A 57671-nucleotide genomic window follows, 5' to 3' on the forward strand; every position below is an offset into this window, starting at 1 on the left:
GTCGACCTGGCGGACGACCAGCCAGCGGTTGGGGACGAGCGCGAACCCGGTGCCGTCCCGGCCGGCGCTTCCCTTGCGCAGCGCCTCCGGCAACTCCCAGCGCACGTACACCCCGTCGCGCTTGTCGGGCTCGGCGTTCCACGCGTCGTCGTTGGTGAACGGGTCCGGCTCGGGTGTGCGGTTGTGGCGCAGCAGGTTGAAGTCGGGCTGCCAGCGCCGGAAGCCCCGGCCGTCGAGCCCGCGGAGTTTCTCGTTGACCACCAGGGCGTCCACGTTCACCGGGACGATGAGGGTCTCGTCGCCGTCAGCCATGGGAGTGGTCTCCTGTCGTGGGGGTGGTGGTGAAGGTGCGGCGCTGGGCCGCGTTGATCATCTGGAGGGCGAACTGGCCGGGGGTCAGGGGCTGTTGCAGTTCGAGCGCGCCCTGGAGACCGTCCGCGAGCTTCGCGGTCCGCAGTACCCGGTCGGGGCCGCCGCCCGTTGCACGCAGATAGGGGCGCAGTCCCGATCTGGCGGGGAACTGCTTGTCCGGCAACTCCTCGCCGATCCGTCCGGTCAGGGACCGCAGGCGGATGATGCCGTGGTCGACGGGGTCGTCGCTCCCGCCGTCGTCCGGCTCGTCGATGCCGAAGTGGACGCCCTGCTGCGGTTCGCCGATCTCGACGCGGCCGGGGATGCCGTCGACGACGGCCAGCAGCACGTCCTCGGCGAGCGTGGCCCGACGGGCGACGGGGAGAGGGTTCTCGCCGTTGGTGGCGCGCGGGTTCGGGTACGGGCGGATCTCCAGCGCGGGCCAGCCGCTGACGAGTTGGGAGCGCAGCAGCAGTCCGGTGACGGGCCCCTGGGGCTCGGGCAGCGGGGCCTTGCCGTGCGGGCCGAACAGCAGGTCGTCGGCGGCGAGGTCGAAGGAGTGGGCGAGCCCGACGCTGAGCGCGCCCTCCACCAAGGTGGCCGTCCAGTTGCCGTCGACATGGAAGAAGCGCAGGCTCTCGGCCGGCAGCATGCGGGCGTCGGGGACGAGGTGGGCGAAGGGGACGCCTTCCAGGCTGCGCAGCCGGGTCAGCCAGGCGTGGACGGCGGTGAGGTCCTCGTCCGGCTGGTCCCCGGTTAGGGTGTCGAGGGCGGCGCTCAGCCGGTCACGGAGGCCGGTGTCGGCGCGCAGCCGCCGCACGGAGATGTCGGCGATCGCGGGCAGTTGGGTGGCGGCCGGTACGGGGGTGACGGTCGCGGCGACGGTACGAGGGGAGCTCTGATCTGCCCGGTGGATCTCGTGGAGGTGTTCGCCGAGGCCGTTGGTGACGAGGTGGGCGAGGCGCGCCCGGGCTCCGGCGGCCACCCCGGCGACGGGGTGCGCGGGCTCGCTCAGCGCCTCCTCGGCGAGCTTCCGTACCTTGCCGCGCAGCCGCAGCAGCGCGGCGGCGAACTGGTGGTCGGCGAAGGCGACGCCCCGCCCGGCGGTGAACGCGGTGGCGAGGCTGACGTCGAAGACGCCGTACTGCTCCAGGTGGATCAGGGCCTCGGCGGCGCAGCGGCGCCGCTCGCGGTCGGTCTGCCGGGGGACGGGTTCGGCGACGAGCGGTCCCCGGTACCAGCCGAAGGTGGCCCGGCCGGACTCGGTGCGGCAGGACAGCGGCAGGTAGCCGGCGCGGAGCCGGTCGGCGACCTCCTGCTGCTCGGGGCCGGACAGCGGGCGGTCCCCCACGGGGACGCGCAGGAGCAGCCCGGAGCCCTGGTCGCCCTCGGTATCGACGAAGTGCTCGGTGAGGGCGGCGAATCCGGGCGCGTGGTCGGCGAGCGACTCGAACGTCCACGACCACAGGGACACCAGCCGCAGCTTCTCCGCCGGCCCGGTGTACGCCTCCTTCTCCTCGCTCCCGTCGGGCAGCCGGGACTGCCAGCCCTCCAGGGACACCAGGTGGGCGGCGTACCGGCCGCCGACCGCGCTCGGCAGCCGGTTGGCGACGGCGACCGCGTAGTCGCCGGGCTCGATCCGGTCCTCGGTGAGCGTGACGCCCTGGTGCTGCCTGTCGACCCGGCGGACGTGGGTGAGCAGCGGCAGTTCGTCCTTGGCGGGTGCGACGGCGTGGAAGACGGCGGCGGGCACGAGGACGGTGCGGCACACCTGCTTCTCGTCGTCGCCCGTGATCGGGTCGGTGTGGACGTCGAGGGCGGGCAGGACGACGTCGGCCGGGTCGTCGGTGCTGCGGGCGGCCGGGTCGGAGAGCTGTGCGGCGGTGCGCTGTTCGGTGTGGCCGAGGCAGTGCGGGTCGCCGGGCAGTTCGTTTTCGCCGAAGACGAGGAGGGCCAGCCAGGGCAGGGGTGTTCCCTTGCTGTCCGTGCCTTCCTGGCGCTCCCAGGGCAGGGTGGGCCGTTCGAGGGTGAGGTGCGGCAGGACGTCGTCGTACGTGCCGGTGGCGCCGGGCGGCGGGTACGCGCCGTGGATCCACTCCGGTTGGACGGTGAAGCGCGGTGCGCGGACCTCGATGTGCTGGGTGACGGGTGCGTCGGGCGTCGGCAGGTACCCCTCGTCGACGTGGTCGTCGTGGTCGTCGCCCTTGGTGAGGGACTGGTGCGCGGTGAGGGTGTAGCGGCCGGCGGTGAGCTGCGGTACGAGCGCGTCAAGGAACTGTACGTTCAACGCCGGGTCCGGATCGGGGGTGTTCGCGGGTGCGTTCTCGGGCCGGTTCACGCCGCACCGCCTTCCTTGGTTCCTGTGGTGACGGGGGCCGGTGCGGTGACGGCGAGCGCCACCGGGTCGTCGGTGAGGGGGACGGTGCCGGGCAGCAGGACCGGTGGTGTCGCGGTGGTGTCCACGACGTGGACTACCCGCGTCCTCGACCGGACGGCGAACAGCCGGTCACCGGCGGCCGAGACGGCGAGCGCGATGACGTCCGGGCCGATCCACACGGGCTCGCCGGTCTCCTGGGGCACGGCACCGGAGGTGTCGAAGACGGAGACGGTGCCGGAGGTGGCGTTGGCGACGTAGAGGCGGGTGCCGTCCGGGGAGGCGACGAGGGCGCTGGGGTCGGTGCCGGTGCGCAGGGTCGCGACGATGCCCGTGGCGGGGTCGGTGCCGGTGACCGTCACGGTGGACCGCCCGGCGTTGAGCGCGTACACCCAGCGGCCCAGGGGGTCCACGGCCAGGCGGGTCGGGGAGGGTCCGGCGGGCAGGGCGGGGGTCAGTTCGGCGGGCCACTTGCCGGGGGTGACGTCCACCCGCGCGACGGTGTCCTGGTCGGTCCTGGCGAGGTAGACGAGCTGGGGGCCCGCGTCCCACTGCCGCTTGGCGGCAGGCACCGCCTCGCCGGAGGTCCCCTGCGCGGCGAAGTCCCGTTTGCCGGGCGGCGTGCTGGTCAGGTCGAGGATCAGCATCTGCCGGGACTGGGCGGCGGTGACGTACGCCCACTTGCTGTCGGGGGAGACCGACGCGCCGCGGGTCTTCTTGTAACCCCAGAGGGTGTCGGAGAACACCGTGGGCGCTTCGCCCGGCGGGTTCGCGGAGATGTCGCGCACATCGATGCCCTGGTCGTCGTTGACCACGCACAGGCGTGTGCCGTCGGGGCTCACGGCCAGCAGGGTGGGCGCGGCGAGGTCCAGGCCGACGGCCGGGTACGCGGTGAGGCTCTGCGCGTCGACGGGGGTGACGGTCCGCCCGGCGCCGAGCACGTACAGCCGCTCGCTGGCGGTCGGGGTGCCGGGCACCGGTTCGTCCGGCTTCGCGTCGATGTCGCCCGCGACCAGCGCGTCGTCGGCCTTCAGCGGTTCGTTGCTGCCGGGGCTCACGTCCAGGTACTCCATCGCCGCGAACAGCCGGTCGCGGGACTGGGCGACGGTCGTGCCGGTGGACGCGGAGGTGACGGCGGCCAGGGCGGGGGCGGTGTCCCGTACGGTTTCCACCACCAACTCCGGTACGTCCGCCGGGAGTTCCGGCGGCGCTTCCGCGCCGAGCTCCAGGGCGACCGGTACGGCCGTGGCGGGCTGCCGCAGCGGCAGGATGCCGTCCGGCTTCCTGTCGTCGTGCGCGATCACGCCGGCCCCGACCACCAGGCCGGCATCGCCCTTCTCGGCGGGTGCGGGCAGCCGCAGGTCGACGCCCATGAGCTGGTTGGTCACCTGCTGCGTGCTGTGGATGTCGAGTTTCCGGTCGTCGTACGCGCTCCACAGCGCGCCGGGCAGGCTCGCCCGGTTCTCGGCCGGTCGGCCGGCGTACCAGGCGCCGAGGTCCTGCGTGTCCGTGCCCTTGGTCAGCGTGACCGTGAGAACGGAGGCGAGGCCCGTGCCCTGGTCGTGGCGGGGGCGGATGTTGACCTTGTGGCCGGTGATCTCCCGCTGGGAGCCGTCGAGTCGCAGGGTGCTGACGGGCACGGCCGTGCGGACGGCGAAGGAGAACGCGCCGGGCGCGACGATCCACAGTCCGGGCTCGTCCTGGGAACGCACCGGCAGCAGCCCGTCCATGGGGGCGAGCCGGACGGCGTTCTCCCGGGCGGGGAGCTGCTTGACGACGTCCGCCCAGGGGGCCGGGTCGTCGGCGTGGGCTCCGCCCTCGCCGAAGGCGATGGAGAACGAGATGAACCAGAGGTGGATGGTGACCTCACCGGCCGTGGGCGGACCCCACAGCCGCAGCGACGCGCCGATCTCGACCCGGATCGTCTCGCGGACCAGCCACAGGTCGAGGACGAAGCTGACGCCGACGCTGACGTCGACGTCCGCCTCGAAGTGGAACGGCGCCCATTCGATCAGCATGTTCGCGTGCGCGGTCAGCCAGGCGTGCAGGTCGCCGGACCGGTAGTTCACGTCGAGCGCGCCGCCGGCCATGATCGCGCCGGGGGTGAGGGCGAAGTACGAGCCGCCGCTGATCGTCAGCTCGGAGGTGACCGGCCAGGAGAAGCCGAGCCGCGGCACCTTCGGGTAGTGGGCCGGTACGGGGTAGTGGGGGTGGTAACCGCCCAGCGTCAGCACGAAGTCACCGGCGTGGTCCTCGTCGAACCACGTGTACAGGGCGAAGCCGCCGGTCAGCACGCACGCCTCGTCGAGGAGATACGAGCCGGGCGCGAGCTGCGCGGTGACCTTCAGGATCTGCTCGCTGGCGCGGTACTTGGCCGACAGGCCCATCCGTACGCGGGCGTAGGTCTGCGGCCCGGTCTTGGGGAACCTCGCCTCCGCGGTGCCGAGCACGGCGACGGCGAAGTCCTCGCCGACCTCCAGGACGAGCAGAGCCTGACCGTCGAGGAACTCGAAGACCCGGAAGCCGAGTCCGGCGGCGAACCACAGCTGCCCGGCGGCCGGCCGCACCCACGCGTCCTTGCCGCCGCCCATCAGCTTCTGGAGCACGTCCAGTGGTTCGGTGTCGGTCATGTCCTGGAGGAACGGGAACTCCAGCACCTGGTCGCCCTCGGGCAGCCGCAGATCGGTGTTGAAGCCGAAGCCGGCCATGATCTCGGTGACTTCGACGGGCGGCGGCCCGCCGAACTGCCCGCTCGCCTTGCCGAACAGGAACATCGACGGCCCGCCGGAGCTCCCGTGCGGCCACGCGTACGCGCCGAGGGCCGTCAGCCCGAACTGCTCGGCGGACACCACGAGGGCGCCCTCGACGAGCGTGTCGTACGCGGGGTCGTCGGTCCGGCTGACCAGCGCGCCCTTGATGGCGAGCGGGGGCCGGGCGTAGCCGACGCTCATCCCGTCCAGCCGGAAGGACGGGTTGCCCGGGTCGTCCAACGGGATACCGAGGCCGAGTCCTTCGACGCCGATATCGAGCCCGGCCATGCCGAGGGAGGCGTCGAACAGCATCCATACGGTGCCGGCGGCGAAGCCGACGCCGACGCGGCGCAGGCGCAGCGGGCCGACGGCGCGCTGGACGCCGATCCAGGCGACCATGGGAGCACTGGGCGCGGGCGCGGCCGCCAACTGCTTCGCGGACTCAAGGTGCTTGCTGCGGCTTCCACCACCACCCCGGACAACGACCGACGTCGCCGTGGTCCGGCCGGGCAGTCGCAGATCGACGACGAAGGCGAGGCCCTTGGCCAGTCCGTCGCCGGGCAGCGCGGGCAGCGCGGCGTCGGCGGCGGCCACCGCGCGGTTGAGACCGGCCACCCGGGCGGCCGACAGGCCGTGGGAGGCGATCAGCACGCCGAGGCCGCGTACGCCCACGTCCTCGCCGTCGGGTATCTGGCCGTGCAGCAGCGGTATCTGCGACAGCCGGGCGTCCAGGCCCAGCCCGGCGCGGACGGCCCAGACGCGCTCGCCGGCCGCCGCCTGCTGGTCGGAGACGAACAGCAGCGAGCCGCCGTCCTTCTCCTTCACCGCGAAGACGACGGACTTGCGCGGGCCCGAGTACGCAATCGTCAGGGCGGTGACCGTGCCCAGCCTGCCCAGCAGCGCGGTGACGGACTCGTCGCCGCTCACCCCGAGCGCCCCGGCGACGTCGGCGAGCGAGACGCCCTGCGTGTCGGTGCAGGAGGCGGTGAACTCGGCGAGCTGCGCGTCCTTGACCGCGAACGTCAGGACGCGGGGGTCCCCGTGTTTCTGCGGGATCGCGATGGAGAGGGTGGCGGCGTACGTCTGGTCATAGCCGGTCGCCCCGTCGCGCTTGGTCAGGTCTACGCTCAGGTCGAGGTCCGCCTCGGCGGTGCCGAGCGGGAACCGGGCCTGCGCCTGGAGGCCGAAGTGCTTCGAGGCGCTGTCGTAGTCGACGGCGAGGTGCGCGATGTCGACGTCCTTGAGCACCGGGGGCGGCGCGATGCCGAACGCGGAGAAGACGTCGGCGGGTTGGAGGTGGGTGGCCTCGGCGGAGAACTTCCATCCGGCACCGGTGGCCCACGCGCCGTACACGTCCACGGTCGCGTCGCCCAGCTGCCAGCCGGCCGTCGCCTCGGCGGCCGTCGCGTTGTCCTGGTGCCTGAGGACCAATGTGACGTCGGAGAGGGCGAAGTCGTCGCCGGCCTTCCAGACGTCCTGGATCTCCAGCTCGACGCCGTAGCCCCAGGAGGCGTCCCGTTCGAGGTCGGCGCCCAGCTCCAGGCGGCTGACGGTCAGTTCGGCGGGCACGGGTACGCCGGGGAAGCGGTCGGTGAGCAGGTGGCCCAGCGGCAGCGGGGTGAGCAGGGTGCCGGTGAGGGAGCGGTCGGGGAAACTCACTCCGACACCCACCGTAACCTCGTCGGCGAGCGTGACGATGCCACTGAGCACCGCCGCCACTGCCGGACGAGCGGTGTGCGGGTTCACCACGGTGAAGTCGACGGCCAGCTTGTCCAGCTTGAGCAGGCCCGGGAGCGGTTCCCAGGAGGTGCCCAGCTCAAGCCCGATGCCGACGCCGAGCCATCGCGGACCCTGAGGGTCGAAGTTGACGGAGACGTCGGTCAGTCGGAGGGACGCGCCCTGGGCCACCTCGGCGGGCAGCAGGTCGAAACTTCCGGCGAGCAGCCCGGCCCAAGGCAGCAGCGAGTCCATGGCGGGCAGCGGGACACCGGAGAAGTCCCCTGCGAGCTGCCAGCTCTGGAACGTGTTCCGGGGCGGGTAACCCCAGACGTACGGCCGGGGGGACGCCTGTGCGTCGGGGAACAGCAACTCGACACCGCAGCCGGTCTCGGCCGTCGGGGCGTCGTCGCCGATGCCGGGTTCGACGCCGAAGACGAGGTGCACCGGGCCCAGTCCGATCCGCTCCAGTGCGGACGGAATCGCGCTCAGCTCCGCGGGAAGCCCCGGGCCGTCCGGCGTGAGCACGACGTCGACGCGGACACCGGCCACGGTCTCGTCGTTGTCATCGGCGAAGAACAGGACGTCCGCAGCGGACGCCGCCTGGTTCAGAAGCGTGACCTTGCCGCTGACGCGGAGGCCGTCGGTGTCGACGCTCGTCACGTCTCGGATGTCGAGGACGGCATCCGGCAGGAAGGTGGCGAACAGGTCGCCGGCCGGGGCGAGGTCGAGCAATTGCGCGTCGACGCGCAGGTGGGTGTCGCGACCGGCCTGTTCCAGGGCGGTACGCAGATCGGAGATGTTCCAGGGCATGGGAACTGGGCCTCTTCCTACTCGTACCAGATGTCGTAGGAGCCGGGTTTGGGGTCGTCCAACTTCAAATGCCAGTCGACGCCACGCCAGTTGGCCGCGTCTCCCTTGGCCGTCGAGCCCCCGCCCTTGGTCGTCCGTCCGCCCTTGACCGGCGGCATTGCCATGGTGCTGAACAGCCCCTCGGCCGTCGGCGTGTATATGAATTCGCCGTTCTTATTGGAGTCGTCGTGGACGACGTATCCCCACTGCTGCCCGGGTCTCACCTGGACGGGAGGTATGTTGTTGTTCTTCAGAACCTTCCTCCACGTCTTGAGCAGCCGGCCGTCGATATTGCTCTTCGTAAACGTCCCGGATCCCCCTGAGAACACCAGCACTCCCGTACTGACGAACAGCCCGTCGGGGGTGGTGTAGTTCAGCCAGTTGTCGGTGTTGGAGGTTTTGCTCCCGTGGTGGCCCAGTTTGAGCCACAATTTGGTCTGCCGCTCGAGCCGGCCTCCCGCGAAGCCCGTACTGAGGTATTCCTCGTTGAGCTCCACCGCATCGGCCATCAGCAGAACCCGCTGCCGGTTCCCGTTCGCATCGGGGTCCCCCTGGAGCAGGGTCACCAGGCTCGACTCGTTGGCGATGGCTTCCTTTGCGCCTTCCCGGCGCTTCGCCTCGTCCCTTTCCTCCGGAGTCGGCGACGACGTCGGCTTCTTCGGGTACTTCCTACTGATCGTCGGATTCACACCGACCGCGGCTCCGACCATGAGCAGTTCCGCGCCGTGTGTTCCCCGCACCAACGTCTCCGGATTCGCGGGCATGGTGACGAGGTCGGGCTCCGACAGCACACCTGGGCCCCCGTGCCGATCGCAGAACGTCCCCCAGGACTCGATCAGGTCCTGCACAAAGCTCTGGCTGCCCTCCTTGTAGTCACCGACGGTCAGCCCGTACTTGATATGGGCTATCTGGTACTTCAGGCGGTACGGCTGTGTGTCCTGCAGGACATGCGAAAGGAGGTTGAAGTGGTCCTTGTCGGGATGCGTGATGACCAGGCAGTCCAGCACATTCGGGGTCTTCAGGCGCGCCATGTAGTCGCCGATTTTGCTGTCGAGCCGCTTGACCATGTCGGTGTGCCCCTGAAAGGGGTTCAACGAGTCGACCTGCTGGCTCGAACCGCAGTCGATGAGCACCGCGTGCGTCCCGACTTTGTCGCCCGGCTTGTCGTAGAACCACAGTAACGTGCAATCGCCTTGACCGACGTTGAAGAAGACGACTTCGACCGGCATGGACAACCTCTCCGCGTTACGGGGAAATTCAGGACCTCCCGGCCTCTCCCCCACACCCCCGGAGCCAGGCCGACGCAGAATGATCACTCGGGCGGAGAGCCCGCACCGACGCACCCGCCAGTTTCCGGCCACCGCCTCGCACACCGCGATCACGTCACTGCAGCACGGCGCCGACCGGGCGGCGGGGCGCGGAGCCCTGACACCGCGTGGTCACGCCCACCCGCATAGCGGTTACTTATGGTTACTCCAGCACGCGCTGGAGCGTACACGGAGACGAGAGACCGGAAACCTGTCCGAAGATCGACGGAATAACAGGTCCCGCCGGGCCGCCCGGGGGACGGGGTCCGCGCGTTCCGTCGTGCCCTGCGGCTCCTCCGAGAGGCGCGCAGTGCCACGGTAGGAGGCTCCGCTCCCGGCGGAGGACGTTCGCGACGCTCGGCACGGCGACCGCATCCGCCCGGCGGAGCCCGGGCAGGACCGGGGACGCCCATGCCGTAGCGGATGTCGCTGCCTGCGGTGAGGTCGGCCAGGTGCTGGACGAGTCGGCAGATGAGCGCCCGGTCACCGTCCAGGCACTGGTTCCACCTGGTGAGATGCGCGGCTGCGCACGATTGCCGCTGTGGCATCGCTGTCGCCGCAGGGTTCACTTCCGATGGGCGCACGTCCGTCGCCCGGGCCGTTGAGGCAGCGGGTCATGGTCTCGCACGCGATGCCGTACGGGCGTCGGCGACGGCCACCAGCCAACGCACCGTCCCCGATGTGACCGAAAGTGCCGACCCGGGCGAGCGGCGCGGCTCCGGGAACGGAGGGGCGCAGCGCTCGTGCGGCGCGGCGGCGAACTCCGGACGTTGTCCGTCCACAACGGGCAACAAAAAGAAAGGGAAAGGAGGCCACCCACTCCTTTCCACTCTCAACGTATAGCGCACCGGGGGGCTTGCGGCAAGCCCCCCGTCATGCCGCAGAATCACCGGCCGAAGCCGGAATCCATGGGAACGGGTGTTGCGCAGTGCGGGTGTTGTTGTCGACGTACGGGTCGCGCGGGGATGTCGAACCGCTGGTGGGACTCGCGGAGCAGTTGCGGGCGCTCGGTGCGGAGGTGCGGGTGTGCGCGCCGCCGGACGAGGAGTTCGCGCAGCGGCTGGCCGGTGTCGGCGTGCCGTTGGTGCCGGTCGGCCCGTCGGCGCGCGAGTTGACGAAGTCGGCGCCGCCGCCTTCGTCCCTGCCGCAGCGGGCGGCCGAGTTGATCGCCGGTCAGTTCGAGACGGTGATCGCGGCGGCGGAGGACTGTGACGTGTTGGTGGCGACCGGCATGATGCCGGCCGCGGCCGGCGCGCTGTCGGTGGCCGAGAAGCTGGGCATCCGCTCCGTGTCCGTGACCTTCCAGCAGCTGACCCTCCCGTCGCCGCACCGCCGGCCGCTGGCGTATCCGGGCCGGCCGTTCCCGCCGGAGGTGACCGACAACCGGGTGCTGTGGGACCTGGACGCCCGGAGCGTCAACGTGCTGTTCGGTGAGGCGCTCAACACGAACCGGGCGTCGATCGGCCTGCCCCCGGTGGACGACGTCCGCGACTACGTCATCGGCGACCGGCCGTGGCTGGCGACGGACCCGGTCCTGGACCCGTGGCAGGAGACACCGGACTTCGACGTCGTGCAGACCGGCGCGTGGATCATGCCGGACGAACGCCCGCTCCCCGCCGAGTTGTTGGCGTTCCTGGACGCCGGCACGCCACCGGTGTACGTGGGCTTCGGCAGCATGCCCATGCACGCGGCGGCGGACGTCGCCCAGGTGGCCGTCGAGGCGGTCCGGGCGCAGGGCCATCGCGTACTCGTCAGGCGCGGCTGGGCCGACCTGGCCCCGGTCGACGACCGGGACGACTGCTTCACCGTCGGCGAGGTCAACCACCAGGCGCTGTTCGGCCGGGTGGCCGCCGTCGTGCACCACGGCGGCGCGGGCACCACGGCGACGGCCACCCGGGCCGGCGCGCCGCAGGTGGTGGTTCCCCAGGCGACGGACCAGCCGTACTGGGCGGGCCGGGTGGCCGAACTGGGCATCGGCGCGGCACACGACGGCCCGGCGCCGACCTTCGCGTCCCTGTCGGCCGCGCTCGGGAAGGCCCTCACCTTCGAGACCCGCACTCGGGCGGAGGCCGTGGCCGGCCTGATCCGCACCGACGGGACGGCGGTGGCCGCGAAGCTGCTGCTCGACGCGATCGGCTGAGCGAGACCGCCGGCGTCGGCGTGAACCACGCGGGACCATCGAGCCGCGGAAACCGCCGGGCGCCGGGCTGCACCGCCGGCTCGGCACCGGGCCTGGTGCCGCCCGGTCACCCGCTCGGTTGTCCGGGGCATGCGGGGCGAGCACCGCGGCTCGACAATGCTCCTGAATGCTCCTGGACGACCGTTCTTCCCGGACACAGGGAGTTCGCATGCGGCGAATACGGTGGGCAGCGCTGGGAATCGGCCTGCTGACAGGCACGTTGATCGCGGGTCGGCTGGCCTACGCGTCCGACACCGTCTCCTTCAACGTGCCGAGCGTGTCCGGCGAATGCCCCGTTTCGTGGACGAAGACGGGCGTCACCTTCCAGGCAACCGTGCCCGGAAGGACACCGTCGTCCTTCACTCTGGAAGGCGGCACAGGGACCGTCGATGTCGCGGGAGATCCGATTGCCCTGGCGCTGGACCCGGCGAAGTTGAGTGACGCGGTGGCCCTCACAGTGAACCTCACGAGCGGATTCACGCTCAGCGACGGCAAGGGGAACGTCGTCGAACTGTCCGGCGGCCAGGCCAAAGCCCCGACCGGCGGGCTCACCTATCTCGTCAGGCATCCGGCCGATCCGTCCGGCGTCAGGATGGCCGCCCTGGATTACCCGTTGCCGGCGAAACTCAACCCGATGCTGGTGTCCACTCTGCCGGTCGAACTCACCATGGACGCAACGACCGATCTCACCATCACGCCCGAATTCGCCAAGGTGCTGAACGATGCCTTCGGCACAGGATCGGCATCCGGTGGCCAGACCTTCGGCTCCTGCACGGGACACGCCGCCACGGCATAGCCCACAACAGCCTGCCAATGGGCACCGCGCTGTTGCACTCCTGGTCGAGTCGGCGCGCACCGATGCCGGAGCAGAAAGTGGCAGAAAGTGATCGAAGAACACCCGGGGCAACGGCTCCACCCCCGCGTCTTCCCGTCCGCCTTCTGTGTCCCGCAGATCCCGCAGCACGAAATGGAGGAGATCAGGCGCACGGGATGGGAGTACCTGCGCTGTGTCATCCCCGAGTTCCGCGACCCGGTTCCCTACGAGGCGCTGGGAACCCTGTCGGCGATCTCCGTACTGTCGGAGTACCGAGGCGACCTGCTCGACCTGACCACAGGGAAATGGCCGGGGTCGGATCTGTTCGGCGTGCGGGCCGACGCCCTGCTGGAGACCGCGAGCCGCGTACTGGACCCCCGTGCGGACCTCGCCCGCGAGTACACGGGGAGCCTGCTCTTCATCCTGGAGAAGTCCTCGCACCGCAACAGCGACCTGTTCGGATACTGGATCGAAGGCCTGGGGTCCAGCCCACAGAATTTCCTGCGAATGCGGGACACTGACGGTCAGGGACGGTTCTTCCTGGCCTACGCGCTGGCGTCCAACGGGATTTCCGAGTGGTTCCCGGAAGAAGAGGTCCGGGCGCTCATGGAGATGATGTTCGTCATGTACGACGGCCTGGCCTTCTTCAAACACCGGGCGGAGGCCGACCCCTGCAACCTCTTCGCCTACGCAGGCGGCGACCTGGCGTTCCGGCAGGAGATGTACACCGTCGCACGCAACGCCACTTGGGCGCTGGACGCCCACGCCTACCGCGACCGTCGCTACCGCGTCGCGGTCACGATGGCACGCCAGATGCCGGCGGTCCACCTGCTCATGCACCGGTACCGGTACGTGGAGGACGGCATGATGATCGGCAAGGAGGAGACCGGCAAAGTCGTCCGGAACGCCCGTGAGAACGTCAAGCTGTGGCATCGCCGGGAGGAGGCCGGGCCGGAAGCGACCCGCTCCCCGCTGGAGGAACTGCTGTCCCCCGTGCGGCACATGCTGCCCGACGCCGTCGTGGACTGCATGACCCGGGCCGCCGCCGACCGCTGCCCGGACTGCGACCGCAGTGCGGTGAGCGGGACACGGGAGGAGAAGGTGTTCGGCGGTGTCCGGCTGTGCGCCTCGTGCCGTCACGACTGGCGCCGCTACCTCAAGGGCTCGTGGAACCGCTGGTCCGAGGTACTTCCGCTGAAGGACATCTGATGCCCGGGCGCCGCTCGTACATCAAACCGCAGCACTCATCGGTCTCTCCCGCCTACGCCCCCGGCCACGCGCCTCTTCCCGCGCCCGACGGCTGGTACTGCCTCGGTCTGGCGCCGGAAGTACCGCCGGGCGGCGTCCTGACCCGGCGCCTGGCGGGCGAGGACGTCGTGCTGTGGCGCACGACGGACGGGGAATTGAACGCCACACGCCCGTACTGCCCGCACTTGGGCGCCCACTTGGGCCGGGGAGGCCGGGTGGAGGGCCGGTCCCTGGTGTGCCCGTTCCATGGATTCCGCTACGACGGTCGAGGGGCGTGCACGGGGATCGCCTACGGGACCGATCTCATCACGGCGAAACTGGACGTCCTCCCGGTCACGGAAGCGGGTGGACTGATCCTGGTGTGGCACCACCACGCCGGTCGTGGACCGAGTTGGTCCGTCCCCGCACCGGACACCGCCGGCTGGTCTCCCCCCGTCCAGTCCTGGACGGAATTCTGCGGCCACCCGCAGGAAATCCTGGAAAACATCGTCGACACAGGCCACTTCACCACTCTCCACCGGCGGATCGTGACGGGGGGCCACGTTTCCGGCGTGGGCAGCGACGGCGAGACCTGGCTGACCGACATCCACGTCTCGATCCGGCTGCCCGGTATCCGCTCCAGCAGCAACCAGGTGTACTCCATGAGCCTGCACGGCCTGGGGTATGCCCTGGGCCATATCGCCTTGCCGGGCGGCTTCACTCTGCGGGTGTGGGTGCTGGGCACCCCGGTGGACCCGTGGCGGGTACAACTGCGCCTGGTGTGCTCGGTCAAAGGGCGGCCGGGCAGGCCGCTGAGCCGGATGCAGGCCGCCCTCGTCTCACGGGTCGCCCTGTACTTGAACGCCAAGCGATTCGTTCTCCCCGAAGACGGCGGTGACGCCCCGGTCTGGAACACCAAGCGGTACATGAGCGTGCCCAGCCTGTCCGAGAGCGACGGGCCGGTGGTGCGTTACCGGGCCTGGTGCAGACAGTTCTACCCGGAGGGCACCGCGGTCTGAACACCTCGCCCCCGGACTCATCACCTGCGCCCCGCTGCCACGGCCACACCCCCGCAACCCGCCGGGTGCCGTGGCGGGTGCTACTTGAGGTGCCCTCCGGCCTTGGCCCGGTCGTGCGCCCAGCCGGCGAGGACGAGGCCGATGACGACGAGGGCGATGTGGCCGCAGAGGGCGGCCGGGAATCCGCCGGGAGCCGGCTGAGCAGACCGGCCTTGTCGTGGTCGACGAGCAGCCGGATCGCGCCCTGACCGCCGACAGCCAGCAGGACCATTCCGACGATCTGCAGAAGGATGAACTTCATCGCGCCCTCTTGGTCATTCAGCAATGCACTTGCATGGTATTAAGCTCCCGGCAGGGATGCAATGCGACCGCATTGCATGGAGGAGCAGCGCATGCCGAAGATCGTGGACCATGAGGAACGCCGGCACCGCCTGGCCGAAGCCGTCTGGACGCTGACGCTGCGCGACGGGCTGGAGAGCGTGACGCTGCGCAAGGTCGCGGCGCAGGCCGGGGTGTCCATGGGGCAGGTGCAGCACTACTACTCCACCCGGGAGGACATGGTCCGCGACGCGATCCACCGTGCCGTGCGGGCGCTCGACGCCCGGATCGAGGCGTCCGCCGAGGCGACGGGATCGACGAGCGCGGAGACGATACTGCGCGCGTGCCTGCGCGCGATGCTCGCCCGCGATCCGGAAAGCCTGCGGCTCCTGCGGCTGTCGGTCGCGGTGATCGGCAAGGCGATCTCGGACCCGGCCCTGGCCCATGTGCTGGGGCCGGGCGACGACGACCTCAAGGACTTCACCGCGGGACTCATCACCACCGCACGGCAGGAACGCGGCACGCCCCCACGCGGCGACGACCGCGTCGACGCCGACATCTGCTGGACCGTGGCCACGGGCCTGGGCGTCGACGTCGCCCTGGGGCAGCGTTCTCCCGACGAGGCCCTGAGCGTGCTCGACTACCACCTCGACAACCTCCTGGGCTGATGGTGTCCGCACAAGCCGGTCATCTCCCTTAATAGTCAAGGAAGTTTCGGGACGCGCGAGGCGCGAGTGGCGGAGAATCCCCACCATGGGGAGCACTCCGGAACGCGAGCGGACACCTGAACAAGGCCCGCGCTCGGTGTACAACGTCGTCCGCGACAGCACCGTCGAGTACCTGATCCAGGCCGGGTACGTCCACGGCGACATCACGGTCAACCTGCCGCCCCGGCCCGGCCGGCTGGACGAGGCGGCCGAGGCGCTGGCCCTCGCCGTGCGCGCCCAGTGGTCGGCGGAGGTGGGCGCCTGGCAGCTGGGCGAGGCGAGCGCCCCGCTCGCGGTGCGGTGGCGCGCCGAGTGGGGTGAGGGCGGCGACGCCGCCCCGCCGGTGGCCGGCAGCGACCGTGTCGCGGACGTCGTCGCCGCGCTGCTGTCCCGCAGGCACCGCCGCCTGGTGGTGCTCGGGGACCCGGGCTCCGGCAAGTCCACGTTCCTCGCGCTGCTCGTGCTGGCGCTCGCCGACGGCCACCTCGGCGACCTGACCCGGCACCGGGCCGGCGACCGGAACCTGCCGGTGCCCGTGTTCCTCACGCCGGAGTCGTGGCGGGCCGAGACCACGCCCTTCAAGGAGTGGCTGACCTCGCGGATCACCGAGGACCACCCGGGGCTGCCGCGTGTCGACGGCGCGCACCCCGCCGAGCGGCTCATCCGCGAGTACCGGGTGCTGCCCGTCCTCGACGGCCTCGACGAACTGCCCGAGCACCGCCGCGGCCACGTGATGGCGCAGCTGGAAACCGCGCTCGGCAGCCCGGGACTCGGCGTCGTCCTCGCCGCCCGCACCGGGGCGTACGCGCGCCTGGAGCGGCCCCTCCCGGCGGCGTCCACGCTCACCGCCCGGCCGGTCACCCCCGAGGACGCGGCCGCGCACCTCACCCGCACCGGGGGCGACCGGCGCTGGTACCCGGTCGAGCGGGAGATCAACGCCCATCCGGAAGGGCCCCTCGCGCAGGCGCTCTCCACGCCGCTGATGATCTGGCTGACCCGTCGCGTGTACGCGGCATCCGGACCGGACCCCGCCGAACTGACGGACCGCGCCCGCCTGCCCTCCCGTACCGCGATCGAGGCCCGGCTGCTGGACGGCGCCATACCCGCCGCCTTCCCGGAAACACCGCACGACCCGGACCGGTTGCACGCCCCGGGCCGGTGGAACCACGCGCGCGCCCGCACGTGGCTCGGGTATCTGGCCCGGCGGCTGTCCCGGCGCGGCATCACGGAGTTCGCCTGGTGGCACCTGCCGAAGCTGGCCTGGCTCCGGCCGCTCTCCGTGCTGACGCTCGCCGCCGTCGCGGCCCTGTGCGGGGAGGCGGTCCTGGCCGTCACGGACTGGGCCCGGGACGGCTTCGGCGGACGGCCGGTCCATTCCCCCCGGCAGCATCTGGCGGGCGGAGTCCTGTGGGGGTGGGGGCTGAGGACCGCCGCGATGACCTGGTACGGCGACCGGTTGTGGGAGCCGCGCCGCCGGGCCGATCCGCTGAAGGCGGGCGCCGCGCTGCGCTCCGCGTCCCGCGCGGCCTCCGCGCGGCGCGGTATGCGTGCCGCCGCCGTTCTCGTCGTCCCCGCGGTGCTGCTCGTGCTGGTGGTGCAAGGGACGCACGATCCCGCCGCGTTCACCTGGTGGGTGCTGATCGGCTTCGTGCTGCCCTGTTTCCTCATGACCGTGCTCGCGGCGCCCTCGGACACCATGGACGCGGCGACCCCGGACGCGCTGCTGGCGAGCGAACGGCGCACGGCCCTGCTGACCCTCGGCGTGCTCGCGCCCCTCGTCGGCCTCGGCGACCTGCTGTGGGTGCGGATCGCGCAGGGCGACGGGGTCAACAGCTGGATCGCGGGCGCCCAGGCGTTCACCGGTGCCGCCGCCGTGCTCGTCCTGCTCAGCCCCTGGGCGCTGTGGACCGTCGCGCGGGGCTGGCTGGCGCTGGCCGGGCGCGTGCCCTGGTGCCTGATGGAGTTCCTCCGCGACGGACACGCGGCCGGGCTGCTCCAACGCAACGGCGGCGTCTACCGGTTCCGCCACCTGCGGCTTCAGGAACACCTCGCGGGCACGACAGCGGGCACGACGCCGCCCGGGGCCGCGGCTCCCGTACCGGCCCCGCGCAACGTCCCCCTCCAGCCCGTCGACCGCGGCAGGACCGCGAGGCCCCGCACACCGGACCCCGCGACCGCGCCGCCGATGCACACCCTGCGCGGCTGGAAGGTGATCGACACCGACGAGCACTACATCGTGGACGGCCGGACACGCCGCTACCCGCTCGCGCACTGGAAGGTGGTGGGCGCGGCCGGTGCGCTGGTGGCGATCCGGACGGCCCTGCAGGGCCAGTTGTTCACCTGGGCGGGCCTCGGGATCCTGCTCGTGTGGCCCGCCCTCGGCCTGTTCCTCAACCTGGTCGCCCTGTGCCTGCCGCGTCAGCGCATGCTGCTGCGCATCGACCGGTACGGCATCCACAGCACGATCGGGCGCCACGGCGTCACGTACCGCTGGGACGAGGTCACCGACATCGCCGTCCGCCCCGTCCACGTACGCGGCAGGGACAGCAAGTACTACGGGCCGCACGTACGGTTGCGGCCCGATCCGCACCGCGCCGGGCCGCCCCGCGGCTTCCGCGGCAAGGAGGGCTGGTACCTGGTGATGCCGACCCACTACAAGCCGCTGGTACCGCCGGATATCGACGCAGCGCTGGAACGCTTCGGCGGCAGGGGATGCGATCACGATCCGCCGGGTGGAGCGTGGAATCAGGGGTGAGGACGGAGGTGGATTCCCATGACCACCATGACCCGGCATCGGCCCGCGGAGTCGCACAGTCACACCCACGGACCGGACTGCGGGCACGACGCGGTCCTGCACGAGGACCACGTCGACTACCTGCACGACGGTCACGTCCATCGCGAGCACCGGACGGACGAGGGCACGCACTACGACGAGTGCACCGTCTGCGAGTGCTCGGAGTGCAGTGACTCGTGCGCGACCTGTACCTGTGCCAACTGCGAATGCTCGACCTGCAATCACAGCAAGTGCGAGTGCCCGGCGTGCGGTGGGGACGCCTGCAGCCGGTGCACCTGCGAGAACTGCAGCTGCACCACCTGCCTGCATGCCGCGTGAACCGGCCCGTACCGGGGCAGGGCGACACCCGGTTCGCCCCTGCCCCCGAAGTCACCACAGTCACCGCAATCACCGCGTGAACCGGTGATCCTCCTCGATCACCGGCGCCGCCGGGCGCGGCGGTTGGGTGTGCCGGCGCTTGAACACGCTGACCCACGCCGTCATGCCGATGAAGCCGACCGCCATCAGGATCAGGCCGACGAGACGGACGTTCATGCCCTGGACCTGCCAGTCCACGGCGAAGGTGAGGATGGCGCCCACGGCGATCAGATCGATGCACCCTCCCATGCCCATGGCGGGTGCCTCCCTTCCGTGTCGTGACGGCGCGCCTACCCCGGACCCGGCGCGCGACACGCCTCCGGCGACGGTCACCGGCTGACGGCGTCCCGGCGGAGGACGTGCGCCGGGCGCTCCGTCCGGTGGCCGGGTGTCCGACGCGGCCGGCGGCTGACCCGATCGGCGGCGCCCGCCCTGCGACCGGCCTCCCCCGGTGTCACGGTGAGCGCAGTACCCGTACGGAGGAGAGAGAGCCATGCCCAGGGGATCGAGTCCCAAGCGCGAGCGGCAGTACGAGCACATCAAGGGGAGCGCGCTCGACCGCGGCGAGAGCACCGGACGCGCCGAGGAGATCGCGGCCCGTACCGTCAACAAGGAGCGGGCCCGCGCGGGCGAGTCGAAGACGGCCAGCCGGACGTCGACGCAGGACATGTCGTCCTCCCGGCGCGGCGGCAAGCGCTCGCACTCCGGCGCCCAGGGCCCGACCAGGGACCAGCTGTACAACGAGGCGCGGCAGAAGAACGTCGAGGGCCGCTCCCACATGAACAAGGACGAGCTGAAGCGGGCCCTGGGCCGCGACTGAGCCGGACGTCCCTGCGGCGCACCGGGTTTGCCCGGGCCCACGCGGGCCACCCGCAGCCGTACGACGGCGCGCACCGGATCCCCGTACCGCCCGATCACGCCGAGCCGGTCAACGCGAAGGGAGAACCATGTCCGCCAAGGTGTCCGGCCATCTCCTGCGGCGCCTGCGCGAATGGGGCGTCGAGCGGGTCTTCGCCTACCCGGGGGACGGCATCAACGGTCTGCTCGCCGCCTGGGGCAGGTCGGGCGACGACCCGCGCCCCGCCCGGCCGGCGACCGCGGCACTCGCCACGCCGACCGGGGCGGACCTGCTGCGGTTCCTGCGGGTGCGGATGCAGCGGCCGGTCGGCGAGTAGACGTCATGGCGAGGACCACGGCCGCGCACCGCCGCACAGCACAGGCCCTGCTGGAGGCCTGTGGACGGACGTACGCCGAGGAGGCGGGCATCCGGCTGCGCGACACCCCGCAGCCCCTGTACCGGCTGCTGGTCCTCGCCTGCCTGCTGAGCGCCCGCATCCGCGCCCCGGTCGCGGTCGCCACCGCCCGCAGCCTGGCGGACGCCGGGCTGAAGAGCCCGAAGGCGATGGCCGCGGCCACTTGGCAGCAGCGGGTGGACGCGCTCGGCGCGGGCGGCTACCGCCGCTACGACGAGCGCACCGCCACCCAGCTGGGGGACGGCGCCGAGCTGTTGCTCGGCCGCTACCGTGGCGACGTCCGGCGCATGTACGAGGCGGCGGGCGGCGACGACGCGGACAAGCTGCGCGAGGTGCTCCAGGAGATCCCCGGCCTGGGACCGGCCGGCGCCGGCATCTTCCTGCGCGAGGTACAGGCCGTCTGGCCCGGCATCCGCCCGTACATCGACGGCAAGGCACTGGAGGGCGCCGCCCAACTGGGCCTGCCGCAGCGGCCGGAGGACCTGGCGCGCCTGGTGGACGGCGACCGCACGGCGGCCCTCGCGGCGGCGTTGACACGGGTGGCGCTGGACGCGGAGGCCGCCGGACAGGTACGGGCGCGGGCGGCGGACCGCTGACGGCGGCTCACAATTCCCGCAGCGCGGGCAGCAGTTCGTTCCTCGCCCAGTTCAGGAAGGGCTCCTGGCGGCCGCCGCCGATCTGGACGAGGGCGATCTCGTCGAACCCGGCCTCGGCGTACGGACGGACGGCCGCGACGAAGTCCTCGACCCGGTCGCCGCACGGAATGCCGCCCGCGACCTCGTCCTTGGAGACGGACCTGCTCGCCGCCGCGAACGAACCGTCGTGCGGCAGCTCGGCGTTGACCTGCCACCCCAGGCCGAACCAGCGGAACCGGACCACGGGCGAGGGCCAGCCACCGCCCACCACGTGCTCGTTGAGGTTCTCCCCCGAACCGAGCCCGAGGCGGAACCGGCCCTGCGACAACAGCTGGACGGTGGCCGCCTGCTGGGCGACGACGACCGGGTGGTAGCGCGTCGTCGGGCAGGTCACGTACGTCATCAGCGGGATGCGCGAGGTGGCCTGCGCGGCCGCGCCCAGGACCGCCCACGCGTGGGGCGCGTGCCCCTGGGAGGCGAGCCACGGGAAGTAGTGGTCGGGGATCACGGAGAAGCCGAAGCCGGCCTCCTCGGCGCCCACGACGTGTTCCACGAGCTCACGGGGCCCGGCCTGCTCGGTCATCATGGTGTATCCGATGCGTGCCACGGCTCCCGGGTGCCCGCCGCGCCCGACGGGAAACGGCTCGGGCCCGTTCGGCGGTACGAGGGAGCGGTACGAAGCGGCGGCGGACCGCCGGGCCGGGCCGCCCGGGAAGGACCACGGCAGGTTTGTGCCGGAAGGAACGCGGCTACACAGGGAACGCCGCGATCGGACGGCTCCCCCTCCCCCGGTGGACCACAGCGTCGGAGAAGCGATGCCGCAGATGCCGCAGCTGGACGAACGTCGATACCGAGCGCCGCTCGACGACCCCTCCCGCAATCCGCGCGTGCGGGCGGGCCGGCGCCTCCTCGACTACGTGACCACCACGGACCACAAGACGATCGGCAACATGTACCTGGCCACGTCCTTCGGGTTCTTCCTGCTCGGCGGCGTGCTCGCGCTGCTGATGCGGGCGGAACTCGCCCGGCCCGGACTGCAGATCGTCAGCACCGCCCAGTACAACCAGCTCTTCACCCTGCACGGCACCGTCATGATGCTGCTGTTCGCGACACCGACCTTCACCGGCTTCGCCAACGCCATCATGCCGCTGCAGATCGGCGCCCCCGACGTCGCCTTCCCCCGGCTGAACGCGCTGACGTACTGGCTCTTCCTCCTCGGCAGCCTGACGGTGGTCTCCGGGCTGGTCGTCCCCGGCGGCGCGGCCTCCTTCGGCTGGTTCGCCTACACGCCGCTGAGCAGGGCGGAGTACTCCCCCGGCGCGGGCGGGGACCTGTGGACCATGGGCCTGGTGCTCACGGGCATCAGCACCACCCTGGGTTCCGTCAACTTCATGGCCACCATCATGTGCCTGCGTGCCCCGGGCATGACGATGTTCCGCATGCCCATCTTCACCTGGAACGTCCTCTTCACCTCGGTCCTGGTGCTCCTGGCGTTCCCCGTCCTGACCGCGGCCCTGCTCGCCCTGGAGGCGGACCGCAAGTACGGGGCGCACATCTACGACCCGGCCACCGGAGGGGCGCTGCTGTGGCAGCACCTGTTCTGGTTCTTCGGCCACCCGGAGGTCTACATCGTCGCGCTGCCGTTCTTCGGCGTGGTCACCGAGATCATCCCGGTGTTCAGCCGCAAACCCGTCTTCGGATACGCGGGCATGGTCGGCGCCACGATCGCCATCACGATGCTCTCCGCGTCCGTATGGGCCCACCACATGTTCGCGACGGGGGCGGTGCTGCTCCCGTTCTTCTCGCTCATGTCGTTCCTGATCGCCGTGCCGACCGGCGTCAAGTTCTTCAACTGGATCGGCACCATGTGGCGGGGCCACCTGTCGTTCGAGACCCCGATGGTCTGGGCGATCGGATTCCTCGTCACGTTCCTGCTCGGCGGCCTCAGCGGCGTCCTCATCGCCTCGCCCCCGCTCGACTTCCACCTCACCGATTCCTACTTCATCGTCGCGCACCTGCATTACGTGCTGTTCGGCACGATCGTCTTCTCCATGTTCGGCGGCTTCTACTTCTGGTGGCCCAAGCTGACCGGCAGGATGCTGGACGAGCGCCTGGGGCGGGTCCACTTCTGGACGCTGTTCGTCGGCTTCCAGGCGACGTTCCTCGTCCAGCACTGGCTCGGCGAGATGGGCATGCCGCGGCGCTACGCCGACTACCTGGCCGCGGACGGGTTCACCGTCCTCAACACGGTCTCGTCCATGGGCTCCTTCCTCCTCGGCCTGTCCACGCTGCCGTTCCTCTACAACGTCTGGAAGACCGCGAAATACGGGGCCCGTGTGGAGGCCGACGACCCCTGGGGATACGGCCGTTCCCTGGAATGGGCCACCTCGTGTCCGCCACCGCGCCACAACTTCACGGCGATTCCCCGCATCGGCTCGGACTCGCCGGCCTTCGACCTCCACCATCCCGAGGTGGCGGCTCCGGAACGACTGCCGTCCGGTCTCCCCGGGGAGTTGGGCCGATGAAGCCGGAGGCATATCTCTTCGCAGGCGTGGCCGCGTTCTTCCTCGTCACCGACGCCGTGTACATCTGGCTCGCCCGGGAACCGGCCGGCGCCGCCGCCCTGGCCGTCTCCTTCGCCATGTCGTCGGTCATCGCGTTCTTCTGCGCGGTGAACCACCGCAGGAAGGGCGGCCGCCCCGAGGACCGCCCGGACGGCGAGATCGCCGAGCGGGCCGGCCGCCTCGACTTCTTCCCCCCGCACAGCACCCACCCGGCGGTCACGGCCGTCGGCATGACGCTCATGTCGCTGGGCGTGGTCTTCGGGCTCTGGCTGTTCCTCATCGGGCTGGGTGTGACGGGCGGCGGGATCTTCGGAATGGTCTTCCAGTACACCGACGTGGAGGCGTGAGGAACCGCGCGGGCTACTCGCCCCCACCCCGCGGCGGCGGTCCCGCCGTCCTGCCCGTGATCTGGAGCAGCTCCTCCGGGTCCGCCGGCATCGCGACCCGGTCGCGGTAGTACCAGCCGCTCAGGGCCGCCCGGAGCCGCCGGCGGCGCGGCGCGCGCCCTCCGGGCCGGGCCATCGGCAGCGGCACGTCCCGGACCAGCAGGCGGTGGCGGCGTCCGGCGTCGAGCGGACGGTGCTCCTCGCCGATGCCGCCGTCGACGTCCTGGTCGACCAGGCCGCTCTCCTCGCCCTCGCGGAGCAGCCGGGCGTCACGGGCCTGCAGTGCCAGGCAGAACCGCTTGGTGACCAGGAAGGCGAGGACGGGTCCCGCGAAGACCGCCACCCGGAACGCCTCCGTCAGCGTCTCGACGGAGACGCGGAAGACGAAGGCGGCCACGTCGTTGCCGCCCGCCAGCAGGAGCACCGCGTAGAAGACGACGGCGGCGACGCCCAGGGCGGTGCGGGTCGGGCGGTCGCGGGGGCGGTCGCACAGGTGGTGCTCGACCAGGTCGCCGGTGACCCAGCGCTCGAAGAAGGGGTAGAGGAGCAGGCAGAGGGTGATCAGACCGGGCAGCACGAGGGCCGGGAGGAGGACGTTCCACATCACGGTGTGGCCCGCCACGTCGGTCTCCCAGGGCGGCATCAGCCGCAGGGCGCCCTCCAGGAAGCCCATGTACCAGTCGGGTTGGGCGCCGGTCGAGACGTGATCTGCCCGGTAGGGGCCGAAGTCCCAGACCGGGTTGATCTGGGCCAGGCCGCCGAGGGCCGCGACGACGCCGAAGACCATCAGGCACAGCCCGGCCGACCGCGCCGCGAACTGCGGGAACATCGGGTGCCCCGCCACATTGCGATTGCTCCGGGCCCCGCCCGCCCACTGGGTGTGCTTGAGGTACACGACCATCACCAGGTGCGCCCCGATCAGGGCGAGCAACAGGCCGGGCACGAACAGCACATGGACGATGTACAGCCGCGGGATGATCAGGTGGCCGGGGAACGAGCCGCCCCACAGGGCGAAGCTCAGATACGTGCCGACGACCGGGACCGACATCACGATCGTGTTCGCCGTGCGCATCCCCGTCCCCGACAGCAGATCGTCCGGCAGGGAGTAGCCGCAGAAGCCCTCCAGGAGGGCGAGGAGGAAGAGGGTCACGCCGATCAGCCAGTTCAGCTCCCGCGGCCGGCGGAAGGCGCCCGTGAAGAACACCCTGAGCATGTGCACGCCGAGCGCGGCGACGAAGACCAGGGCCGCCCAGTGGTGCATCTGCCGGACGAGCAGGCCCCCGCGCACCTCGAAGCTGAGGCGGAGCGTCGACGCGTAGGCGTCCGTGACGATCAGCCCCCGCAGCGGCCCGTACGCGCCGTCGTACGGCTTCGCCGTCATGCCCGGCTCGAAGAACAGCGTCAGGTAACTGCCGGTCAGCACGAGGATCAGGACGCTGTAGAGGGTGATCTCGCCCAGCAGGAACGACCAGTGGTCCGGGAACGCCTTCCGCAGCAGCGCCCTGCCCGCCTCGGAGACCGGGGCGCGGCGGTCCACCGCCGCGTAGCCGGTGTACCCCGCCTGCCGGATCCGGGCCCTCAGCCGTGCCTTGCGGCTGGTGAACAGCATCCGACCGCGCTCCTCTCCCGTTCCGGCGTCCGTCAGGTCACTGCCCTACCCGGGCAGCGGACGGGCTACCGGCCGATTGCTCCGAGCGGCGCAGACCGGTGGCCGCCGGCGGCACGCCGGGCGAGGATCGGGGCGGTCCCGCGAACCACCGGAGGGCTGGTCGTGCCCCACCAACCGGACATCATCGGCGAACTGACCGCCGGCCAGAGGGCGGTCCTCCGGCTGTTCGACGGCATCCGCGCCGCCGCCCCCGGCAGCGCGGCGCGCAAGGAGCTCGTCGACGCGGCGGCCGCCGAACTCGTCCGGCACGCGGTCGCCGTGCGGGAGCACCTGTATCCCGTCGTGCGGGAGCGGGTCGCCGACGGAGCGGACCGGGCGGAACGCGGCGCGGCGGCGCACCGCGACATCCGGCGGATCCTGCGGGAGCTGGACCGCACGGCCCCGGACGACCCGGAATTCGTCCCGCTGCTCCTCGGCCTGATCGGGCGCGTGACCGACGACTTCCTGGACGAGGAGCAGCGGCTCTTCCCCCGGCTCCAGGCCGTGTGCCCCGCCCGGACCCTGGACGAGCTCGGGGAGAAGGTACGCCGGAGCAGGCCCCGGCTGCCCACCCGTCCGCACGTCGCGCTCCCCCGCTCCGCGCCGGCCACCCGGCTGCTGGGAGCCGTGGACCGGCTGCGCGGCCTCCTGACGGGCCGCGGCCGCGGGCGGCCCGCGAACGGCTGACGGCCGCCCGGGGCTTCCCGGCATGCCGGCGCCGCCGCGTCAGGGAGTGAACCCGGCCGGACCGGTCCGTGGTGCCGGTCCGGCCGGGGGCCGGGGAGGACGGCCGGCGGTCAGCCGCGGGGCAGCCACTCCGGGCGGCAGGCGCCGCGCGGGAGGAGGATCTGCCGGTACGCGCCCGGGGTCCCGGACATCCGCACCTGGTCGGTGACCCCCTGGTAGTGGCCGAGCGGGGTCTGCGCGGTGAAGGTCTCCGGGGCGGGGTAGGCGTGCTCCTCGCCGGTGCCGGCGATCGCGGTGGCGTACGCCTTGTCGAAGACGCCCATGCTCAGGATCCACAGGGCGACGCGGGACAGGGAGACGTGGACGCGGTAGCTGCCGCCGTCGACGGCCCGGCGGCGCAGGGCCTCCACGATGCCGGCGGTCATGAACCACGAGACCAGGTAGTCGTTGACCACCGTGATCGGCGGCAGGGCCGGCCTGTCGCCGTCGCCCTCCAGGTGCAGCAGCCCGGTCAGCGCGCCCGCGGTCTGGTCGAAGCCGAGGTAGCCGGCCCAGGGGCCGGTGCGGCCGTTCAGCGAGACGGTCGCGTACACCAGGCCCGGCCGCCGGGCGATGGCCTCGTCCTCCGACAGGCCGATGGACTCCAGGAAGCCGGGGCGGCGGTTGGCGAAGAACACGTCGGCCCCCGCTTGGAGTTCATGGACGCGGGCCCGGCCCTCGGGGGTGTACGGGCTCACCGTCGCCGAGCGGACGCCGACGTTGGCCGTCCGGTACGTGACGTCGTGCTCCAGCTCGTTCGGCCGCCACAGGTTGAGCACGTCGGCCCCGTGCAGGGCCAGCGCCCGGCCGGCGCCGGCGCCCGCGATGATGTGGCCCATGCCCAGCGACCGCACCCCGTCCAGCGGCGCGGTCGCGCCCTCGGGCAGCGGCTCGGGCGCGCTGTCGCCGACGCGCGTGATCTCCACCAGCGGCATGTGCGCGAGGTGGTCGGTGTACTGGCGTTCCGTCAGGATCTCGCTCGGCGTGCGGACCATGGGCATCACCGCACCGGCCTCGGCCCCGGCCCTCTCCAGCTCGCGGGCGTCCCACCCGGCGATGGCGGCGGCGACCGCCTCGGGCACCTCCGGTGCGCCCAGCAGCTTCTGCGCGGCCTGCTTGATGTTGGGGTAGATGTTGAACGGCATCATCCAGCGCCCGTCGGCCGTCCGGTAGAAGGCGTTGGCATAGGCCATGTTGGGGATGGACGGGGTGCCTGCGGGGTAGCCGTTGAGCAGCTCCCACTTCTGGTCGTAGAAGGGGCAGAGCCGGTGCGGGCCCACCCTCAGGTCCATCGCGATGTCCTGGCCCGGACCGCCGCGCTGCCGCCACAGCGCGGCGACGGCGGCGGACTTGGCGACGAGGGCGATGCCGGAGGCGGCGCCGAGCCGCAGCGTGCTGGGCACCACGGGGTCGGCTCCGTAGTAGGTGATCGTGCCGCCGGTGTCCCCGGGCTTCAGCCCGATGCCGGCCAGGACGTCGGCCGTTTCGGCGTGGACGTCGAACGCGTCGTCCGTCGCGGGGGCGGCGATCGCCTGGGTGATCTTGTCGGTGAGAGACATGATGCGTGGTTTCCCGGGTGGGTGAGGTGCGGTGAGGGGTCAGTCGCGGGTGGGAGCGGGTGTGCCGGGGGCGTCGCCGAGGACGCGCATCAGGGCGACCTGCGCGCGGTCGCGGCGGGCGGCGAGCTCACCGACCGGCACGTCGCCGAACGCCTGCCGGGCCTGCTCGGTCAGCCGGGCGACGGTGGTCTCGTCGAAGGCGGGACGGCCCAGGCCCGGCCACATGGCTTCCATGGCACGGCCGAGGTGCTCGATGAAGTGCGGCAGACCGCCGGGGCCGCCGCCGAGGTGGAAGGTGCGGAAGGGGCCCGCCACGGCCCAGCGCAGACCGATGGAGGCGGTGACGATGTCGTCGAGCTCCTGCTCGGTCACCACCCCCTCGGCCACCAGGTGCACGGCCTCGCGGAAGAGGGCGGACTGCAGCCGGTTGGCGACGAATCCGGGGACCTCCTTGCGCAGGACCTGCGGCCGCTTGCCGAGCGCCGCGTAGAAGTCGCGGGCCCGTTCCACGGTGGCCCGGGAGGTCCGCTCGCCGGGCACGATCTCCACCAGCGGCACCAGGTGCGGCGGGTTGAAGGGATGGCCGACGACCAGGCGTTCGGGCCGGCGCATCGCCTGTGCGATGGCGGTGGCCGGGATGCCGGAGGTGGAGGTGGCCAGCAGCGCGTGGGCGGGCGCGGCCCGCTCGACGGTCCGCCAGATCTCCTGCTTGGCCTCCAGTCGCTCGGGCCCGTTCTCCTGGACGACGTCGGCATCCGCGACGGCGGTGGCGAGGTCGGCCTCGAAGCGCAGCCGGCCGGTCAGGCCCTCGGTGGGCAGCCCCAGTCCGGCCAGGCCCTCGACGACCTCCTCCAGGCCGTCGAGGACCAGCTTCTCCACGTCGGGGCGCGGGTCGCTGACGACGACGTCCATGCCGTGGGCGAGGAACAGTCCGGCCCAGGAGATGCCGATCACCCCGCCGCCGATGATCGTGGCCCGCCGGTACGTGCCCGGGAGGCGGACGGCGTCCGCTGCCGCCGGTTCGGTGCTGTTGTCCATGGTCTTCACGCTTCTCTCGGTGTCCGTGGTGCCGGCGGTGTCGGGAACCCTCAGCCGGCGAGGTAGTCGTGGACCGCTTCGGCGGGGCTGAGGGTGAGGTCGGCCACGATGTGGCTCGCGCCGACGACCTCCAGGACGGGCAGGTCCGCGAGCGGCGCCAGCGCGTGGGCGAAGAGCTGCAGCCGGGCAGGGCCGCGGAACGCGCTCTTGACCGTGATGTCGTCGATCCGGGTACGGACCAGCTCGCAGATGCGCGGCGTACCGTCGTAGCCGAGCGCGGTCTTGACCATGAACGTGGGCGTACGGATCTCCGCCCGGGCCTCGTCCGGGTCCATCGGGTCGTGCTTGTAGCCCATGGTGGCGGTGGCCACCCGCAGCGAGCCGTAGTCGAGGGTGCCGACCAGCGTGTCGGAGTCGACGCGGAGCACGGGGGAGCCGAACTTCTTCGGGTACGCGCTCAGTTCGCGGCCGCTGGTGATCGCCGGCACGCTGTCGACGTACATCGCCAGGTTGAACTCGCCGTGCTCGCCGTCGTGTTCGACGGAGATGAGCTGGCCGGCCTCGGTGTAGTCACCCAGGCCCGTCACATCCGGCATCCGGATGACCTCGAAGCGGACCAGCGGCTCGGGGACGGTCAGCGGCTCGGGGACGATCCGGCGCAGGGCTTCGGGGTCGGTGCGATAAGTGATGTTGAGGTACTCGCGGTCGGTGAACCGGTACCGGGCGGGGGCGTAGGCGGGCGCGTTCACCGGGGTGGTGAACAGGCGCGCGACGTCCTGCGAGCGCATCGGAGGACTCCAGGGGCTCAGGGATTCTCGGGAGGGGAAGAAGCGCCGGCCGGTCGGCCGGAGCTCCCCACGACCGAGTGAACGCCCCGGGCAGGATGTCTGTCCAATATATGTTTTCGTAGATCGAGATATGGTTGAGCATATGGAACTGACCAGGCGCCTCCTCGAACAATTCCTGGCCGTGGTCGACGAGCAGCACTTCGGCCGGGCCGCGGAACGCCTCTCGATGAGCCAGCCACCCCTCAGCCAGGCCGTCCAGCGCCTGGAGCGGGGCATCGGCGTGACCCTCCTGGAGCGGGGGCCGCGCGGTGTGCGCCCGACCCCGGCGGGCACGGCCTTCGCCGCGGACGCGCGGCGGATGCTCAACCTCCAGGACGCCGCCCTCGAACGGGCGCGGCGCGTCGCACACGGGCTGGAGGGCGACGTGCGGGTGGGGTACGTCAGCATCCTCAGCCACCGCCATCTGCCCCGGCTGCTGGACGCGGCCGCCCGGGAGACGCCCGGCCTGCGGATCAAGCTGCGCCAGGACTCCTCGGCCTCCGTGGCGGAAATGGTCCGGTCGGGCGCCCTCGACCTGGGGTTCCTGCGCGACCCCTCACCCGTACCGGCCGGCCTGGTCACCCGGGACGTCGCCGTCGAACGCCTCGCCGCCGCACTCCCCACCGGCCACCGGCTGGCCGGTGAGGAAGCGATCGGACTGGCGGACCTGCGCGCCGAGGACTTCGTCCTGCCCGACGCCACGGCGCTGCCGGCGCTCGCGCAGCAGCTCCAACTCGCCTGTCACGAAGCGGGCTTCACCCCCCGGCCCCGGGCCGCCGCCGACGACCTCACCGGCCTGCTCAGCTACGTGGCCTCCGGGCTGTGCGTCAGCGCCCTCCCCGAGACGCTGCGCGAATTCGCCCTCCCCGGAGTCGTCTTCGTCCCGCTCCGGGGCACATCGGCCAACCTGGACACCCGCATCACCGCCGTGTTCCGCCCGGACACGGACGCCGCCGTCCAGCGGCTGCTCCACCTGATCGCCCGTCATATGTCCGACTGAGGCGGCATGTTCAGGTGATCGTGCCGGGCCGGAAGCGGGCGGCGCCTTCGGAGCCCGGGTGCCACGCGCGCCGCCCCGGCGGGCTGCCGCCCCAGCCGATCGGCATGCACCGGCCCAGGTCCGTCCCGGGCCGGGACGGGCCCGGCGCCGCGTTGCGTGCCGCGGACGGCACGGGACGCCGGCCGCGCGTCAGCGCTTGGGCCAGTGCCACGCCGGTTCGTCCAGCGGGCCCTCGCGGCCTGCGACGTCCGTCCGGCCGAGGCCGTCCTTGACGAGGGTGACGGGGTTCACGTCGAGCCGGTGGCGGCGGGCGCCGAGCGTGAGGGCCTCGGCCAGGTCGGGGGCGTGCGTGACCACGACGATCTGGGTCTTCCGGGTCGCGGTGAGGATCAGGTCGGCCAGCGGGGGCAGCAGGTCGGGGTGGAGGCTGGACTCGGGCTCGTTGAGGACGAGCAGCGCGGGCGGGCGCGGGGTCAGGAGGGCCGCGGCCCACAGCAGGTAACGCAGGGTGCCGTCGGAGAGCTCGGCCGCGCCGAGCGGGCGCATCAGGCCGGGCTGGCGCAGCCGCAGCTCGAACCGGCCACCCTCGTTGCCGATCTCGGCCTCGCTGCCGGGGAACGCCGCGTCCACGGCGGCGTCCAGGGCCTCGTGGTCGCCGGTCTCGCGGATCGTCTGGAGCGCGGCCGCGAGGTCCGAGCCGTCGTGGGCGAGGACGGGGGTGCGGGTGCCGATCCGGGCACTGCGGGCCGGTGCCCCGGCGTCGGTGCGGACGTGGTCGTAGAACCGCCAGGACCGCAGGTGCTCGCGCAGGCGCAGCAGGTCGGGGGCGAGCTGCGGATCGGCGAGCTCGCCGAGCATGCTGTCGTAGGGGCGGAGGGCGTTGACCGTCCGGTGCCAGGTGCCGTCCGCGGTGCGGGTGCGGACGGCGGGGCCGGAGCGGTCGGAGAGCAGGGCCGCGGGACGCAGGACGGGGCCGGCCCAGGTGCACTCCCGCTTGATCTCGGGGTCCAGGTTGAACATGGACGGAGCGCCCTCGCCGCCCGCGGTCGGGACGGGGTGCCCGAAGTCGACCGCGTACCCGAACTCGTCCCCGGAGAAGCCGAGGCGCAGGCTGACGGGCGCCGCACGGCCCGTGCCCCGCCGCTCGCCGGCCCACAGGGTGGACGGCAGCCCGCCCTCGCGGGCCAGCGCCGCGACCGCGCCGCCCCGGGCCGAGTCGGCGAGCAGCCGCAGGGCCCGGTAGAGGCTGGACTTGCCGGTGCCGTTCGCCCCGGTGACCACGTTGAGCCGGCCCAGCGGAACGATCAGTCGGTGCAGGGAGCGGTAGTTCTCGACGGCGAGCGTGGTGAGCATCGGTTCCCTCGGTGCAGTGCGGTGGATCTTTCCGCCAGTGTGCCAAGGGGGTACGACAACGCGGGCCGACGTGCGGGGCGGCCGGCGCCGACAGGTGCGCGCGGCCGGGCTGACCTGTTACGGCCGGGCGTTGGCCGCCCGGATGGCGTCCCTCACGCGGTCGGCCAGGCCCGTGAGGGGCCCCACGCTCCACTGCGCGAGCGAGGAGCCGGCCGTCCCCGGGTGCGGATGTGTGGGCGCGATCTTCTCGGCCGCGCGCACCAGGGTCCCCATCCGCCTGAGCTCGGCCTCGCTCCGGCCGGCGCGGATCGTGGGGAACTCCTCCCGCTCCTCGCGCCCGGCGTGGTCCACGACCGCCTTCTCGAACGCGCGCAGCCGGTCATCGAACTCGGCGCTGCCCACGTCCGTCTTCTCCAGCGCGGCGAGGACCTTGCTCGCCTCCCACTCCTCGTGGTTGCGGGCCTCGACCTCGTTCCGGCCGGCGGTGTCGCGGGCCACCGGGCGCACGATCATCTCCTCCGCCGTCTCGTGGACGACGAGCAGGGCCCTCAGCTCGTCGAACGCCTGCCGCTTGCGCTCCCCCTCCGCCGCTTCGACCTCGGCGAAGAGCTCGCGGATCCGCGCGTGCTGCGCCAGCAGGATGGCGACCACGTCTCCCTCGGGCGGACGGGCGGCCTTGTCGCGGGTGGTTGCCGCACCGCTCATGGGCTCGTTCCCCTTCTTCCGTCCCGGGTGTTGTCGCTCGTCCCTGCGCGTATCCCCGTTCGCGGCGGGGAAACCCCTCGGCCCGCGAGGGGCCGTTCCGCGGGAAGCGGCGACCGGGGGGCTACCGGGGCGCCGGGTTCGTCGCAGACCGGCGCGGCGCAGGCCACGATCCGGCAGCCAGTGTCCGGCGCCGCGGCGGCCACCGCGTGCCGCAGCCGCAGGACGCGCCCGCCGGCCTCGGCCCGCGCCCGGCCTCGTCGCCCTGCGCGGCCTCGTCCCCCGGGCCGCCGCCTCGATCTCCTCGGCCGACGGCCTCGGCAGCCCCGTGACCAGGGCCCAGGGGCATCACGTCGCTGCGTGTACCCGCGCCGGTGCGCCGACCGCCGCTTCCCTCAGCGCGGCGAGGAGATCCTCCTCGGACCGGGCGCCGACCAGGCTCCCACCGCCTTCGAACAGAAACACCGGAACGCTGGTGACGCCCAGGTCCCGCACGACGCGCTGCCCCGCCGCCACCTCGGCGGAGCCCGCGAGCGGAGCCTGTTCGACGCCGGTCTCGCGGGCGAGGCGCTCGAGAACGGACGGGTCCGCGACGTTGAGCCCCTCGGTGAAGTAGGCGCTGAACAGGCGGTGCGCCATCTGCTCGCCTCGGTCCTGCGCCGCGGCGTGGGCGATGAGGCGGTGCGCGTCCAGGGTGTTCGTGAAGATCGCCTTGTCGAAGTTCAGCTCCAGGCCGCTGCGGGCGGCCAGAGCGGTCATCCGGGCCGTCTGCTCCTCGGCGGACGGGCCGAAGACGCGGCGGTGCACCTCGCTGAGGAGCTCCCCCTCGGCCGGGGCGTCGGGGACGATCTGGAAGGGCAGGAACTCGACGTCGACCGCGCCGCCTTCGGCCCGGAACCGCTCGACCGCATGCTTGAAGCGGGCGTAGCCGAGAGCGGACCAGGCGCAGGCGATGTCGAGGACGATGCGGACCTTCATGTTCTTCTCAGTCATGTTCTTCTCCGTCATGCGCTTCTCCGTTCCGGGACCCGATGCCTGGGGTGGGCTGTTCGGTGGCGACGAGAAGAACGTAGGCGTGGAGCGGTGACGGCCACATCTGCCGGATGACCGGGTTCGTCACCGGGCGCCGACGCGCCCGGAACCCGGTCGGCTACCAGGTCGCGGCACCGGCGGTCAGCGCCTCCAACAAGTCGCCGTGCAGTACGGGCGGTGCGACGAGGAAGCCGGACGCACCCGCCCGCCAGGGGTTGCCGTCCAGATCGGTCACCGTGGCGCCGGCCTCGCGGGCGATGAGGGCACCGGCGAGGAGGTTGGCGTCGTCCCGGCCGTACTCCCAGAAGCCGTCGAGCCGGCCGGCCGCCACGTCGGCGATCTGCCAGGACACCGGGCCGAGGTTGCGCACCGCGGCGACGGCGGGCACGACGGCGCTCAGCGCCCGGCCCGCCTCCGTCACGGCCCGGGAGCCGGGCGCGGGGAACGGCGGCTGGCCGGTGGCGACGATCGCGGCGGCGAGTTCTCCCTCGGCGGCGGGCACGACGGGGACCCCGTCGCGGTGGGCCCCGGCGCCCCGCGCAGCGGTGCAGGTCTCGCCGAGGACGGGCGAGTGGAGGACGGCGGCGACCGGCTCCCGGTCGCGGACCAGGGCGAGGCTGACGCACCAGTGGGGCAGACCGCGCAGGTACTGGACGGCGCCGTCGATCGCGTCGATCACCCACACCGCGCCCTTCTCAGGCAGTTCGGTGTCGAGTTCGCCGGCCCACCGGGCGTCCGGCACCAGGCCGTCCAGCCGGCGGCGGAGCAGGGCGGCGGCCGGGTCGTCCACGGAGGCGAAGGTGGCGCGCAGGGCGTCCATCGTGCGGCCCGGGGCGGGGCGCGGGCTCTCCAGCAGGAGCCGCCCGGCCTCCTGGGCCGCGGCGGTCATGGCGCTGAGCAGGTCGTTCATGGATCGGTCCTCCGTGAGACGCGCGGTGGTGGCGTGGTTCCACGATCTCCGCCGGGGTGCTCCGGGAGGCCCTCGCGCCCGCCCGGATGAGCGAAACTTGCGATCATGGCCGCATCCATGAGCGAAGACGTCCTCGACCACCACGATCAACGGCTGGTCGCCGCCCTCCAGTGCGACGGCAGGCTGACCGCCGAACGCGCCGCCGAGGTGCTGAGCCTGCCCCTGCGCGCGGTGCACCGCCGCTGGGCGGCGCTGTTCGGCTCGGGGACGGTACGGGTGGTGGCGGTGCCGCCGCGGGGGTCCCTGCCCGCCGCGATGACCCTGCGGGTCAAGGTGCTGCGCGGCAAGGCCGAGGTCGTGGCCAAGGCTCTGGCCGACCGGGACGACATTCCGTTCGTCGACCTGTCGGCGGGCGGCGACGAGATCGGCGCGATCCTGCTCGCCGACCCGGGCGCCCCGCACCGGCTGGTGTTCCGCCGGCTCCCGGCCACCGGCGCGGTGACCTCGGTGGACGCGCAGACGATCCTGCACGTCTTCCGCACCGCCGACCAGTGGCGGCACGACGTCCTGACCCCCGAGGAGGCGGCCGCCCTCACCCCCGCGCCGACCGGCGGGGCGTCCGCGCGGCCGGACGGGACCGACCGCGCCGTCCTGGCCGCGCTCGCCGAGGACGGCCGTGCGTCCGCCGCCGCGGTGGCCCGCGCCACGGGCCGTCCCGAGTCGACCGTCCGCCGCCGGATCGCCGCCCTCCGCGCCACGGGGCTGCTGAGGACCCATGTCCACGTCGACGCACGGAGGTTGGGCCTGGCCGTGGACGCCGGCCTCCGCCTCCAGGTGCCGCCCGGGGACCTGGACCGGGTGGGGCGGACGCTCGCCCTCCACCCGGCCGTGCACGGCGCCCTGGCCACCACCGGCCACACCAACCTGCACCTGGCGGTCTGGCTCCGCGACCTGCCCGGCCTCTACCGGTTCGTGACCCGGGACGTCGGCGCCCTGGGCGTCACCACGGCCGAGACGGTGCTGGTCGGGCGCGCGGTCAAGCGGCCGGGCAGCTGACCGCCGGTGGCGGCCGCCGCCCCGGCCCACCGGGTGAAAAACGGTTTCCCGGTACAGCGACCGGTAAGGCGAGGGAAAGGCGTCGCCTTCGGGAAGGAGTTTCCCTTGCTCGCCGCGCTCGTCACCGCCCTGCTCCTGCCTCCCGCGCTGCTGGCCCTCGTCCTGCTCCTCGGGCGCTACGAGGAGCGCGTGCTGGGCCCTCCCGGAACCGACCGCCACCTGAGTCTCGTCCCCGAGCCGTCCCCGGGCCCACTGCCATCGTCCGCGGCGTCGCGGGAGCGGCGCGCCGCCCGACCTGTCCGGCCGGAATCCCGGGCGGCGGCCGTCTCAGGATCCGGGCCGGTGCGCCGTGACCGTGAAGTAGTCGAGGAGACCGTCGCGGTGGGCCCGCAGAAAGTTGCGGGGCCACGTACCGGGTTGCCACACCGTGGACAGCCAGCGGTCCCAGCCGGGCCACACCGACGCGCCGATCGAGGTGACCTCGATCGCGGTCAGACCGGACCGTTCGAGGCTCCCGGTCAGTTCCGGAACGCTGTGGGCGACATCCAGGCCGGTGGCGAAACTGTCCAGCAGACCGGCGAGTCGGCCGGCCCGGCCGGGGTCGTCGTCGGGGGTGAAGAAGCTGGTGACGACGGCGCGGCCGCCGGGCCTCAGGACCCGGGCGGTCTCGCGGGCGAACGCGTCGAGATCGCGGAAGTGCTGGGCCGCCTCGACGCTGTACACCCGGTCGAACCCGGCGTCGCCGAACGGCATCCGCTCGGCCGCACCCCGTACGAACCGCAGCCGCTCGTCCGGGCCCGCCAGCAGGCCGGAGTGGGCCCGGCGGGCGCGTTCGAGCTGCTGCGGATGGATGTCCATCCCGGTGACCCGCGCGAAGCCGTACTCCTCCAGCGCCACCGCGCAGCCCGTCCCCCGCCCGCAGCCGACCTCCAGGGCCGAGAGCCCCTCCCCCGGCGCCACGGCGTCGAGCACATGGCGGTACATCGCCAGCTGGCTGCGGATCCGGTCGTCCTCGGTCAGCGGCCGGTCGAGGTCGATGCCCTGCCAGTGGCCGAAGTTGATGAATCCCCCGGCGAACAGGGGCATCGCGCCGAGGTCGCCGGGGCCGTACGCCTCCCGCACCGCCGGCGCCATCGGGGGCGGAACGTCCCCCTGGGACTCCTGGGACTTCGGCATCATCCGTGCTCCCTCCTGCCGTACGGCGCTCCATCACCGCCGATCACCGCGCGCCTCACCTTCGCACGGGCGGCGCGGGCAGCGCCAGACCGGCGGAGGCCGCGACGAGCACGACGAGCGCCACCACGTTCAGCGTCCGGTCCAACGGTCCGTACACGTGCGGCATCCGCAGGTGGTGGACGAGATGCAGCACGTTGAAGACCAGCCAGGCGGCGCCCGTCGCAGGGCGGGGACGGACAGCACGGCGAACGCGATGTACACGGCCCCGGCATCGCTTGCCAAGTGCTCGTTGTACGGCCCGGACCGCGGAAGCCGGCTGAGTCCGAACCCGGGAAGCGGCCGTACCAGGACCGTGGGGCGAAGCAGGCCCGGAAACCCGTACAGGCCCCGTACAGCGTCAGCAGCACCAGGCATACGCGGCGAGAGATGTCGCCCATACCCACCCGATCCGGCGAGGCCCGCGTGACGCGCTCCGGACGAATGACGAATACAGCGGGAAGGACCGCGTTCTTCACCCGGAGGACGGTCGGCCGGACGCGTCCGGGAGGGCCTTCTCCAGCCACGCGACGTCCCAGTACGCGCCGAACTTGCGGCCGACCTCGCGGTGGACGCCCGCCGGGCGGAAGCCGAAGCGTTCGTGCAGGCGCAGGGACGCGTCGTTGGGCAGGGTGATCGCCGCGTAGGCCCGGTGGACGTCCTCCCCGGCCAGGGCCTCGAAGAGCGCCCGGTACAACTGGCTGCCAAGCCCTCGCCCGCCGCGCCCCGGGGCAAGGTAGATGCTGGTCTCGACCGACGTCTCGTACGCCCGCTTGGGGCGCAGCGGACCGCTGGTGGCGTAGCCGAGCACGGTGCCCGCCTCCTCCGCGACCAGCAGCCGGTGCCGGCCGGTCGCCGGGTGGTCGGCCAGCCACCGGCGGCGGTCCGCGGCGCGGACGGGTTCGATGTCGAAGGTGATCGGGGTGCTGGTCACGTAGTGGTTGTAGAGGTCGGTGAGCTGCTCCAGGTCACGCTCCTCCCCCGCCCGGATGCGTGTGGCGGTGCTCGCGCCGGTGATCTGGTCCATGGAGTCCGGTTCCCTTTCGACGGCGGGAAAGGGACCATAACCGCTTCGTGTTACGGGAGTATGTCCGAATAGGCCGGGATGCGGCCGTCGGGTCACGGAACGGTCCGGGGCACCCGGGACGCACGCGGAAGGCGCTCAAAGCGCCTCTGATTCCTCCGAGTTGGAGGGACGCGCGGCACCGCGGACCGGCTGCCATTGCGATCGGGGGTACTCGATTCGGCCCACCGCCGCTTCCCGGGCCCCGCCGGTGACCGCCCCTTGCCCGTTGTGTGACCGATCGATGACCACGGGGCGAACCGGCCGGACGCGCTGATTGCCTGCTGGCATGCACAAGGACACCACCACTCACACCCGCCGCCCCCGCCGCCGGGCCGCGTTCGCCGCCCTCCTCGCCGCCACGGCGGTGACCGGCCTCGCGCTCACCGGCTGCGGTGCCGGGGACGACAAGGACAGCGGCTCGAAGCCGGGCGCCGACAACTCGGCGGCGGCGTCGCCGACGGGCAAGAAGGTCCTCTGGATGGGCGACTCCATCGCCGGTGCCGAAGCCCCGCCCCTGGAGGCCGCGTTGAAGGCGAGCGGTGTGGAGGTCAAGAACGCCGCGTCCGACGGCGGCGGCACCGTCGTCGAGGGCGACAAGACGACCGGGCCGATCGCGAAGGACACGTGGAAGGACCTCGCGAAGAACATCGCGTCCTTCCGCCCGAACGTGATCGCCTACCAGATCACCACCTACGACTGGGGCACCGCCGAGCAGCAGCGGGCCTCGTACGAGAAGCTCGCGAGGACCGCGCGGGACGCCGGCGCCGAGCTGGTGATCGTCTCGGCTCCGCCCTTCAAGATCGACGACTTCTACAAGAAGTCCGGGGGCGCGATCGCGAGCGCGCCGAAGGCCGCCAAGGAGGTCGCCGACCGCAGCGGCGGCAAGGTGCGCTTCCTCGACGCCTCCGCGCTGTGGGGCACCGACGCCGGGGCCGGGAAGGCCCAGCGGTCGTCCGACGGCATCCACTCCTGCCAGCAGGGTTCCGCCTCCTTCGCCAAGTGGTTCACCGAGCGGCTCGGCACGGCGTACGGCTTCGCCCCGGCGGACCCGGCGAAGTGGGCGACCGGCTCGTGGACGGGCGACGCGCGGTACGGCAAGCTCGGCTGCCGTTGAACCGCGTGCGGATCACCATGTCCCGCTCCCACCGGACCGCCCGCATCGCCCCGCTCGACGGCCTGCGCGGGCTGGCCGTGCTCGCCGTCCTGCTCTTTCACGCCGGGCACCTCGGCGGAGGTTTCCTGGGCGTCGACCTCTTCTTCGTCCTGTCCGGCTTCCTGATCACCGGCCTGCTCCTGGGGGAGACGGCGCGCCACGGCCGCATCGCACTGGCCGCGTTCTGGGGCCGGCGCGCCCGCCGTCTGCTGCCCGCGCTGGGCGTCGTGGGTGTCGCCACCCTGCTGCTCACCTGGGCGTTCGGGTCGCCGTCGGTTCTGCTCTTCGCGCTCGACGACGCGCCGTGGGTCGCGGCCCAGGCCGTGAACTGGCATTTCGTCGCCGAGCAGATCGGGTACTGGAACGCCTCCGGCACCCGCGTCTTCGCACATCTGTGGAGCATCGCCGTCGAGTGGCAGTTCTACCTGGTCTGGCCGCCGGCCGTGGCCCTCGTCGGCAGGGGCCGGGGCGGCCACGGGCGCGTGGCCGTGCTCGCCGGTGCGGGGGCGCTCGTCTCGCTCGCGCTGATGGTCGTCCACGGGGGCGCCGTCGACACGACGCGCGCGTACGAGGGCACCGACACCCGGGCGTTCGCGCTGCTGCTCGGCGCGCTGGTGGCCACGGTGCCGGTCCGGCGGCTGCTCGCCCGTGTCCCGGGACGGGCGTCGGACGGGCTGTGCGCCGCGCTGGCGCTGGTCATCGGCGCGGCCTGGGTGCTGACGGACGGCCAGAACGCGCCCGGTCTCTTCCGGGGCGGCCTGTTCGCGCACTCCGCGGCCTGTGCCCTGCTGATCGGGCTGCTCGCCCAGGACCCGGACGGACGTGCCGGACGGCTGGCCGGGAGCCCGGTCCCGCGCCGGCTGGGCGAGCTGTCGTACAGCCTGTACCTGTGGCACTGGCCGGTGTACCTGTTGCTGCCGCAAACGGTGTCCGGCGTCGGCGGGTGGGGCCGTACGGCCGTGGCGATCGGGGTGTCGCTGCTGGCCGCGTGGGCGACGAAGGTGCTGGTGGAGGATCCGGTCCGGTTCCGGGTGCGCTGGGCGGCCGGGCGTCGGGGCCTGTTGGCGCTCGCCGCCGCCCTCGCCGTCGCGGCGGGCGTGTGGGCGGCCGTGCCGCAGCCGCACCCGGGTGCGGGAACCGTGGACGTCGGACGGCTGACCGCGCCGTGAGACGCGGGTGCGAGGGGTCCGGCCGGGTCCGCGGGGAGACTGGGCGCATGCCGGCGAAGGCCCTTTCCAGACCTCTGCGGCGGACGGTCCGGGCCGCCGGCGCGGCCCTGCTCGCGTCCTGGGCGCTCGCCGCCTGCGGCGTCCCCGACAGTGGTCCGACGGCGAACGGCGCCCCGGCCGGCGGGGCGCGCGCGGCCGGATCCGCCCGCCTGATGCGGGTGTACTTCGTCGCCCCGAACGGCAGCTGGCCCGTCGCCCGCCCCGCGCCCGCCGGCGCCGGACCGCAGCAGGCGCTGGACGGACTGCTGGCCGGCCCGACCCGGGACGAGCGGGCGCGCGGGCTGGTCACCGCCCTGCCGGCCGGGACGCACCGGGTGCGGGCGGGGTCGACGGCGCCGGGAACGGTGGAGCTGTACCTGCCGTGGCTGGTGTCGGAACTGGACCGGGCGGCGGTCAACCAGCTGGTGTGCACGGCCGCCGCGGCGCCGGGGATCCCGGGCGGGAAGCGGCCGGCCGACGTGGTCGTCCGGGTCCACGAGTCGGGGCTGCCCGGCGGTCCGTGGGCGGTGACGTGCGACGAGACCGGCGCGGCCGCCCCGATGGGGGCACCGGCGCCGGGACCGGCCAACGAATCGCCCGAATAGATATGTTCCACCCGTATCCACCCTTTCGTTCCGCGCGGGTGGTCACGCCGACGAGCGAGAGGAGAGGGCCGGTCCATGACACGCGTCCTGCTGATCGAGGACGATCCCGCCGTGCGCCGGGGCGTCACCCTGGGGCTGCGCCGCAACGGCCACGAGACGGAGGCGGTCGGCACCGGCGAGGACGGCCTGGAGTCGCTCGGCCCGTTCGCGCCGGACATCGTCCTCCTCGATCTGATGCTGCCCGGCATGAGCGGCCTGGAGGTGTGCCGGCGCATCCGCGAGGCCGGCCAGGTGCCCATCGTGATCCTCTCCGCCCGCGGCGACGACATCGACGTCGTGGTGGGCCTGGAGGCGGGCGCCGACGACTACATCGTCAAGCCCGCCAACACCGAGGTCATCGAGGCCCGCATGCGCGCGGTGCTGCGCCGCGTCGCCCCCACGCAGCCCGCCGCCGGCCACCACGACGGCCCGCTGGTCCACGGCGATCTGGAGATCGACGCCTCGGCGGTGCGCGTGCGCAAGCACGGCCGTGAACTCACCCTCGCCCCCTCGGAGTTGAAGCTCCTGCTGTTCCTGTCGGCCTCCCCGGGACGGACGTTCAGCCGCCGGCAGCTCCTGGAGGAGGTCTGGGAGCACAGCTACTACGGCGACGCGCGCCTCGTCGACGCGTGCGTGAAACGGCTGCGCGCCAAGATCGAGGACGACCAGCGCAACCCGCGCTACGTCCGGACCGTGCGCGGCTTCGGCTACCGCTTCGGGCCGCTGTGAGAGCCCCCCGTTTCCCGCGCCGCCTCGTCCCGAGGGGCCTGCGCGCCCGCCTCGTCGTCGCGTTCGTCCTGGTCGCTGCGGTCAGCGCGCTCGCCGCCGCCGCTCTGACGTTCCGTCAGGCCCGGGCCGCGATCCTGGACCGCGCCCGGGACGACGCCGTGCACGACCTGCGCGCCCAGGTCGGCTCCCTGGCCCCCGACCTGCCGGCCGAGCCCGCCCGGGCGGATCTGCGCGCCCTGGCCCTCCAGCTCGACCGGGCCGGCGGCTCCCGGGACTGGCGCACCGCGGCCGCCTACCGCGACGGCTCCCCCGTCTCCGCCGCGGGCCCCGCGCCCGCCCTGCCCGAGGGGCTGCGCGGCGCGGCGGCCTCGGCCCGGACCGCCGTCGTGCAGCGCTTCCACCACGCCGACGAGCCCCGGCTCGCCGTCGCCCTGCCGGTCACCCGCGCCGGCCGGCCGGACGAGCCCTCGGGCCTGGTCGTCTACGCCTCCTTCTCCCTCGCCGGCCAGGAGCGCGACGTCGCCGCCCTCGTGGCGGCCGCGCGGGCCGGCGTCCTGCCCGTCGTACTGCTGGCCGTCGTCCCGGCGCTGCTGGCGGCCCGCCGCGTCCTGCGGCCCGTACGGCAACTGCGCTCCGCCGCCGAGGACATGGCCGCGGGTGCCCTCGACACCCGGATCGCCGTCACCGGCGGCGACGAACTGGCCGACCTCGGGCGGACGTTCAACTCCATGGCCACCGCCCTCCAGAGCGACGCGGCCGCGCTGCGCGCCATGGAGGCCCGGGCACGCCGCTTCGCCGCGGACGTCTCCCACGAACTGCGCACACCGCTCGCCGCGATGACGGCCGTCACCGGTGTCCTCGACCAGGACGCCGCCTCGGGGCGCCTGGACCCCGAGACCTCCGAGGCGCTGGAGCTGGTCGCCGACGAGACGGACAAGCTCGTCCGCATGGTCGAGGACCTGATGGAGATCTCGCGGTTCGACGCCGGCGCCGCCGTGCTGGAGCTCGACGAGATCGATGTCGCCGAACTCGTGGGCAAGACGCTCGCGTTGCGGCACTGGCGGGAGCGGGTCGGCGCCGACGTGCCGCCGGGGCTGCGCGTCCGTCTCGACCCGCGGCGCGTCGACGTCGTCCTGGCCAACCTCATCGGCAACGCGCTGCGCCACGGCGGTCCGTCCGTACCGGTGGACGTCCGGGCGCGCGCCGAGGGCGACCGGCTCGTCGTCACCGTCACCGACGGCGGCCCCGGCATCCCGGAGGACGTCCTGCCGCACGTCTTCGACCGTTTCACCAAGGGCGACGCGGCGCGGACCCGCAGCGAGGGCAGCGGCCTGGGCCTCGCCATCGCCGCGGAGAACGCCCGCCTCCACGGCGGCGCCCTCACAGCCGCCAACTCCCCCGAGGGAGGCGCCGTGTTCACGCTCTCGCTCCCCAGGGACCCGGCGTGAGACGGCACTTGCCCGCCCTCGTCCTGGTTCTGTCGCCGCTGGCGGGCTGTGGGGTGGACGACACGGGTCCCGGCCGGGCCGGCGCCCCCGCCTCCGGTCTGCCGCTGCCGGGAGGGCACCCGGCCGCCGCCCTCCACCTCTACTTCTCCTCCCCCGTCGGCCTCGAACGCGTCTCGCGCCTCTACGGCGGCCCCGACGCGCCCCAGGCCGCCATGGACCGGCTCGTCCAGGGCCCCGACCCGGCCGAACGCACCCGCGGCCTGGTCACGTTCGTCCCGCCCGGGGCTCCCGCGCCGACCGCCGTCACGCGGGAGCGGGACACCGTGGACGTGTACCTTCCGCCCGCCTGGACGGACAACCGCACCGCGCTGCGTCAGGTGGTGTGCACGGCGGCCGACGCGGTGGGGACCGGCGCCGGGCCGGAGGGCGTCCGGGTGCGACTGCACCGCGCGGAGGGCGGACCTGTCACGGAGACGTGCGCGCGATAGGGAGGCTACGGATCCACCTTCGTGTTCGTGCCACATACAACTGCTCGCTGATATTTCACCATTTATCCCTCCATCAGGTGGACGACCTCACTTCCCCCACGCAGGCGAGTAACTGCGCCATACAGTCTTCCTGGGCGTCGAGGGCTGCCGAGGGCCGCAGGCAGCGCCCGGCGTGCGCGACCGGCCCGGACGGGTACGACCCGCGATTCCCTCTCCCAGGAAGGCACGAGCCGTGAAAGGTTCCTCGCCGGAAGCGGCCGTGCTGGCCGACATCGCCCTCGTCCTGCTCCTCGGCGTCGCCCTGACGCCCCTTCGGCACCGGCTGCGGCAGCCGGCCGTGGTCGCCGAGATCGCGGCCGGGCTGCTGCTGGGCCCGAGCGTGCTCGGCCTGCTGCCCGGCCACCTGCCCGACGTGCTCTTCCCGGACGAGGTCCGGGCCCATCTGTCGGCGATCGCCCAGGTCGGCATCGCGCTGTTCCTGTTCGCCGCCGGCTGGGAACTCGACTTCCGCTCCCTGCCCGGGAGGGGACGCTCCGTGCTCGGCGTCGCCGCCGCCTCACTGATGCTGCCCTTCGCGCTGGCCATGGTCCTGGCGGGCATCCTCCTCGCGGTCCGCCCCGACCTGACCGGCTCGCCGCTCCTCTTCGCGCCGTTCCTGGGCATCGTCCTGTCGGTCGGCGCCCTGTCCGTCCTCATCCGCATCGTGGACGAGAACCGGCTCCAGGCGGCCCCGGCCGGGGCGACGGCCACCGCGTGCGGGGCGGTCAGCGAGGTCGTCGCCTGGTGCGCCATGGCCGCCCTGCTCACCGCCGCGCAGGGGCCGAGCTCCGGCAGCCTGCTCGTCACCCTGGCCGGGGTCGCCGCCTACGCGCTCGTCATGCTGCTCGCCGTACGCCCCGCCCTGCGCGCCCTGTTCGGCCGCCCCGGGGCCCGCCCCATGCTGCTCGTCCTCGTGGTGAGCAGCGGCGTCTTCCTCTCCGCCTGGTGCACCACCTGGCTGGGCGTCCACGCCGTCATCGGCGCGTTCGCGTTCGGCCTGGTCATGCCCCGCGACCTCGCGCCCGAACTGCGCGGCGCCGTCGAGGAGCCGGTGCGCCACACCGGCGCCCTGCTCATCCCCGTCTTCTTCGCGCTCGCGGGGCTGACCGTGGACGTGACCCGGCTGGGGCCGCGCGGGCTCCTCGCGCTCGCCGGGTTCCTCGCGGTGGCCTGGGGCGGCCGGTTCGCGGGCGCCGCGCTCTCCGCCCGCCTCCTGCTCCGGATGCCCCGGCGGGAGGCGGCGGTCCTGGGCGTCCTGGTCAACACCAAGGGGCTGAGCGAGGTCATCATGCTGAGCCTGGGCCGCGAGGCCGGCCTCATCGACGACCGCCTGTTCACCGTGCTCCTGCTCACGGCGCTGTCGGCGACGGTTCTCGTCAACCCGCTGGTGCGGCTGCTGACGGAGCGGGGCTCCAGTGAGGCCCCGACCGTGACCGTCCCGGCCCAGCAGCCCGCGCTCCGCGAACCGAGCCACGAGCAACAGGCCTGACCGCCCCGAGGGCCCGCCTCACCGGCGGACGAGACAGAACGGATGCCCCGCCGGATCGGCGTAGACCCGCCAGGTCTGCCCGTCCGAGCCGCCGTCCAGCACGGTCGCTCCCAGGGCCAGCACCTGCTCCTGCGCCCGGTCCAGGTCGGGGACGCCGAAGTCCAGGTGGAACTGCTGGGGCCGCTCCGGGTCGGGCCACGTCGGCGGCCGGTGGCCGGCGGCGCGCTGGAAGGCGAGGACGAGGCCGGACGGCGTGTGCAGGGTCGCCCAGTCGTCGTCGAGCGTCCACCGCCCGTCCGGCCGGTCGATGTCCCCGCCGAGCAACGAGCCGTAGAAGGCGGCGAGTTTGCCAGGGTCCGGGCAGTCCAGCACCACGCATTGCAGGTCGGCGATCATGGCCGGGATCCTAGACCGCCCCGGCCGCCTACCAGGTGACCGGGACCCCCTTCGGCCCTTCGTCGAGCAGCCGGACCGACCAGCCGACCTCCTCGGCCGGTACGGCGAGCCGCATGCCGGGGAAGGCGTCCGCGAGCGCGGCGAAGGCCTCCTGGAGCTCCACCCGGGCCAGCGCCGCGCCGAGGCAGAAGTGGATGCCGTGGCCGAAGGCGAGGTGCGGGTTCGGGGCGCGGCCGATGTCGAACGCGAGGGGATCGGCGAACTGTCCGGGGTCACGGTTCGCGGCCTCCAGGGGGATCAGCACCGTCTCCCCCGCCTTGACCGCCACCCCGCCCACCTCGACGTCCTCCCTGGCGACGCGGCGCATCTCGCCGCCGCCGGCCTGCTGGCGCAGCACCTCCTCGACGGCGGGGGCGACGCGCGACGGGTCGGCGCGCAGCGCGCCCAACTGGCCGTTGTGCAGGAGGTGGAGGGCGCCGATGCCGATCGCGTTGGCGGTGGTGGCGTAGCCGCCGACGAGCAGGCTGATGGCCATCATGAAGAGCTCGGACTCGCTGAGCCGGTCCTCCTGTTCGTCGCGGACCGCGATCAGCGCGTGGAGGAGGTCGTCGCCGGTGCCCGAGCGTTTGTCGGCGATGAGCCGCACGACGTACGCGTTGAGGTCCGACCACGCCTGGGCGGCCGCGGCCAGGGTCTCGTCGCTGACCGCGAGGAACGTGTCCGACCAGGCGCGGAATTGCTTCCGGTCCTCCTGGGGAATGCCGAGGAGTTCGCTTATCACGGTGATCGGCAGGGGATAGCCGAACCAGGCCGCGAGATCGAGCGGCCGGGGCGCGTCCCGCATGGCGCGCGCCAGCGAGTCGGCGATTTCGCGGACCCGGGGGCGCATCTCCTCGGCGCGCCGGGCGGTGAAGGCGCTGGAGACCAGCCGGCGCAGCCGGGTGTGCCCGGGCGGGTCCTGGAACAGCGAATCGCCGGTACGGGCCTCGCCGACCCAGCCCATCGCGCCGCCGTGGAGATGCGGTCCGAAACGCTGGTCGGAGAGGACGGAGCGGATGTCCTCGTAACGCGTGGCGAGCCATGAGGTGTCGCCGAGCCGTGTGGTCACGCGTGTCATCGGCGTGTGCGCGCGCAGCCGCTCGAACTCCCCGGGCGGACGCAGCGGATTGGGCCGCCGGAAGGGGAACGCGGGCTGATCCGGATGGTTCGCCACAGTAATTCCCCGTTCCCCGTTGCGGATCACGACCGGACTCTCGTGAGGATAGGACGCGGGCAACGGGTAATTCAACGGATCGGTACGGACGCGGTGGCCCGTTATCCGGAATCCCGCATTTCCCCGCTGGTCGGCAGCGTGTCAGGCCGCTGAACCGTCCACCGTCCGCCGCCGGGAATCATCCGCCCCACGAGTCATCCGGCGTCCCATCGGCCACGGACGCGTTGATCGGGAACGCGAACGACCGGACCGGTGATCGGAATTCCCTGCACGGGAGCACCGACAGCACCAGAAATCATCACAGTTGACAGCCGTCCATCCGGTGTTCCCGCGCATCAGGCCGAAATGCAGGCGCACTGCCTTGACGGCCGGGAAGGCCGGACCTAGGCTTCCGAAAATCAGCCCCGGCGCCGCGATGCGAGGGCGAAAAAATCCGGCCGGGGCGTCCGGGGCGTATTACACGGGGGTGTTGGATGCGCCATGGAACAACGCGCTATCGGTCGGCCCGTCCGTACCATCGCGAGGAAAACCGGCGGCGGAAGATCCCGGGCCCGTCGGATCCCGTGAGTCTGGCACGGTTCGCCTACCGGCTCGACCGCAGCCCGGCCACCGGGATTTGGGACATGTACCGGACGTACGGCCCGGTCTGCGCATTCGGTTCCGGCCCGATACGGACCGTCTTCCTCCTCGGTCCCGAGGCCAACCGCTATCTCGCCCAGCACACCGACAATTTCAGCTGGCGCGGCGGATACGAGATACTGCTCCCCCTCGCCGGCGAAACCGCGCTGCTGGCCAGCGACGGCGAAGGACACCACCGCCGGCGCAGACTGGTCGAACCCGCGCTGCACCGCGACCGCGTCGACGGCTGCATCGCACATATGGTCCGGCATACGGACGCCGTGCTCGACGCCTGGCGCCCCGGGCAGACCGTCGACGTGTACCGGGAATTCCGCACCGCGGTACGCCGGGCGACGATTTCCTCGTTCTTCGGCCCGCGTCTGGCCGCCGCCGACGCGGAGCTGGAACGCGATCTGCGCACCGCGATGCGGGTCCTCAACTCCTCCCTCCCGGTGCACAAGATCCTCCGCGCCGTGCCCAACCCCGCCTGGCGCGGACTGACGAACGCGGTGGCCCGCGTGGACGGCCGGGTGCTGGCCGAGATCGCCCACCGCCGCGCCGCGCCGGACCACGAGGACGACCTGCTCACCCTGCTGGTCTCCCCGCCCGACGGCCGGAAGGGCCTGAGCGACCGCGAACTGCGCGACATGATCGTGAGCCTGATCGTCGCCAGCTACGACACCACCAGCGCCGCGATCGGCTGGAGCGTCCACTCCCTGCTGACCGCCCCGGACGTCTGGGCCACCGCCCGCGCGGAACTCGACCGCGAACTGCCCGGGGACCGGCCTCCCACCGCGGCCGGCCTGGACCGGCTGCGCTACCTGGACTGGTCGGTCTCCGAGGCACTGCGCCTGTACCCGCCGGTCATGGTCGGCGCCCGACGGGCCCTGGCCGCCTTCGAGTTCGGCGGCCACCGCGTCCCCGCCGGGAGCCTCGTGGTGACCAGCCAGTACGTCACCCACCGGCTGCCGGAGCTCTGGCCGGAGCCGCACCGCTTCCGCCCCGAGCGCTGGGACCCCGGACAACCCGGCTACCGCCGCCCCGACCCGTACAGCTACCTGCCCTTCGGCGCGGGCTTCAGACGCTGCCCGGGGTCCTCGGTGGCCCGGGCCAACATCAAGGCGGCGCTCGTCCAGCTGCTGCGGCGGACCCGGCTGACCCTGACGGCCACGGACGTCCGGCCGGCCGGCCTGTCCGCCATGTACCCCCGCCACGGGCTGCCCGCGCGGGTCGACCGCGTCCGCGCCTGACCGGTCCCCCGGTCCGGCTCCGCACCCGGACCGCCCGGCCCCGCCGGCCGGGCGGCACTCCCCGAACCTGACGCCGAAGAGGTCAGCGAAGTGACCGTCAACGACTCCCGCGAGGGCATACCGGATACCGACGCACCGCCCCGAATACGGCACGATCCGACCGCCCTGCCCTGGACCCGGTTCCACGACATCGTCGCCGGCCACGCGGGCAAGGAACTCGTCGAGGACTACCTGCGCGCCTGCGAACTGCAGCTCGCGCGACGGCCGCAGACCGGCACCTTCCTCGAAACCGCACTGCGCCACGCCCTCTCCGGCGGAAAGCAGCTGCGTTCCCTGCTCGTCCTGGCCGTCGCCTCCGCCGCCCGCCGGCCGCTGCGCCCCGAGGCCCTCGGCCGGCTCGCCCGGGCCGGGCTGGCGGTGGAACTCCTGCACTACGCCAGCCTGGTGCACGACGACATCATCGACGGCGCCGACCTGCGCCGGGGCCGGCCGACCGTGCACCGCCGGGAGGGCGAGCAACGGGCCGTCCTCTGCGGCGACTACGTCCTGGCCCTCGCCTTCGACCGGGCGGTCGGCCTGGGACGGGCCGAAGGCGGCGTCGTCGCCCGGGCGTTCGCGGCGATGTGCGAGGGCATGGCCCGGGAGATCGGCGACCAGCACAACACGGCGCGGCGCGAGGCCGATTACTTCGCGGCCGTCGAGGGGAAGTCGGCCGCGCTGATCTCCGCCGCCTGCCGCCTGGGCGCGCTGGGCCGCGGGCTGACGGCGTCCGCGGTGGAGGCCCTGGGCGCGTACGGACGGCTGATGGGCCTGGCCTTCCAGATCGTCGACGACATCCACGACCTCACCCTGCCGCCCGGCAGCACCGGAAAGCCCCCGGGCCAGGACCTGATCGCCGGGATCTACACCCTGCCGGTGCTGCGGGCCCTGCCCCGGCAGGCCGGACTGGCGCACCTGCTCGCCCCGCACCGGACCGGCGAGGACGACCGGCCCGCGCGGGCGATCCGGCTGATCGTCGGCACATCCGCGATCGCCTCGTGCCGGGCCACCGCCCGGGACCTCGCCGAGGAAGCGGTCGGGCACCTCTCCCGCGCCGGCGGCGAACTCGGCCGGGACGGCGCCGGAATGCTCGGCGAGATCGCCCGGTCCGTCCTCTCCGCTCCGGACGGGGGGTGACGCACCCGTGGGACCGAACCCGACCAAGCCCGCCGGAACCGCGGTGCCGTTGAGCGCCGAGGAGTTCCGCGCCGTCCTGCCGCAGCGGCAGGCAGAGATCCTCAGAGGGCCCCAAGTAGGCGTTCACCTGCGGGAGTTCCTGCGGCTGCTGGTGATGATCGGCCGCCCCCGCACCTGCGTCCCGGGACTGTTCGCCTACGTCATCGGACTCGGCTACGCCGGACCCGTCCGGCCGGACGCGCTGACGCTGGCCGGCGCCGTCCAGGCGTTCCTCGTCGGCTTCCTCGCCAACGTCACCAACACCTACACCGACGTGGACGAGGACTGCCGCAACCTGCCCGGACGCGTCTGGCTGCTGTACCGCCTGGGCCGCCGCAGGCTGCTGTACGCGATCGTGGCGCTCAACGTCCTCATGGCCGCCCTCGCCCTGTGCTACGGCCCCGCGTACCTGGTCTTCGTCCTCGTCGGGCTGCTGGGCCTGCACCAGTACTCGTTCGGGCCGCTGCGGATGAAGGCCCGGCCCTTCCTCGGCCTCTACATCTTCGCGCAGGCCGTCGTCGGCCCGTTCCTCATCGGCTGGTTCGGGGCGCACCGCACGGTGGTCGCGCCGACCGGCCCGGCGCTGGCCATGCTGGCGTTCCTGTTCCTGTGGTTCGTGGCCAAGGGGCTGGTCAAGAACGTCCCGGACTACGACGGCGACCGCCAGGCCGGGCTGCGCACCTCCGCGACGCTCTTCGCCGACCGGCGCGCGGCCGCCGTCGCCGCGAGCGCGGTCACCCTGGCCGCGTACCTGTCCCTGCCGCTGCTGGTGCCCGCGCAGGCGTCGCCGCCGCGGGTCCTGTTCGCCACCCCCTGGGCCGTGCTCGCCGCCGTCCAGTGCCGCCGGCTGGTGCGCGCCCCGGACGCGGCGACCGGCAACCGTGTGCTCCGCGCCGACATGCTGCTCTCCAGCGGTTTCCTCGGGACGGTCCTGCTGCTCCAGATGCCCGGCTGGTCCTCGGTGGCCGTGCTGGGGGCGGGTGCGGTGATCCTCGTCGGCAGCGATCTGCTGGCCCTGGACACGCGCCGGGACGCCGACGCCAACGGCCCGGCCGCGTCCGGCGCGCCGGCCGGCGCGCCCTCGCCCCGGCCCCGGCCGAAGACGCCGCAGAGCCTGTTCGACCGGGTCGCGGGCCGCTACGACCTGTTCAACTCGGCCCTCAGCCTGGGCTCCGACCGGCGGTGGCGGCGCCTGGCCGCCGCCCGCGTGGACCCCTCGCGGCGGCTGCGCGTCCTGGACCTGGCCACCGGGACCGGCGGCCTGGCCACGGCCGTCGCCGCCCGCAACCCGGCGGCGTACGTCGTCGGCTGCGACCTCAACGCGGCCATGCTCCGGGTGGCCCGGGAGAAGACCGGCGGCCACGTCCGTCTCGTACGCGCCGACGGGCTCCGTCTCCCCTTCGCCGACGGCGTGTTCGACCTCGCCTGCGTGGCCTTCGCCGTCGACGACATGGACGACCGCGAGCGATGCGCCGCCGAACTGCTGCGCGTCCTGCGGCCCGGCGGCACGCTCCTCCTCCTCGAACTGGGCACTCCCGAGAACCGCCTGCTGCGCCGTCTGTACGCGGGCGGACTGCACGTCATGCGGCTCCTGGGGCGCTCCCGGCGCCTGGCGGGCTACCGCCACCTGCGGGAGGAGATCCTCACCTACCGAGGACCCGACGCCATCGCCGCGCTCTGCGCCGAAGCGGGCTTCGCCCGCTACGGCCGCCGGCCCCTGACCGGAGGCATCGCCTATCTGCACTGGGCGGAGCGGCGGCCGCACGATCCGTGAGGAGTCCCATGCAGGTCAACCGTTACGTCTACGCCGACGCCCTGGGCAGGCGGCGGTTCGCCGACGAGGTCGTCGCGGGGCTGGCCCGCCTCGGTGTCCGGGCGGTCTTCGGGATGCCCGCCGAGTCCCTCAACCCGCTCCTGGACGCCCTGCGGCGCGACGGCCGGATCTCCCTGGTGGCCGTCCGGCACGAGGGCGCCGCGAGCCTCATGGCGGCCGCCTACGGCAAGCTCACCGGCACTCCCGGCGTCTGTGTGGGCACCGCGGGCCCCGGGGCGACCCATCTGCTGCCGGGCGCCTACGACGCGCTGGCCGACCGGGCGCCACTGCTGGCGCTGTCGGGCCAAGTACCGGCGGAGCAGGTCGGGTTGGATTCCTTCCAGGAGATCGACTCGGTCCGGCTCTTCGACGGCTGCTCCGTCTACAACCGGCACGTCGCCTCGCCCCGGCAGCTCGGCATGGTCGCCCGGGCGCTGGGCGAGGCCGCGGTGCGGCGCGGCCCGGTCCACCTGGCCTGCTCCTCGGACGTGCTGGCGGCACCGGCGCCGGTGCCGGCCCTCTGGCGGGGCGGCCCGCCGGGGGCGGGGCTCCAGCACGACAAGGGGCTGCCGGCGGCCGCGGCAGACCGGCTCGCACAGGGCGCGCACGCGCTGCTGGTGGGGCGTACGACGGCCGAAACGGGCGCGGAGATCGACGAGTTGGGCGTCCGCCTGGGGGCCCCGGTCTTCGTCCTCCCCGAAGGCCACCGCTACTTCGCCCGGACGGACACGGCCGGTGCCGTGCCCGTCCGCGACCGGGTGGGCGACGAGGTCCGCGAACTCCTGGCACGCGCGCCGGGCGTCCTGCTCGTCGGGGCCCACACGGCCGCCGTACGAAGCATGCTGACGCAGCATCACGTCGTGCAGGTGGCGGACGCCGCCGAGGCGGCCCACGACCGGCCCGCCGGATGGCTGCGGCTGCTCGGCGACGAGCGGAAGCTGCTGCGCGACCTGGCCGCCGCCGTACCGGGCCCCGCCGCCGCGCACGCCTCCGAACCGGCCCGCGCCGCGCACGCGCTGCCCCGCCCCGGCGACCCGGCGCCGCTGTGGCGGGCCCTGGACGGGACGGCCGCGCCCGACGCCGTCCTGGCGCTCGAACCCGGCGCCGTCCTGGACGCCGCCTTCACCCAACTCCCCGTCCGGCAGAGGGACTTCCTGTCCTCCTACGCCCTGCGCTGCCGCGGCTGGGCGCTGCCCGCCGCCCTCGGTGCCGCCGTGGCGCTCCCCGGCCGTCCCGCCGTCGCCGTCGCCACCGACGCCGGCCTGGCCGACTTCGCGGCGGAGCTCCTCACCGCCCGGCGCTACGACCTGCCCGTCACGGTGGTCTGCGTGGAGCGCGGCGCCCCCTTCGACGCGCGCGGCGTCGGCGCGGCCGCCGGGCTGGCGGCCCGGCGGGTCACCGACCCGGCGCGGCTGGACGGTGAACTCCGCGCCGCCCTCGGGACGCCGGGCCCGTCCCTGCTGTGCGTCCCGGCCTCGGCCGCCGGGGTGGAGCGGGAGGGCCGGGAGCGCGTCGAGGTCCACGGCACGGGCGCCGCCGCCCGCGACGGCAGCGCCGGCCTCCTGCTGGCACGGGCCCTGGCCGGCGTCGGCGTCACCGACGCCTACGCGCGCGCCGACACGGCCGCCGGGCCGCTGATCGCGTGTTTGCGCGCGGCCGGCATCACCGCCCACGACATCGTCCACCCCGAGTCCGCCGCGCTGACCGGCTCCGCCGTCGCCAAGGACTCCGGGCGCCCCGCCGTCTGCGTCGCCGCCGGAGAGGCCGACCTGCTGCTGCAGACGAACGGGATCTACGACGCCGCGTACGACCACGCGCCCCTGATCGTCCTCGGCGTGGGGCGGAGCGAGGGAGTGGTCGACGGGACCGCGCTCTTCCGGGACGCGGCCCGCACCGCCCGCCTGGACGGCACCCCGGAGTCCCTGGCCGAGGCGGTACGGACCGTCCACCGGGCCGTCGCCGGGCATGGCGCCGCTTACGTCGAGATCTGCCCCAACGCCCTTGAACAGCACGCCGGTTCGCCGGACCTGCCCCTCTGGGAGGACCTGCCCTCCGCCACGCTGCCGCCGTCCGGCCTGCTCGACCGGGCGGCCGCCGCGCTCGCCGCGGCCCGCCGTCCGCTGCTGCTGGCCGGCCGCGGCGCCCGGGGCTGCACCGCCGAGCTGCTGGACCTGGCCTCCGGGCTCGACGCGCCGCTGGTGACGACCATGCCCGGCCGAGGAGCCGTACCCGAGGACCACCCCCGTTTCGCCGGCGGCGTCGGCTCCTCCGGCCACACCTCGGCCGCCAAGGCGCTCAAGGGCTGCGACGTCCTGCTGGCGCTGGGCGTGTCCCAGCGCGGCACCTCGGCCTTCGACCTGCACGGCGGCTTCCGGCTGATCCAGGTCGACCGCGACCTCGCCCGGCTCGCGGCCTCCCCCCGCGCGGACCTGCGCCTGCACGGCACCACCGCGGAAACCCTGAAGGAACTGACCCGCCGCGTCGGCGCGCTGGGACCCGCCGACGCCGAACTCGCCGACGGGCGCGCCGCGTTCGTCCTGGAAAACCGGCAGGCGTTCCTCGCGGCACGACGCCGTGCCGTCCCCCTGCCGACGGGACGGCACGGCGGCATCCGGCCCTCCACGGTCGCGCTCACCCTGGCGGACGAACTGGTGGACGGCACCACCACCGTCGTCGCGGACGTCGGGCTGAACACCCTGTGGCTCTACCGCTACCTCCTCGGGGCCCGGCAGTTCGTCTGGACCGGCTCCTTCGCCACCATGGGCTTCGCCCTGCCCGCCGCGATCGGCATCGCCCGGCAGCGGCCCGGCACCCGGATCCTGGCGGGCGTCGGCGACGGCGGACTGGCCATCACCCTGAGCGAACTGGCCTCCCTCGCCGCCCTCGACGAGCCGGTCGTGGTCTGCGTCTTCAACAACAGCAGGCTCGGCGCCATCAAGTTCGAGCAGGAGATCATGGGCTGGCCCGAGTACGGCTCGGCGCTGCACAACGGCGACCTCGCCGCCCTCGCCCGCTCCTTCGGCGTCCGGGCCACCACCGTACGCACCCGCGCCCAGCTGCGCCGCGCCCTGCGCGGCCTGGCCGCGACCCGCACCCCGCACCTGCTGGACATCGTCTGCGACGCCAACGAGATCCCCGCGCCCGCGCAGCACCGCCCGGCCGCCGCCCAGGTCTTCGCCTACGCCCTCGCGCTGGGCCGCGAGGCGTGGCGGGCGGCGACCGGCGGCGGGCGTGGCTGAACAGGAACGTGGCTGAACAGGAAACCTCACCGGGAAGGGGCGGTTCGTGATCACCCAAGTGGTCGTCCACACGTTCGCCGGGATCTTCTGGACCACCGCCTACGTCCTGATCGCGCTCAAGAGCCGCGCGGACCGCACCTACGGCATGCCGCTGGCGGCCCTCGGCGCCAACCTCGGCTGGGAGTTCTACTTCACCGTCATCGACCCGCCCACCTACGACAGCGACTTCGTCTTCGGCGCCCAGCTCACCATCGACGCGATCTGGCTGCTGACCGACTTCGTCATCCTGTGGTACGTGTTCCGCCACGGCCCCCGGGAGTTCCCCGGCCTGTCGCGGCGGCTGTGCTACGCGATGTTCGCCGGCGTCATCGTCCTGATGGGCACCACGGACGTGCTGATCAGCAGGGAGTTCGAGGACAGCTACGGCCTGCGGGTCTCCTTCCTGCAGGCGCTGATGATGTCGCTGCTGTTCCTGGGCATGCTCCAGGCCCGCAGGTCGCTGCGCGGCCAGTCCCTGGGGATCGCCGTGGCCAAGATGCTCGGTACCGCGGCGGCGTCGCTCGGCGTCCACCTGCGGCCGCCGCTGCCGGAGTACGGCCACTCCGTACTCCTGAAATTCCTCTATCTCGTGTGCCTGGCGGCCGACGTGGTGTATGTGGTGGCGGTGTACCGGATACGGCAGGGACGTAGCGGCCCCGCCCGGCCGACCGGCAAGGTAGGGGCCGGAGCCAGGATCGGCGGAGAGCGGTGAGGCATGACGCACTACATCCGGGAGTTGGCGGAGGTCACCCGCGAGGACGGCGGGACGGTGGGCGGGAAGGCCGCCCGGCTGGGCGAGGCGGCCGCGGCCGGGCTGCCCGTACCGGCCGGGTTCGTCGTCGCCGGCGCGGCCTACCGGGACTTCCTCGGCCATCACGGCATCGGCGGTGACGACCCCCGGCGGCTGGGCGAACTGATCCGCGCCGCCGAGGTCCCCGAGGCGATCGCCCGGGGCATCACCGACGCGTACCGGAAGCTGGGCGCCCCCAGGGTGGCCGTGCGGTCCTCGGCCACCGTCGAGGACCTGGCGGACGCCTCGTTCGCCGGGCAGTACGACACCTTCCTCGGCGTCGAGGGCGAGGAGGATGTCGTCGCGGCGGTCCGCGCGTGCTGGGCCTCGCTGTGGACGGCCCGCGCCACCGACTACCGGCTCCGCCGGCAGCCCGGGGAAGCGGCGGAGGCCGTGATGGGCGTGCTGGTGATGCCCATGGTGGACGCCCGGTGGGCCGGGGTGCTGTTCACCGCGGACCCGGTCACCGGCCGCCGCGACCGGATCACCGTGGACGCGGTGGAGGGGCTGGGCGAGGCGCTGGTGTCCGGGCGGGCCACGGGCGTGACCCACGTCGTGGACCGCGCCGACGGGCGGCTGCTGAGCGAGCACCCCTCCCTGCCGGCCGCCGAACTCGACCAGTTGGTGCGCCTGGCCGAGCGGGTAGAGGCGCTCTTCGGCGGACCCCAGGACATCGAGTGGGCCTGCGCCGGGGGCCGCTGCTGGCTGCTGCAGGCCCGCCCGATGACGGGACTGCCCGACGCGCGGGAGGATGACGCACGGGAGGACGGCCCGGCGGCGTCCGCCCCGCGCAAACCGCCCTCCCGCCGCGAGCTGCGCAAGGCCCGGGTCGCCCTGGCCCAGGCCGAGCACTATCCCGTGCCGCATTACCCGATGGACTGTTCGGTCTTCCTGCGTCCCGTCGTGGAGACCTGTCTGGGCGTGCTGCGGAGGGCCGGAGTCGACGCCGGGGAACCCGGGCGGGTGCTCGTCGGCGTGGAGGACGCCGCCGTACGGCTCGTACCGCCCGGCGTCCGGCCCACGCCGCGCGTCGTCCTGGGCCTGCCGCTCCTGGCACCCAAAGCCCTTGCCCTGACGGGCAGTTCGTCGGCCGAGTGGACCGAGGAGTGCCGCCGGACCCTGATGCCGCTGGTCGAGCGCATCGACGGGGAGGAACTGGCGGACCTCACCGACCGGGACCTCACCGACCGGCTCGCCCAAGTGCGCGGTGTCCTCGGGCAGCTGGTGGCCCCGCGCTTCGGGGCGCTGCCGCGCGGCATGATCGCCGACGCGTCCCTGTCGCTGTGGCTGCGGGCCGCCTTCGGCGCCGAGGAGGGCGGACGGCTCCACGCCGACCTCCTCTCCGGCGTCCCCACGCTGATCGGCGAGGCCGACCGTGAACTGGCCGGACTCGCCGCCCGCATCCACCGCGAGCCCGAGTTGCGGGAGATCTACGAGCGGTGTCCCGCAGAGGAGATCGATGCCCGCCTGTCGGAGGGACCGGCCGGCCGTGCCCTGCTGACCGACCTGCGCCGCCATCTGGCGCGCCTGGGCTACCGGATGACCTCGACGCCGTCGCTGGGCTCGCCCACCCTGCGGGACTCCCCGCAGATCCTCCACGGCCTGCTGCTCAGCCTCTCGCGCGCGGCGGAAGCGGAGCCGTCGGCGGTTCCGGGCGGTGCGGACCGCATGGCGGCGGCCCGGACCGTCGTGACGTCCGCCCGCGGCCCCCGCGGACGCCTGTTCGGCCGGCTGGCCCTGCGCAGACTGCCCGCCGCCCGCGCCCACGCCGCCTTCCGCGAGGACAGCCACTTCTACCTCGTCACGGGCCTGGGGGTGCTCCGCCTCCTGCTGCTGGAACGAGGCCGGCGCCTGGTGGAGCGCGGCTCTCTCGACCGCCCCGAGGACGTCTTCCTCCTCGAACTCCCCGAGACGGACGGCGAACCGGAGCCCACCCGCGCCCTGGCCGCCGACCGCAAACGCCGCCGCGCCGCCGTCCTGCGCGACTACAACCCCGTCCCGCCCGACCTGCTGGCGGCCCTCGCCGCCGCCGGTGGCGCGGGCATCAACGGCATCGCGGCAAGCCGCGGTACGGCCACCGGACCGGTACGCGTCATCAGCGGCCCCGCGGAGTTCCACCGCATGACCGAGGGCGACGTCCTGGTCTGCCCGTACACCAACCCCGGCTG

48 protein-coding genes (2 of these 48 running past the window's edge) are annotated in these 57671 nt (G+C 73.2%); 28 read left to right on the forward strand and 20 right to left on the reverse strand.

Annotated elements, in window-relative coordinates:
- The 4 genes in view from I5Q34_RS26140 to I5Q34_RS26155 are tightly spaced (at most 17 nt apart) and all read right to left on the reverse strand, a layout consistent with a single transcriptional unit that may run on beyond the window.
- Nucleotides 1-312, reverse strand: the start of a protein-coding gene (locus I5Q34_RS26140; RefSeq protein WP_199894876.1) for a hypothetical protein. Its footprint begins 3324 nt before the window's first position; only the first 312 of its 3636 coding nucleotides appear in the window; its start codon is at nucleotides 310-312; the stop codon falls past the left edge of the window.
- Nucleotides 305-2689, reverse strand: coding sequence for a hypothetical protein (locus tag I5Q34_RS26145; RefSeq protein ID WP_199894877.1), 2385 nt, complete (start codon nucleotides 2687-2689; stop codon nucleotides 305-307). Before I5Q34_RS26145 ends, I5Q34_RS26140 begins: the two co-directional genes overlap by 8 nt.
- Nucleotides 2686-8004, reverse strand: a complete 5319-nt coding sequence (locus I5Q34_RS26150; protein ID WP_199894878.1) for a YncE family protein — start codon at nucleotides 8002-8004, stop codon at nucleotides 2686-2688. The genes I5Q34_RS26145 and I5Q34_RS26150 overlap by 4 nt, the downstream gene beginning before the upstream one ends.
- A gap of 17 nt (nucleotides 8005-8021) precedes the next feature.
- Nucleotides 8022-9272, reverse strand: coding sequence for a hypothetical protein (locus I5Q34_RS26155; RefSeq protein ID WP_199894879.1), 1251 nt, complete (start codon nucleotides 9270-9272; stop codon nucleotides 8022-8024).
- A 1006-nt stretch (nucleotides 9273-10278) separates the two neighbouring features.
- Here I5Q34_RS26155 and I5Q34_RS26160 point away from each other — a divergent pair.
- From I5Q34_RS26160 to I5Q34_RS26190, 7 genes are all read left to right on the forward strand, one after another.
- Nucleotides 10279-11490 carry a glycosyltransferase gene (locus tag I5Q34_RS26160; protein ID WP_277965721.1) on the forward strand — a complete coding sequence of 404 codons (1212 nt, stop codon included), beginning with the start codon at nucleotides 10279-10281 and terminating at the stop codon, nucleotides 11488-11490.
- A 208-nt stretch (nucleotides 11491-11698) separates the two neighbouring features.
- A complete protein-coding gene (locus tag I5Q34_RS26165; RefSeq protein WP_199894880.1) occupies nucleotides 11699-12325 on the forward strand; it encodes a hypothetical protein in 627 nt (208 codons plus the stop codon).
- A gap of 87 nt (nucleotides 12326-12412) precedes the next feature.
- Nucleotides 12413-13552, forward strand: a complete 1140-nt coding sequence (locus I5Q34_RS26170) for a hypothetical protein (protein WP_199894881.1) — start codon at nucleotides 12413-12415, stop codon at nucleotides 13550-13552.
- Nucleotides 13552-14589, forward strand: a complete 1038-nt coding sequence (locus tag I5Q34_RS26175) for an aromatic ring-hydroxylating dioxygenase subunit alpha (RefSeq protein WP_199894882.1) — start codon at nucleotides 13552-13554, stop codon at nucleotides 14587-14589. The genes I5Q34_RS26170 and I5Q34_RS26175 overlap by 1 nt, the downstream gene beginning before the upstream one ends.
- A 392-nt stretch (nucleotides 14590-14981) precedes the next feature.
- Nucleotides 14982-15575: a TetR/AcrR family transcriptional regulator gene (locus I5Q34_RS26180; protein WP_199894883.1), complete on the forward strand. Its 594-nt coding sequence runs from the start codon at nucleotides 14982-14984 to the stop codon at nucleotides 15573-15575.
- Nucleotides 15576-15660: 85 nt separating this feature from the next.
- Nucleotides 15661-18369, forward strand: coding sequence for an NACHT domain-containing protein (locus I5Q34_RS26185; RefSeq protein ID WP_199894884.1), 2709 nt, complete (start codon nucleotides 15661-15663; stop codon nucleotides 18367-18369).
- 18 nt (nucleotides 18370-18387) lie between these two features.
- Nucleotides 18388-18726, forward strand: coding sequence for a hypothetical protein (locus I5Q34_RS26190; RefSeq protein WP_199894936.1), 339 nt, complete (start codon nucleotides 18388-18390; stop codon nucleotides 18724-18726).
- A 69-nt stretch (nucleotides 18727-18795) separates the two neighbouring features.
- Here I5Q34_RS26190 and I5Q34_RS26195 read toward each other — a convergent pair whose 3' ends face one another.
- Nucleotides 18796-19020 (reverse strand): hypothetical protein, encoded by a 225-nt coding sequence (locus I5Q34_RS26195; protein WP_199894885.1) that lies wholly within the window; start codon nucleotides 19018-19020, stop codon nucleotides 18796-18798.
- 238 nt (nucleotides 19021-19258) lie between these two features.
- Between I5Q34_RS26195 and I5Q34_RS26200 the strand changes: the two genes are divergently transcribed.
- From I5Q34_RS26200 to I5Q34_RS26210, 3 genes are all read left to right on the forward strand, one after another.
- Complete coding sequence (locus I5Q34_RS26200) at nucleotides 19259-19585, forward strand: plasmid stabilization protein (RefSeq protein ID WP_199894886.1); 327 nt, start codon at nucleotides 19259-19261, stop codon at nucleotides 19583-19585.
- A gap of 127 nt (nucleotides 19586-19712) precedes the next feature.
- Complete coding sequence (locus I5Q34_RS26205; protein ID WP_199894937.1) at nucleotides 19713-19940, forward strand: hypothetical protein; 228 nt, start codon at nucleotides 19713-19715, stop codon at nucleotides 19938-19940.
- A 5-nt stretch (nucleotides 19941-19945) separates the two neighbouring features.
- The gene (locus I5Q34_RS26210) at nucleotides 19946-20614 is read left to right on the forward strand and encodes an endonuclease (protein ID WP_199894887.1); all 669 of its coding nucleotides are present in this window, start codon (nucleotides 19946-19948) and stop codon (nucleotides 20612-20614) included.
- Nucleotides 20615-20621: 7 nt separating this feature from the next.
- Here the strand turns inward: I5Q34_RS26210 and I5Q34_RS26215 are convergent, their stop codons facing one another.
- A complete protein-coding gene (locus I5Q34_RS26215; RefSeq protein ID WP_199894888.1) occupies nucleotides 20622-21260 on the reverse strand; it encodes a TIGR03557 family F420-dependent LLM class oxidoreductase in 639 nt (212 codons plus the stop codon).
- 217 nt (nucleotides 21261-21477) lie between these two features.
- On the opposite strand from I5Q34_RS26215, the gene ctaD reads away from it, so the two are divergent.
- The gene (gene ctaD / locus I5Q34_RS26220) at nucleotides 21478-23178 is read left to right on the forward strand and encodes a cytochrome c oxidase subunit I (protein WP_199894931.1); all 1701 of its coding nucleotides are present in this window, start codon (nucleotides 21478-21480) and stop codon (nucleotides 23176-23178) included.
- Nucleotides 23175-23564 carry a cytochrome c oxidase subunit 4 gene (locus I5Q34_RS26225; RefSeq protein WP_199894889.1) on the forward strand — a complete coding sequence of 130 codons (390 nt, stop codon included), beginning with the start codon at nucleotides 23175-23177 and terminating at the stop codon, nucleotides 23562-23564. Before ctaD ends, I5Q34_RS26225 begins: the two co-directional genes overlap by 4 nt.
- Nucleotides 23565-23577: 13 nt before the next feature.
- Here the strand turns inward: I5Q34_RS26225 and I5Q34_RS26230 are convergent, their stop codons facing one another.
- Nucleotides 23578-25212: a ubiquinol-cytochrome c reductase cytochrome b subunit gene (locus I5Q34_RS26230; RefSeq protein WP_199894890.1), complete on the reverse strand. Its 1635-nt coding sequence runs from the start codon at nucleotides 25210-25212 to the stop codon at nucleotides 23578-23580.
- A gap of 162 nt (nucleotides 25213-25374) precedes the next feature.
- Between I5Q34_RS26230 and I5Q34_RS26235 the strand changes: the two genes are divergently transcribed.
- Nucleotides 25375-25938 carry a hemerythrin domain-containing protein gene (locus tag I5Q34_RS26235; RefSeq protein ID WP_277965722.1) on the forward strand — a complete coding sequence of 188 codons (564 nt, stop codon included), beginning with the start codon at nucleotides 25375-25377 and terminating at the stop codon, nucleotides 25936-25938.
- 110 nt (nucleotides 25939-26048) lie between these two features.
- Here I5Q34_RS26235 and I5Q34_RS26240 read toward each other — a convergent pair whose 3' ends face one another.
- The 3 genes from I5Q34_RS26240 to I5Q34_RS26250 are packed head-to-tail and all read right to left on the reverse strand — an operon-like array spanning nucleotide 26049 to nucleotide 29362.
- Nucleotides 26049-27536 (reverse strand): CoA transferase, encoded by a 1488-nt coding sequence (locus I5Q34_RS26240; RefSeq protein ID WP_199894891.1) that lies wholly within the window; start codon nucleotides 27534-27536, stop codon nucleotides 26049-26051.
- 39 nt (nucleotides 27537-27575) lie between these two features.
- On the reverse strand, nucleotides 27576-28574 hold the full coding sequence (locus I5Q34_RS26245) for a 3-hydroxyacyl-CoA dehydrogenase family protein (RefSeq protein WP_199894892.1): 999 nt from the start codon (nucleotides 28572-28574) through the stop codon (nucleotides 27576-27578).
- Between the two features lie 50 nt (nucleotides 28575-28624).
- Complete coding sequence (locus I5Q34_RS26250) at nucleotides 28625-29362, reverse strand: acetoacetate decarboxylase (RefSeq protein WP_199894893.1); 738 nt, start codon at nucleotides 29360-29362, stop codon at nucleotides 28625-28627.
- Between the two features lie 142 nt (nucleotides 29363-29504).
- On the opposite strand from I5Q34_RS26250, the gene I5Q34_RS26255 reads away from it, so the two are divergent.
- Nucleotides 29505-30401, forward strand: a complete 897-nt coding sequence (locus tag I5Q34_RS26255) for a LysR substrate-binding domain-containing protein (RefSeq protein WP_199894894.1) — start codon at nucleotides 29505-29507, stop codon at nucleotides 30399-30401.
- Between the two features lie 10 nt (nucleotides 30402-30411).
- On the opposite strand, the gene I5Q34_RS26260 is transcribed toward I5Q34_RS26255, so the two are convergent.
- The 5 genes from I5Q34_RS26260 to I5Q34_RS26280 form a co-directional block, all read right to left on the reverse strand.
- Nucleotides 30412-30612: a hypothetical protein gene (locus I5Q34_RS26260; RefSeq protein ID WP_199894895.1), complete on the reverse strand. Its 201-nt coding sequence runs from the start codon at nucleotides 30610-30612 to the stop codon at nucleotides 30412-30414.
- Complete coding sequence (locus I5Q34_RS26265) at nucleotides 30591-31754, reverse strand: AAA family ATPase (protein ID WP_199894896.1); 1164 nt, start codon at nucleotides 31752-31754, stop codon at nucleotides 30591-30593. The genes I5Q34_RS26260 and I5Q34_RS26265 overlap by 22 nt, the downstream gene beginning before the upstream one ends.
- A gap of 117 nt (nucleotides 31755-31871) precedes the next feature.
- Nucleotides 31872-32459, reverse strand: coding sequence for a hemerythrin domain-containing protein (locus tag I5Q34_RS26270; protein WP_199894897.1), 588 nt, complete (start codon nucleotides 32457-32459; stop codon nucleotides 31872-31874).
- 345 nt (nucleotides 32460-32804) lie between these two features.
- Nucleotides 32805-33449 (reverse strand): DsbA family protein, encoded by a 645-nt coding sequence (locus tag I5Q34_RS26275; RefSeq protein WP_199894898.1) that lies wholly within the window; start codon nucleotides 33447-33449, stop codon nucleotides 32805-32807.
- A 157-nt stretch (nucleotides 33450-33606) separates the two neighbouring features.
- A complete protein-coding gene (locus I5Q34_RS26280) occupies nucleotides 33607-34398 on the reverse strand; it encodes an inositol monophosphatase (protein ID WP_199894899.1) in 792 nt (263 codons plus the stop codon).
- 105 nt (nucleotides 34399-34503) lie between these two features.
- Here I5Q34_RS26280 and I5Q34_RS26285 point away from each other — a divergent pair, with 105 nt between their 5' ends.
- A complete protein-coding gene (locus tag I5Q34_RS26285) occupies nucleotides 34504-35454 on the forward strand; it encodes an Lrp/AsnC family transcriptional regulator (RefSeq protein WP_199894900.1) in 951 nt (316 codons plus the stop codon).
- Nucleotides 35455-35781: 327 nt separating this feature from the next.
- Here the strand turns inward: I5Q34_RS26285 and I5Q34_RS26290 are convergent, their stop codons facing one another.
- The 3 genes from I5Q34_RS26290 to I5Q34_RS26300 all read right to left on the reverse strand — a co-directional run bounded on the left by I5Q34_RS26290 (nucleotide 35782) and on the right by I5Q34_RS26300 (nucleotide 37693).
- Nucleotides 35782-36633, reverse strand: a complete 852-nt coding sequence (locus I5Q34_RS26290) for a class I SAM-dependent methyltransferase (protein WP_234429553.1) — start codon at nucleotides 36631-36633, stop codon at nucleotides 35782-35784.
- A gap of 52 nt (nucleotides 36634-36685) precedes the next feature.
- Complete coding sequence (locus I5Q34_RS35065; protein WP_234429554.1) at nucleotides 36686-36823, reverse strand: hypothetical protein; 138 nt, start codon at nucleotides 36821-36823, stop codon at nucleotides 36686-36688.
- 318 nt (nucleotides 36824-37141) lie between these two features.
- Nucleotides 37142-37693 carry a GNAT family N-acetyltransferase gene (locus tag I5Q34_RS26300; RefSeq protein WP_199894901.1) on the reverse strand — a complete coding sequence of 184 codons (552 nt, stop codon included), beginning with the start codon at nucleotides 37691-37693 and terminating at the stop codon, nucleotides 37142-37144.
- 325 nt (nucleotides 37694-38018) lie between these two features.
- Between I5Q34_RS26300 and I5Q34_RS26305 the strand changes: the two genes are divergently transcribed.
- The 7 genes from I5Q34_RS26305 (at nucleotide 38019) to I5Q34_RS26335 (ending at nucleotide 44930) form a co-directional block, all read left to right on the forward strand.
- The gene (locus I5Q34_RS26305; protein ID WP_199894902.1) at nucleotides 38019-38846 is read left to right on the forward strand and encodes an SGNH/GDSL hydrolase family protein; all 828 of its coding nucleotides are present in this window, start codon (nucleotides 38019-38021) and stop codon (nucleotides 38844-38846) included.
- A 17-nt stretch (nucleotides 38847-38863) separates the two neighbouring features.
- Nucleotides 38864-40054, forward strand: coding sequence for an acyltransferase (locus I5Q34_RS26310; RefSeq protein WP_199894903.1), 1191 nt, complete (start codon nucleotides 38864-38866; stop codon nucleotides 40052-40054).
- Between the two features lie 47 nt (nucleotides 40055-40101).
- The gene (locus tag I5Q34_RS26315; RefSeq protein ID WP_234429555.1) at nucleotides 40102-40698 is read left to right on the forward strand and encodes a GerMN domain-containing protein; all 597 of its coding nucleotides are present in this window, start codon (nucleotides 40102-40104) and stop codon (nucleotides 40696-40698) included.
- A 75-nt stretch (nucleotides 40699-40773) separates the two neighbouring features.
- A complete protein-coding gene (locus I5Q34_RS26320) occupies nucleotides 40774-41466 on the forward strand; it encodes a response regulator transcription factor (RefSeq protein ID WP_199894904.1) in 693 nt (230 codons plus the stop codon).
- On the forward strand, nucleotides 41463-42914 hold the full coding sequence (locus tag I5Q34_RS26325; protein ID WP_277965723.1) for a HAMP domain-containing sensor histidine kinase: 1452 nt from the start codon (nucleotides 41463-41465) through the stop codon (nucleotides 42912-42914). Before I5Q34_RS26320 ends, I5Q34_RS26325 begins: the two co-directional genes overlap by 4 nt.
- Entirely contained in the window at nucleotides 42911-43402 is a 492-nt protein-coding gene (locus I5Q34_RS26330) for a GerMN domain-containing protein (protein WP_199894906.1), read from the forward strand. Before I5Q34_RS26325 ends, I5Q34_RS26330 begins: the two co-directional genes overlap by 4 nt.
- Nucleotides 43403-43634: 232 nt before the next feature.
- On the forward strand, nucleotides 43635-44930 hold the full coding sequence (locus tag I5Q34_RS26335; RefSeq protein WP_199894907.1) for a cation:proton antiporter: 1296 nt from the start codon (nucleotides 43635-43637) through the stop codon (nucleotides 44928-44930).
- 18 nt (nucleotides 44931-44948) lie between these two features.
- Here I5Q34_RS26335 and I5Q34_RS26340 read toward each other — a convergent pair whose 3' ends face one another.
- The gene (locus tag I5Q34_RS26340; RefSeq protein ID WP_199894908.1) at nucleotides 44949-45326 is read right to left on the reverse strand and encodes a VOC family protein; all 378 of its coding nucleotides are present in this window, start codon (nucleotides 45324-45326) and stop codon (nucleotides 44949-44951) included.
- Nucleotides 45327-45354: 28 nt separating this feature from the next.
- Nucleotides 45355-46539, reverse strand: coding sequence for a cytochrome P450 (locus tag I5Q34_RS35875; protein WP_199894909.1), 1185 nt, complete (start codon nucleotides 46537-46539; stop codon nucleotides 45355-45357).
- Nucleotides 46540-47102: 563 nt separating this feature from the next.
- On the opposite strand from I5Q34_RS35875, the gene I5Q34_RS26350 reads away from it, so the two are divergent.
- The 6 genes from I5Q34_RS26350 to I5Q34_RS26375 all read left to right on the forward strand — a co-directional run.
- Complete coding sequence (locus I5Q34_RS26350) at nucleotides 47103-48407, forward strand: cytochrome P450 (RefSeq protein WP_199894910.1); 1305 nt, start codon at nucleotides 47103-47105, stop codon at nucleotides 48405-48407.
- 90 nt (nucleotides 48408-48497) lie between these two features.
- Nucleotides 48498-49583 carry a polyprenyl synthetase family protein gene (locus tag I5Q34_RS26355; RefSeq protein WP_199894911.1) on the forward strand — a complete coding sequence of 362 codons (1086 nt, stop codon included), beginning with the start codon at nucleotides 48498-48500 and terminating at the stop codon, nucleotides 49581-49583.
- A gap of 7 nt (nucleotides 49584-49590) precedes the next feature.
- Nucleotides 49591-51396, forward strand: a complete 1806-nt coding sequence (locus I5Q34_RS26360; RefSeq protein WP_199894912.1) for a class I SAM-dependent methyltransferase — start codon at nucleotides 49591-49593, stop codon at nucleotides 51394-51396.
- Nucleotides 51397-51404: 8 nt separating this feature from the next.
- A complete protein-coding gene (locus I5Q34_RS26365) occupies nucleotides 51405-54674 on the forward strand; it encodes a thiamine pyrophosphate-binding protein (RefSeq protein WP_199894913.1) in 3270 nt (1089 codons plus the stop codon).
- Between the two features lie 46 nt (nucleotides 54675-54720).
- Nucleotides 54721-55425, forward strand: coding sequence for a hypothetical protein (locus I5Q34_RS26370; RefSeq protein ID WP_199894914.1), 705 nt, complete (start codon nucleotides 54721-54723; stop codon nucleotides 55423-55425).
- A 3-nt stretch (nucleotides 55426-55428) separates the two neighbouring features.
- Nucleotides 55429-57671 carry the 5' portion of a PEP/pyruvate-binding domain-containing protein gene (locus tag I5Q34_RS26375; RefSeq protein ID WP_199894915.1) on the forward strand. The gene runs 193 nt beyond the window's last position, so only the first 2243 of its 2436 coding nucleotides appear in the window; the start codon lies at nucleotides 55429-55431; the stop codon falls past the right edge of the window.

The organism is Streptomyces sp. AV19 (assembly GCF_015999245.1).
Lineage (GTDB): Bacteria > Actinomycetota > Actinomycetes > Streptomycetales > Streptomycetaceae > Streptomyces.

Bases quoted from the DNA above. Each gene is read 5' to 3' on its own strand.
- I5Q34_RS26150 (WP_199894878.1), bottom strand. From the start codon at position 8,004: ATGCCCTGGAACATCTCCGATCTGCGTACCGCCCTGGAACAGGCCGGT.
- I5Q34_RS26285 (WP_199894900.1), top strand. From the start codon at position 34,504: ATGGCCGCATCCATGAGCGAAGACGTCCTCGACCACCACGATCAACGG.
- I5Q34_RS26185 (WP_199894884.1), top strand. From the start codon at position 15,661: ATGGGGAGCACTCCGGAACGCGAGCGGACACCTGAACAAGGCCCGCGC.
- I5Q34_RS26205 (WP_199894937.1), top strand. From the start codon at position 19,713: ATGTCCGCCAAGGTGTCCGGCCATCTCCTGCGGCGCCTGCGCGAATGG.
- I5Q34_RS26270 (WP_199894897.1), bottom strand. From the start codon at position 32,459: ATGAGCGGTGCGGCAACCACCCGCGACAAGGCCGCCCGTCCGCCCGAG.
- I5Q34_RS26240 (WP_199894891.1), bottom strand. From the start codon at position 27,536: ATGTCTCTCACCGACAAGATCACCCAGGCGATCGCCGCCCCCGCGACG.
- I5Q34_RS26315 (WP_234429555.1), top strand. From the start codon at position 40,102: ATGCCGGCGAAGGCCCTTTCCAGACCTCTGCGGCGGACGGTCCGGGCC.
- I5Q34_RS26225 (WP_199894889.1), top strand. From the start codon at position 23,175: ATGAAGCCGGAGGCATATCTCTTCGCAGGCGTGGCCGCGTTCTTCCTC.
- I5Q34_RS26195 (WP_199894885.1), bottom strand. From the start codon at position 19,020: ATGGGCATGGGAGGGTGCATCGATCTGATCGCCGTGGGCGCCATCCTC.
- I5Q34_RS26175 (WP_199894882.1), top strand. From the start codon at position 13,552: ATGCCCGGGCGCCGCTCGTACATCAAACCGCAGCACTCATCGGTCTCT.
- I5Q34_RS26265 (WP_199894896.1), bottom strand. From the start codon at position 31,754: ATGCTCACCACGCTCGCCGTCGAGAACTACCGCTCCCTGCACCGACTG.
- I5Q34_RS26275 (WP_199894898.1), bottom strand. From the start codon at position 33,449: ATGACTGAGAAGAACATGAAGGTCCGCATCGTCCTCGACATCGCCTGC.
- I5Q34_RS26155 (WP_199894879.1), bottom strand. From the start codon at position 9,272: ATGCCGGTCGAAGTCGTCTTCTTCAACGTCGGTCAAGGCGATTGCACG.
- I5Q34_RS26255 (WP_199894894.1), top strand. From the start codon at position 29,505: ATGGAACTGACCAGGCGCCTCCTCGAACAATTCCTGGCCGTGGTCGAC.
- I5Q34_RS26180 (WP_199894883.1), top strand. From the start codon at position 14,982: ATGCCGAAGATCGTGGACCATGAGGAACGCCGGCACCGCCTGGCCGAA.
- I5Q34_RS26210 (WP_199894887.1), top strand. From the start codon at position 19,946: ATGGCGAGGACCACGGCCGCGCACCGCCGCACAGCACAGGCCCTGCTG.
- I5Q34_RS26290 (WP_234429553.1), bottom strand. From the start codon at position 36,633: ATGATGCCGAAGTCCCAGGAGTCCCAGGGGGACGTTCCGCCCCCGATG.
- I5Q34_RS26300 (WP_199894901.1), bottom strand. From the start codon at position 37,693: ATGGACCAGATCACCGGCGCGAGCACCGCCACACGCATCCGGGCGGGG.
- I5Q34_RS26165 (WP_199894880.1), top strand. From the start codon at position 11,699: ATGCGGCGAATACGGTGGGCAGCGCTGGGAATCGGCCTGCTGACAGGC.
- I5Q34_RS26305 (WP_199894902.1), top strand. From the start codon at position 38,019: ATGCACAAGGACACCACCACTCACACCCGCCGCCCCCGCCGCCGGGCC.
- I5Q34_RS26245 (WP_199894892.1), bottom strand. From the start codon at position 28,574: ATGGACAACAGCACCGAACCGGCGGCAGCGGACGCCGTCCGCCTCCCG.
- I5Q34_RS26310 (WP_199894903.1), top strand. From the start codon at position 38,864: ATGTCCCGCTCCCACCGGACCGCCCGCATCGCCCCGCTCGACGGCCTG.
- I5Q34_RS26365 (WP_199894913.1), top strand. From the start codon at position 51,405: ATGCAGGTCAACCGTTACGTCTACGCCGACGCCCTGGGCAGGCGGCGG.
- I5Q34_RS26320 (WP_199894904.1), top strand. From the start codon at position 40,774: ATGACACGCGTCCTGCTGATCGAGGACGATCCCGCCGTGCGCCGGGGC.
- I5Q34_RS26200 (WP_199894886.1), top strand. From the start codon at position 19,259: ATGCCCAGGGGATCGAGTCCCAAGCGCGAGCGGCAGTACGAGCACATC.
- I5Q34_RS26250 (WP_199894893.1), bottom strand. From the start codon at position 29,362: ATGCGCTCGCAGGACGTCGCGCGCCTGTTCACCACCCCGGTGAACGCG.
- I5Q34_RS26340 (WP_199894908.1), bottom strand. From the start codon at position 45,326: ATGATCGCCGACCTGCAATGCGTGGTGCTGGACTGCCCGGACCCTGGC.
- ctaD (WP_199894931.1), top strand. From the start codon at position 21,478: ATGCCGCAGCTGGACGAACGTCGATACCGAGCGCCGCTCGACGACCCC.
- I5Q34_RS26190 (WP_199894936.1), top strand. From the start codon at position 18,388: ATGACCACCATGACCCGGCATCGGCCCGCGGAGTCGCACAGTCACACC.
- I5Q34_RS26280 (WP_199894899.1), bottom strand. From the start codon at position 34,398: ATGAACGACCTGCTCAGCGCCATGACCGCCGCGGCCCAGGAGGCCGGG.
- I5Q34_RS26230 (WP_199894890.1), bottom strand. From the start codon at position 25,212: ATGCTGTTCACCAGCCGCAAGGCACGGCTGAGGGCCCGGATCCGGCAG.